The organism is Pseudoflavonifractor phocaeensis, assembly GCF_016901955.1.
Classification (GTDB): domain Bacteria; phylum Bacillota; class Clostridia; order Oscillospirales; family Oscillospiraceae; genus Flavonifractor; species Flavonifractor phocaeensis_A.
In genome coordinates, this window is record NZ_JACJLC010000004.1 from 1 (window position 1) to 55,859 (window position 55,859).

The following is a 55,859-nucleotide window of genomic DNA, read 5'->3' on the forward strand; positions in this document are numbered from 1 at the left end:
CAGCAAAAGGAGACGGATTCCCACGAAAAACGACCGCCCACTGGGCGGTCGTTTTTCTCGGAATGACGGGGGTTGTGCACTTTGCGTATTTTGCAACAGGCCCTTTTTGTTTTCACCCCTTCGCTCCCTCCGGCGTATACTGGCCTGCGGGGAGTTCCCCGTCAATGAAATGGGGGTTACCAGATATGTATTGCTGTAACAATCAGTCCTGCTGCTGCCGCCGCTGCTGTGGCGGCTCTTCCAACAGCGGCGACTCTTCCATCCTGTCCGTCCTGAACAGCGGCGTCTCCGGCTCCACCAACGGCTGGCCGGTGTATGTTTCCATCCCCACCACCCTGTGGGAGGGTGGCCAGGATTCCGACAGCTCCTGCGGCTGCAATTGCGGCTGCAACTGCGGTTGTTCCTGGGGCTAAGCCCCTCCGCCGCCCCTCCGCGGGCGGCTACTTAACCCCCTTTCTCGCCAGCGTGCCTCAGAATCCTCCCTCTGAGGCACGCCTTTTTTATCAGTTATGGACAAAGTTTCCTCTTTAAGATTACAACTTGAAAAAAGCCCTTGACAAATCTGTGGGGCCTGTTACAATATGGTTAAATTATTTTATTTAAAAATTTTTAAGTAAAATGATTTAACTAAAAACTTTGAATGATTTATGTGAGGAGCATTACCATGGATTTTGAGCAGATCAAAGAGATCATTGTGGAGACCCTGAGCTGTGACGCCGACAAGGTGACTCCCGAGGCCCGTCTGGCCGAGGACCTGGAGGCCGACTCCCTGGCCGCTGTAGAGCTGTCCATGGCTCTGGAGGAGGCCTTTGGCGTGACCATCGCCGACGAGGACCTGCCCAACATGAAGACCGTGGGCGACCTGATGAAGTACATTGAGGAGCACGCTGAGTAAGCAATGGGAAAAAACGGGCATCGGTGCAAACCGGTGCCTTTTTTCCGAAAGGAGCAGCTATGACCAATCAAGAAATTTTCGAGCTGATGGCTCGCTTTGATGCCAGCACCGCCGCCACCCTGAAGCTGTCCACCAAGGACTTCTCCCTGGAGCTGGGCAAGGCTGTGGCCGCCGCACCCGCCGCTGTGGCCGTGGCCCCCGTGGCCGCACCCGCCGCCGCGCCTGCCGCCGCACCCGCCCCTGCCGCCCAGCCTGAGGGCCCCTGCATCACCGCTCCCCTGGTGGGCACCTTCTACGCCGCCTCCGCCCCCGACGCCGAGCCCTTTGTCAAGGTGGGCGACAAGGTGAAGAAGGGCCAGACCGTCTGCCTCATGGAGGCCATGAAGATGATGAACGAGGTCCACGCCCCCTGCGACTGCACCATCGAGGCCATTCTCCAGGAGGACGGCGCCCTGGTGTCCTTCGGCGACCCCCTCATCCGCTACCGGGAAGGGTGATTCCATGTTTAAGCGTATTTTGATCGCCAACCGGGGCGAGATCGCCGTCCGGGTGTTCCGGGCCTGCCGGGAGCTGGACATAGAGCCTGTGGTGGTATATTCCCAGGCCGATGTCAACGCCCTCCATGTGCAGTTGGCCGAGCGGGCCTACTGCATCGGCCCCGCTCGCTCCGCCGACAGCTACCTGAACGTGGACGCCATCCTCACTGTGGCCAAGGCCACCGGCTGCGACGCTATCCACCCTGGTTACGGCTTTCTGTCGGAAAATGATGAGTTCGCCGACGCCTGCGCTCAGGCCGGCATCGCCTTTATCGGCCCCTCCGGCGACGTGATCCGGGCCATGGGTAACAAGGCAGCCGCCCGTAAGCTGATGATGTCCGCCGGCGTGCCGGTGGTGCCCGGCTCCGACGGCGCCGTGGAAACCGCCGAGCAGGCCAAAGAACTGGCCGATTCCATTGGTTATCCCGTGCTCATCAAGGCCTCTGCCGGCGGCGGCGGCCGAGGCATGCGCCGGGTATTTGAACCCGATCAGCTTATCCCCCTCTTTGAGGAGGCACGCAGCGAGTCCGTGGCCTGCTTCGGCAGCGGGGAGATGTACCTGGAAAAGCTGATCCTCAACCCTCGCCACATCGAGTTCCAGATCATGGCCGACCAGCAGGGCAACGTGATCCAGCTGGGGGACCGTGACTGCTCCATCCAGCGTCGCAATCAGAAGCTCATTGAGGAGTCTCCCTCCAAGGCCCTCACCCCCGAGCTGCGGGAGCGCATGGGCGCCGCCGCCGTGGCCGCCGCCAAGGCCGCCCACTATGTCAACGCCGGTACCATCGAATTTGTGCTGGACCCTGACGGCAATTTCTATTTCATTGAGATGAACACCCGCATCCAGGTGGAGCACCCGGTCACCGAGCTGGTCACCGGCATGGACCTGGTGCGTGAGCAGATCCGCATCGCCGCCGGCCTGCCCCTGTCGCGCACCCAGGAGGAGGTGGTCCAGAAAGGCCACGCCATTGAGTGCCGTATCAACGCCGAGGACCCCGCCCACAACTTCCAGCCCTGCCCCGGCAAGATCGACTTTGTCCATCTCCCCGGCGGCTACGGCGTGCGGGTGGACACCGGCCTGTATTCCGGTTACACCCTGCCCCCTTATTATGATTCCCTCATGGCCAAACTCATCGTCTTTGCCCCCACCCGGCTGGAGGCCATCCGCCGGATGCGCCGGGCTCTGGAGGAGCTGGTCATTGAGGGCCCCGCCAACAACACCGATCTGCTCCACCAGATCATGCACCACCCTGACTTTGTCCGGGGCAATTACACCACCGGCTATCTGGAGGCCAACATGGACACCCTGCTGTCCTGGAGCCGGGTGGGAGAGGAGGAAGCTAAGGCATGAGCAACGTCTTTGCCCAGCGGCGTCAGAAGCTGCTCTCCATGAAGGCCCTCCGGGGCTCCTCCCCCGCCCCCGCTCACACCGAGGAGACCTGCCCCCAGTGCGGCGGCACCTTCCGCCGCCGGGACCTGGTGATGGCCCGGTACGTCTGCCCCTTGTGCGGGCATCATTACCCCATCGGGGCCTACTACCGGCTCAGCCTGGTGCTGGACAAGGGCACCTTCCGGGAGCTGGACACCTCGCTTACCTCCAACGATCCCCTGTCCTTCCCCGGCTATTCCGCCAAACTGGATCAGGCCCGCCGCCGCACCGGCATGAACGAGGGCTTGGTCACCGCCACCGGTCGTATCGGCGGCCAGAAGGTGGCCATCGGCGCCCTGGACAGCCGGTTCTTCATGGGTAGTATGAGCGCAGCCCTGGGCGACAAGGTGACCCGGCTGGTGGAGTACGCGGAAAAATACAAGCTCCCCCTCATCCTGTTCTCCGCCAGCGGCGGGGCCCGGATGCAGGAGGGCATTCTGTCCCTGATGCAGATGGCCAAGACCTCCGCCGCCCTGGAGCGGTTCTCCCGGAAGGGCGGGCTGTACATCTCCGTGCTCACCCACCCTACCACCGGCGGCGTCACCGCCAGCTTCGCCAGCCTGGGGGACATCATGCTGGCCGAGCCCGGCGCACTCATCGGCTTTGCCGGCCCCCGGGTCATCGAGCAGACCATCGGCGAAAAGCTGCCCGAGGGCTTCCAGCGGGCGGAATACCTGCTGGAGCACGGCTTCCTGGACGCCATCGTCCCCCGCACCCAGCTGCGGGACACCCTGCTCCAGCTGCTGAAACTCCACGGGAAAGGAGGCAGTGACCGTGCGAAATAATCTCACCCCCGCCCAGCGGGTGGCGCTGGCCCGTCATCAGGACCGGCCGGGCACCGCCGACTTCATCGACGCCCTGTTCACCGACTTCTTCGAGCAGCGGGGCGACCGACTGTGCCAGGACGACGGCAGCATCCTGGGGGGCGTGGCCCTCTTCCACGGCCGCCCGGTCACTGTCATCGGCCACCGGAAGGGCCGCACTCTGGAGGAGCACCTGGCCTACCACTTCGGCATGCCCTCCCCCGAGGGCTACCGCAAGGCCCAGCGGCTCATGCTCCAGGCCGAGAAATTCGGCCGGCCCGTCATTACCTTTATCGACACCCCCGGCGCCTACCCCGGCCTGGAGGCCGAGGCCAGAGGTCAGGGAGAGGCCATTGCCCGCACCCTGGCCATCTCCTCCGCTCTCACCGTCCCGGTGATCTCCGTGGTCACCGGCGAGGGCGGCAGCGGCGGCGCCCTCGCCCTGGGCGTGGGCAACAAGGTGCTCATGCTGGAGAACGCCGTCTACTCCGTCCTCTCCCCCGAGGGCTTTGCCGCCATTCTGTGGAAGGACTCTTCCCGCAGCGACGAGGCCTGCGACGTGATGAAGCTCACCGCCGCCGATCTGCTGGAGCTGGGGGTCATCGACGAGATCATCCCCGAGCCGGAGGCCGGGGCCCATACCGACCTGCGGGCAGTGTGCCGGGCCCTGGACCCTGTGCTCACCCGGGAGCTCAACGCTCTGTGCAAGCAGAACGGCCAGGCCCTGGCCGCCGCCCGCTATAAAAAATTCCGTCTGATGGGCAGCAACGCCCTGAGAAAGGAGCGCCCATGAACGGGATCAAGCTGCTGAGCACCGGCTCAGCCCTGCCCCGCCAGGCCGTCACCAATGACGATATGGCCAAGCGGGTAGACACCAGCGACGAATGGATCGCCACCCGCACCGGCATCCGCAGCCGCTATCACTGCTCTGGCGACGAGACCCATATCGGTCTCTGCCTGGCCGCCGCCCGGCAGGCTCTGAACCGCTCCGGCATCGGCCCGGAGCAGATCGGGGTGTGCATCGTGGCCACCCTGTCCCAGGACTTCCTCACCCCTGCCACCGCCTGCATCCTGCAGCGGGACCTGGGGTTCCCGGAGGACACGGTATGCTTTGACCTGAACGCCGCCTGCTCCGGCTTTGTCTACGCCCTGCACACCGCCGAGTGCCTGCTTGCCGCCTCCCAGCGGAAGTACGGCCTCATCGTGGGCGCCGAGGCCCTCAGCCGCATCACCGACTTCACCGACCGCTCCACCTGCGTCCTCTTCGGGGACGGGGCTGGAGCTGCCCTGGTGGAGTGGCGGGCGGACTACCCCTCCCTTCACGCGGTGCTGGGCTGCCGGGGCAATCAGAAGGCTCTGTACGTCCCCGGCGCAAACTCCACCTCCCCCTCCTATATCCACATGGACGGCAAGGCCGTGTTCCGCTTCGCCGTGGAGGCTCTGCCCCATTGCGCCAAGGAGGTTGTGGAGAAGGCCGGCCTCACCCTGAGTGACGTGGACCGGTTCGTATTCCACCAGGCCAACCAGCGCATTATCGACTTCTCGGTGAAAAAGCTGGGTGTGGACCCGGAGAAGTGCACCGGCAACATCGCCCGCACCGGCAACACCTCCGCCGCCAGCGTTCCCCTGCTGCTGGACGAGCTCATTACCTCCGGCGTCCTGACCTCCGGCCAGAAGGCCCTGTGCGTGGGCTTCGGCGGAGGGCTCACCTGGGCGGGGGCCCTGCTGGAGCTGGCGTAAGCCTCCAACCAGCGGCATAGCCGCTGGTTGGAATCGATGCAGCCCACTGCGCGCAGGCTTTGGCCGCAAGTCAACCAAAGCCCACACTTGTGGGCTGAGAAGTATTTTCGCCCACGCGCATGTCGCGGTCGAAAACAGATTAAAATTTTTTCGCGTCTGGGACGCGAACTCTGCCAGGCCATTTTCCCAAGGGCCTAAAAGGAGCTTAATATGAAACTGAATGAACTGTTGGGGGTTGAATTCCCCATTATCCAGGGCGGCATGGCCAACATCGCCACCGGCGCGTTTGCCGCCGCCGTATCCAACGCCGGCGCTCTGGGCCTGGTGGGCTCCGGCGGCATGGACGCCGAGACTCTGCGGGCTGAGATCCGCACCGCCAAGGCGGGTACCGACAAGCCCTTCGGCGTCAACCTGATGCTGATGAACCCCCACATTGACGAGCTGGCCAAAGTAGTGGTGGAAGAGGGCGTCCAGGTGGTGACCACCGGCGCCGGCAACCCCGGCAAGTACGTCCCCGCCTGGAAGGAAGCCGGTATCAAGGTGTTCCCCGTAGTGGCCGCCCCCATCCTGGCCAAGCGGCTGGAGCGGTACGGCATTGACGGCGTCATCGCCGAGGGCACCGAGAGCGGCGGCCATGTGGGCGAGATGACCACCATGGCCCTGGTGCCCCAGGTGGTGGACGCGGTGAGCGTGCCCGTCATCGCCGCCGGCGGCATTGCCGACGGCCGCCAGCTGGCCGCCGCCTTCGCCCTGGGCGCCTGCGGCGTTCAGGTAGGCACCTGCCTGCTGGCCAGCGAAGAGTGTCCCATCCACGACAATTATAAGCAGGCCGTCATTAAGGCCGGCGCCAACGACACCACCGTCACCGGCCGCTCCGGCGGGGCTCCCGTTCGGGTGCTGAAGAACAAGATGGCCCGGGAGTACCTGCGGATGGAGAAGCAGAACCTGCCTCTGGCCGAGATGGAGAAGCTCACCCTGGGCTCCCTCCGCCGGGCGGTATTCGACGGCGACTGGGATACCGGCAGCTTCATGGCCGGTCAGGTGGCCGGTATGATGACTGAGATCCGCCCCCTGCGCCAGATTTTTGAGGAACTGATGAGCGGCTATGAGGCCGTTGTGAAAGGACTGTAATCATGAGCCTTGCCTTTTTGTACGCCGGTCAGGGCAGTCAGCACCCCGGCATGGGTGCCGACCTCTATGAGACCTACCCGATCTTCCGGGAGATCCTGGACAGCGCGGACGTAGACTTTGACCTGAAAACCGTCTCTTTTGCCGACCCTGACGGGGTGCTCAACCAGACCGAGTACACCCAGCCCTGCATGGTGGCCTTTGCCGTGGGCATGACCGCCATCCTGGCCCAGCTGGGCATCACCCCCGACTACGCTGCAGGCCTCAGCCTGGGCGAGTATTCCGCCCTCCAGGCCGCCGGGGTATTCACCCCCCAGCAGGCCATCTCCCTGGCCGCCTTCCGGGGCAAGGCCATGGCTTCCGCCTGTGCCGGTATGGCCTGCGGCATGACTGCCGTGCTGGGCCTGGATCGGGACAAGCTGCAACAGGCCTGCGACCAGGCCGCCGATCTGGGTGTGGTGGAGATCGCCAACTACAACTGCCCCGGCCAGCTGGTCATCGGCGGCCAGAAGGAGGCCGTGGACAAGGCCTCCGCACTGGCCAAGGAACTGGGCGCCAAGCGGTGTCTGCCTCTGAAGGTCAGCGGCCCCTTCCACACTTCCCTGCTTCGTCCCGCAGGCGACGCCCTGCGGGAAAAGTTCCGGGAGATCACCTTCGGCTCCATGGCCTTCCCGGTGCTCTTTAACTGCCTTGGCCGTGAGATGGGCGAAAACGACACCATCCCTGCCCTGCTGGAGCGCCAGGTCCAGTCCTCCGTATATATGGAAGACACCATCCGCCGCCTGGAGCAGTTGGGCGTGGACACCATCGTGGAGATCGGGCCGGGCAAGGCCCTCAGCGGCTTTGTGAAAAAGACCGCTCCCTCCATCAAGACTTACGCCGTGGAGACCCCCGCCGACATTGAGGCGCTCTCCAAGGCTCTGAAAGGATAACGATATGAGCATGACTGGAAAGACCGCCGTGGTCACCGGCGGCAGCCGGGGCATCGGCAAGGCCATCTGCCTGGAGCTGGCCCGCCGGGGCGCCAACGTGGTGTTCTCCTACGCCGGCAACACCGCCGCCGCCGAGGAGACCCTGGCCGCCCTGAAGGAGCTGGGCGTAGAGGCCCGGGCTGTCCAGGGCAGCGTGGCCGACCCCGCCGCCGTGAAGGCCCTCATGGACACCGCCGTGAAGGAGCTGGGCGGGCTGCACATTCTGGTAAACAACGCCGGCATTACCCGGGACAACCTGGCCATGATGCTGAAGGAGGAGGACTTCGACGCGGTCATCGAGACCAACCTGAAGGGTACCTTCCTGTGCATGAAGGCCGCCGCCCGGCCCATGATGAAGGCCAAGTACGGCCGGATCATCAACCTGACCTCCGTGGTGGCCCTTCGGGGCAACCCGGGCCAGATCAACTACTGCGCCAGCAAGGCGGGCGTCATCGGTATGACCAAGTCCCTGGCCAAGGAGCTGGGCGGAAGAGGGGTCACCGTCAACGCCGTGGCTCCCGGTTACATTGCCACCGACATGACCGCTGCCCTGCCCGAGGCCGCCCGGGAGGCCATGCTGACCAGCATCCCCGCCGGCCGGCCCGGCACCCCCGAGGACGTAGCCGCCGCCGTGGCCTTCCTGGCCTCTGACGAGGCTGCCTACATCACCGGACAGATCCTTTCCGTCGATGGCGGAATGGGCATGTAAGGAGGAACCTGACATGGAAAAACGCAGAGTTGTCATTACCGGTCTGGGCACCGTCAACCCCCTGGCCCACAACGTGGCCGACACCTGGCAGGCCGTCAAAAACGGGGTGTGCGGCATCGCCCCCATCACCCACTACGACTCCTCCAAGCAAAAGGTCCACCTGGCCGCCGAGGTAAAGGACTGGGACCCCACCACCGTGCTGGAGAAGAAGGAAGTGCGCCACATGGCCCGCTTCGCCCAGTTTGCCATGGCCTCCGCCAAGGAAGCTATGGCGGACAGCGGTCTGGACCCCCAGACCCTGGACTCTAACCGCTGCGGCGTGATCGTCTCCAGCGGCATCGGCGGCATCGCCATGACCGAGACTGAGCAGGTTCGCTGCACCGAAAAGGGCTTTGACCGGGCCTCCCCCTTCTACATCCCCTCCGCCATCGCCAACATGGGCGCCGGCCTCATCGCCATTGCCTTCGGCTTCAAGGGGATGTGCACCTGCCCCGTCACCGCCTGCGCCGGCGGCTCCAACGCTGTGGGCGACGCCTTCCGGCACATCCGGGACGGCTACGCTGAGGTGATGCTGTGCGGCGGCGCCGAGGCCTCCGTCACCCCTCTGTCCATCGGCGGGTTCACCTCCATGCGGGCCCTCCACGTGGGGGACGACCCCAATCGGGCCTCCATCCCCTTTGACGCCAAGCGTTCCGGCTTTGTGCTGGGCGAGGGTGCCGGCATCCTGGTGCTGGAGGAGTACGAGCACGCCAAGGCCCGTGGTGCCAAGGTGTATGCCGAGGTCATGGGCTATGGCGCCACCTGCGACGCCTACCACATGACCGCTCCCGCCCCCAATGGGGAGGGTGGAGCCCGGGCCATGGCCCAGGCTCTGGCCGACGGCGGCGTGGCCCCCGAGCAGGTGGGCTACATCAACGCCCATGGCACCTCCACCCCTCTGAACGATTCCGGCGAGACTGCCGCCATCAAAACCGTGTTTGGCGATCACGCCTACAAGCTGGCCGTTAGCTCCACCAAGTCCATGACTGGCCATATGCTGGGGGCCGCCGGCGCGGTGGAGGCCATCTTCTCCGCTCTGGCGCTAAAGGACGGTTACCTGCCCGCCACGATCAACTACCAGGAGGCCGACCCCGCCTGCGACCTGGATTACGTGCCCAACCAGGGCCGTGAGGCTCAGGTGGACTACGTTCTCTCCAACTCCCTGGGCTTCGGCGGCCACAACGCCTGTGTCCTGTTCAAGAAGTGGGAGGGCTGAGCCATGATGCAGTATAATTCCAACCAGATTGCCGAGATCCTGCCTCACCGCTATCCCTTCGCCCTGGTGGACCGCATCGTGGACGGTGAAGAGGGCAAGTGGGCCAAGGGTATCAAGTGCGTCACCGTCAACGAGCCCTTCTTCCAGGGCCACTTTCCCCAGTACCACGTGATGCCCGGCGTCCTCATCCTGGAGGCTCTGGCCCAGGTGGGTGCGGTGGCCCTGCTGTCCATGCCGGAAAACAAGGGTAAGATCGCCTTCTTTGGCGGCATCAAAAACGCCCGGTTCCGCCGCCAGGTCACCCCCGGCGACGTGCTGGAACTGGAGTGCACCCTTACCAAGCAGAAGGGCCCCGTGGGCTTCGGCGAGGCCAAGGCCACGGTCAACGGTCAGGTGGCTGCCACCGCGGAGCTCACCTTCGCGCTGGGCAAATGAGACCCACCCCGCCCCGTCTGTCTGTCCCTTTACTCACCATCTATCGTCTGTGCGGAGGCTTGGGCATGCTGGAAGAGAAATTTGACACTGTGTATACGAAATTCAAACTGCATTTTTATCAGGAGATCTTTGAGCGGTTCCAGAACAAAGAGGCCAGCCTGACCACTGTGGAGACCTTCGCCATGGAGACCATCCAGGCTCTGGGTTCGCCCACCGTCAACGAGTTTGCCTCTTTCATGCGCATCTCGCCCCCCAACGCCGCCTACAAGATCAACAGCCTGATCCGCAAGGGCTATATCCAGAAGATCCAGTCCGAGCATGACAAGCGGGAGTATCACCTACAGGTGACCCAGAAGTACCGGGACTACTATAACGTCAGCAACGACTATGTGCAGGTAGTCACCGAGCGGATGCGCCAGCGGTTCACCCCCGAGGAGTGCAAAAAACTGGAGGAGATGCTGGCCATCATCAGCAAGGAGCTGATGCCCGAGGTCAAGCTGGAGTCCGCGGAACCCACATAACATTGTAACAACGCCCAACCGGCCAAAAGCCGGTTGGGCGTTGTTCTGTGCTTCCGTTCCGCTCATTTGATGTCCAACTCCGGGGGGACGTCGATCTCGTCGGAGACATATTTGCCGTTCTTTTTCCGCTGGCGGACGCACTCGGTGAGGAGATACTCGATCTGACCATTCACCGAGCGGAAGTCGTCCTCCGCCCACGCGGCAATGGCAGCGTATAGCTTGGGGGACAGGCGCAGAGGCACCTGCTTCTTGCCGTCGCCAGCCATGTCAGTACAGGCTGCCGGAGTTGACTACCGGCTGGGCGTCCCGGTTTCCGCAGAGCACCACCAACAGGTTGGACACCATGGCGGCCTTCCGCTCCTCGTCCAGGTTCACCACCTGCTTTTCACTCAGACGCTCCAGGGCCATCTCCACCATACCCACGGCCCCGTCCACGATCATCTTCCGGGCGTCAATGATGGCGCTGGCCTGCTGCCGCTGGAGCATAACGGCAGCGATCTCAGGGGCATAGGCCAGATAGGTGATGCGGGCCTCAATGATCTCCAGTCCAGCCTGGGCAACCTTGCTCTGGATCTCGTCCTTGATGCGGGATGCCACCACCTCACTGGAGCCCCGCAGGCTGCCCTCGTCGGCCACTCCGTCGCCGGTGGTGTCCACGTTGGGGGCCACGTCATAGGGGTAGATCCGCACGATGTTCCGCAGGGCACTGTCGCACTGGAGAGACAGGTACTCCTTGTAGTTGTCCACGTCGAACACTGCCTTGGCGGTGTCCACCACTCTCCACATAACGGCAATGCCGATCTCCACCGGGTTGCCCAGGCAGTCGTTGATCTTTTGGCGGTTGTTGTTCAGGGTCATGATCTTCAGGGAGATCTTCTTGCCCCCCGCCTGGGCCTCCGTCTTTTCCTTGCCCTTGGCACCCCCGTCCACGTCGCCGCTCTGGTTGAGCTTGGTCTGGGCAGCAGGGTTCACACCGGAGCAGAAGGGATTGACATAATAGAAGCCCTCTCCCTTAAGTGTACCGATGTACTTGCCAAACAGGGTAAGCACCAGGGCCTCCTGGGGCTTGAGCACCTTCAGTCCGCACAGGAAGATCCACCCCAGGGCCAGCCAGATGATGCACACCACTATGACTGTAATGGCCAGGGCGTCGGGTCCGCCAAACCAGGCGGCCTCCGCCTTGGCCTCCCGGATGGCCCCCCAGACCAGCCCCGCCACCGCCAGGGCATAGAGCGCCAGAATGAGCAGCAGCATGGGCATACCTTTCTTTTTACCGGTCAGGATCTTTTCTTCCATCACTGACACCTCCTTGATATCAAAATAATATCACTTCAATATTATAATGTCAAGTGCTTTCCACAAAAACAAGCGCGCCCAAAATGGGCGCGCTTGTTGCAGGTTATTCCGCTGTCACAATGGCCTTCTTCCCGTCGGAAGTAGCGTGGAGGGCGGAGATGGGGCGGAGGTAGCTGTCGATGATGAGGGTAGCGATCTGGTCCTCCAGGTCCTTCTGGATCTGGCGGCGCAGGTTGCGGGCCCCGTAGGTGAGGGAGTAGGACTTGCGGACCAGGTGGTCCAGCAGGGCCTCATCCCAGGAGAAGGTAATTCCCTTCTCCTTCAGGGTATCCCGCAGCTCTCCCAGCATGATGCCGGCGATGGCCTTGAAGTTGTCCTCAGTGAGCTTGTTGAAGTAGACGATCTCGTCCACCCGGTTGATGAACTCAGGCCGCAGGAAGGACTCCAGGGCCTTCATGGCCCGCTCCCTCCCCTGCTCGTCGGCGGTGCGGCCAAAGCCCACCGAGCCAGCGGACTTGGTGTCGCTGCCCGCGTTGGAGGTCATGACGATGACGGTGTTCTCAAAGTTGACGTTGCGACCCTGGGCGTCGGTGATGTGGCCGTCATCCAGGATCTGCAGCAGGATGTTGAGCACGTCGGGGTGGGCCTTCTCGATCTCGTCGAAGAGGATGACGCAGTAGGGCTTGCGGCGCACCTTCTCAGTGAGCTGCCCGGCCTCGTCATAGCCCACGTAGCCCGGCGGAGAGCCAATGATCCGGGACACGGCAAACTTCTCCATGAACTCGCTCATGTCCAGCCGGATGAGGGACTCGGGAGAGTGGAACATATCCATGGCCAACCGCTTCACCAGCTCGGTCTTGCCTACGCCGGTAGAGCCCACGAAGATGAAGGACACCGGCTTGCGCTTGGAGGCGATACCCACCCGCCCCCGGCGGACGGCGGCAGCCACGGCGTGGACGGCCTCGTCCTGGCCGATGAGGTGCTCGCGCAGCCGCTCCTCCAGCTTGGCCAGGCGCTCGTACTCGGCCTCCTGGATCTGGCTGGCGGGGATCTTGGTCCACAGCTCGATGACCCGGGCCAGGTGACCCACCGTCAAGGGGGGGGCGCTCTGGGCGTCCAGCTTGTTCAACTCGTCCTGGAGACGCATCTCCCGGCTCTTGATCTCGGCCAGCCGCTCATAATCCCGGCTGCTGCCCTGGTCGGCCAGCAATTCCGCCCGCTGGGCGGACAGGTTCTCCAGCTCCCGCTTGAAATTGGCCTGCCGCCGCTCGTTGGCCCCCAGAGCCTCGGTGGTGGCCGGGTTGCCCGTCAGAGCATCGTGCTCGGCGGTGAGCTTAGTCAACTCCCGGCGAATCTCGGTCTGGCGGCCCTCGTTGTTCTTCAGGGCGGTCTGCCGCTTGTAGTCCCGGTCGTTGGCCTCCACCATCAGGTTCTCCCGCTCCTGACCCAGGGACTCCAGCTCATTTTTCAGTTCCTGCTCCCGGGCCAGGTTCTTATTGTGCAGGTTCACATCGGAGCAGGCCTCATCAATGAGGTCGATGGCCTTATCCGGTAAAAAGCGGTCGGTGATATATCGCTCGCTCATAGTCACCGCCAGCCGGCATATCTCAGGAGAAATAGACACAAAGTGGTATTTCTCATAGTAAGGGGCGATCCCCTGGAGAATCTTGACGCTATCCTCGATAGAGGGCTCCTCCACGATCACCGGCTGGAACCGGCGCTCCAGGGCAGAGTCCTTTTCAATATATTTGCGGTACTCGGTGAGGGTGGTGGCTCCGATGACCTGAATCTCCCCCCGGCTCAGGGCAGGCTTCAGGATGTTGGCCGCGTTCATGGAGCCCTCGGCATCGCCCGCCCCCACGATGTTGTGGACCTCGTCGATGACCAGGATGATGTTGCCCAGCTTCTTGATTTCCTCAATAAGGCCCTTCATCCGGCTCTCGAACTGGCCCCGGAACTGAGTGCCCGCCACCAGGGCGGTAAGGTCCAGCAGGTAGACCTCCTTGTCCAGCAGCTTGTAGGGCACCTCCCGGGCGTAGATCCGCTGGGCCAGACCCTCGGCGATAGCGGTCTTGCCCACGCCGGGCTCACCAATGAGGCAGGGATTGTTCTTTTGCCGACGGTTGAGGATCTGGATGGTGCGCTGGATTTCCTCCTCCCGGCCGATGATGTTGTCCAGCTTACCCTCGGCGGCCTTTTGGGTCAGGGAGATGCAGTAGTTCTCCAAAAACTTCCGCTTGGGGGGCTTATCCCCCTTTTTCTCCTTGTCGCCCCGGTCGGCCCGACCTCCGTCCCGGTCGGGGGGCGGAGTCTGGGGATTGTTCTGGGCGGCCCCAAAGAGCTTGTTCAGGAAGGGGAAGGTGGCAGTCTTGCCCTCGTCCTCCTCCTCGCTGTCGGAGTCCTCCTGAGGCATCAGGCCTTCCGCCCCCTCGGCTCCGCCAAAGGCGGACATCATCTCGTGGGTCAATCCCTCCAGGTCCTCGTCGGTAATGCCCATTTTCTGCATCATATCCTCCACGGGCTTGATGCCAAGCTCCTTGGCGCACTTGAGGCAGAGGCCCTCGCTGACGGTATTGCCGCCCTCGATTTTCTGTATAAAGATCACAGCCACATTCTTGTGGCATCGGGAACAAAGTGTTGGTTGCATATATGTTCAGCTCCTTTGCAGGGGATGGACAAGGCCGCCACCCCTGGAGAGATGATTTTAATCCGAAATTGTGAACTGGGTATGAAATCAGGCCGCTTTTCTCCCATAGACAGTCTTCCAGAACTGGATGATATAGCCTACCAGGGCGGCCAGGGTAAGGGCCAGGGCCCCCGCCATGAGCCCGGCAGACCAGGTTCTGGGCATGTCGTCAAAGAGCACCAGCGCCACGCACACCAGGAAAAACACCCCCGTGGACAGCTTGCCCAGCCAGTTGGAGGGGATCATATCGTGAATCTTTCGGTACATAATGGTACCGCCGATGGTCATGGTCAGCTCCTTACAGAAAAAGACCACCACCATCCACACAGGAATCACCTCGTCCACCGTCAGGCACACGATGACCGTAAAAGTCATCAGCTTGTCCGCCAGCGGGTCCAGGATCCGCCCCAGCCGGGTGATCTGGTTGAAGTGCCGGGCGATCCAGCCGTCGGCGATGTCGGTCAGGAAGGCCACCAGGTACACCAATGCCGCCCACCGGTGGGCGTCGCTGTCCGGCTGGAAAAAGACTACCGCGAACACAGGCACCAGCACCAGCCGGAAGATGGATAGGATATTAGGCACTGTCATTTGGAATCACCTGATCTTCTCTCTTTCGTATTGCGGTTCTACCGTCCGACAAACAGGGCCATGGGGCTGCTGGTCATAAAGAATTTCAGCAGCACGGTCTGCTCCACCACATCCGCCGGGATGGTCTTGCCCATAAACTGGATGGCCCAGGCCACCACGGACAGGACCAGGCAGCCCTGCACGAACCCGAATACTCCGCCCATGGTGCGGTTGAGGAAGTGGAGCACCGGCAGCCGAGCCACCAGATCCAGGGCGTGGCTCACAGCCTTCCATAGAATAATGATGACCAGAAAACCCACCAGAAACAGGATGAGATAGGCCACGGACTGGGCCATGGCGGCCGCTACCTGGGCGGCGGCGTTGGCAGCCACCTCGGTCATACCGTCCTCCACCGCCTGGTCAATGGTGTCGATCAGGCTCTCATACAGCCCCATCTCCCGAAGGGCGTCCAGCACCCCGGACAGGGGCACCTCCTCCGGCGTGGTGGCCACGCCTCCCTGGTCGGAGATATACTCCGAATTTTGAATGGACTCGTTGAGCTGCTCCTCGATGGCGGCGGCAAAGTGTGGCTCCAGGGCGTTGGCCACCAGGGGAGACAGGGAACCGGCCAGAAAGCCGGCGCCGGCAAAGGCCACTACCACCCCCAGCAGGCCGCAGAGGGCCAGCACGAAGCCCCGCTTGATACCCAGGACCACGAAAAGAACAAGCACTGCCGCTACGATCACTTCAAAGACGATTGCCATGGAATTTCCTCCGGAATTGGTTTGCTATTGGGGCAGATAGATCCGTGCCGTACTGTTGTCGATGAGCATGACACTGCCATCCACCCGCTGGAGCACCTTGCGGGCGCTCTGGGTCCCGTCCAGGGTGTGATACAGGTCCAGGTCCCGGTCATAAATGTCCAGCCGATCAGCGGTGAGCAGCGCCACATACCGCCCCGCAGCTGAGATGGAGAGCACCTGCTCCTCCAGCGCCAGGGTGGCCTGGGCCTCCCCCTTGCTGTCCACCACCACCAATTCGGCGGAGCTGCCCGCCCGGTACTTCCCCAGCAGCAGGGCGGCAGTACCGTCCCCGTCCAGAGAAAAGGCCTTCAGGTAGCGGCCAGAATAGGAGTAGCTGCCAGTCAGATTACCCTCGTCGTCCAGATGGAAGAGGGTGTTCTCCCCCAGAGCCCAAATGCCCTGACTGTCCCATGTCAGCTCCAGAACCACCTCGCTGCCCACCAGGCAGCTGGCCTGGGGCTGAACCTCCTCTCCCTCCCCGCCGCTGCCGGTAAGGGGATAAAGCTCTACCCGGCTGGCAAAGGCGCCCTCCTCCACTCCAACGGACAGCAGGGCCACTGACCCGCTGTCCGGAGAGAGGGCGGCGTCCATCACAAAGCGGCTGGACAGGTTCACCCGCATCCTGGGCTGAAACTGGCTGTCGTACACCGTGACTACACCCTTATAGCCGCTCTGCTGGGTCACCGTCACCAGCCAGCCGCTGTCGTTTACATCGGCTGAAAGGATTTCCTCGTCCTCCCCCAGCTCCAGGGAGAAGGCCTCCTCTCGGTCCCGGCAGGCCAGCAGCATCCGACCGCCGGCATCGTAGGCCACAGCCACCCCACCCCTGGCCACTGCCACTGGGTTTTCCATGGCCACGGTACGGCTCACGTATACCTGCCCGCTGCCGGAATACAGCCGGATCCCGGTGGAGGAGCACACCAGCAGATCTCCGTCCACGCTGGCAAAGACGCTGGTGCCGTCCCCCTCATAGGGGAAGGATTCGGCCTGTCCGTTGTCGGTGGTCAGGTTGCGGTAGGAAAACCACCGCTTGATGGAGTCAAAATTCAATTTATCATAATTGAGGATCAGGGCCACGGCGCCCAGCACCAGGACGGCGGTGACCAGGAGGGCCAGGAACCGTCCCAACACCGTCAGGGCCTTGGGCTTGGCTTTCCGCCGGCCCCCTCCCTCCATCTTATGCCCTTGTTCCGGCTTTATGAGGCGGAGCATTACAACACATCCTCGTTGTACCACAATTTGGTCATGTATAATCCCCCCGCGGGGACCGTGGGCCCGGCGGCCGTTCTGTTCTTGCCCTCCAGGATGGCCGGCACATCGTCGGGAGAAAATTTCCCCTCAGCGGCGTAAACGCAGGTACCCACCATGGCCCGTACCATGTTGTACAGAAACCCATCTGCACACACTCTACACTGGATCATCAGCCCGTCACGGGTGATGTCAAAGTAGTGTACCGTCCGCACGGTGGTGCGGGTCTCAGTACCCACGGAGCGAACCGCGGCAAAGTCATGGGTCCCCACAAAGTGGGAAGCCGCCTGCTGCATCACCCGCTCGTCCAGATGCTTGGGATAGAACCAGGCCCGGTCCACATAGAATGCGTTGCGGATATGAGAATTATAAATACGATAGGTATACTCCTTTTTCAAGCAGGAGCCGATGGCATTGAATTCCTCGGGTACCTCGGTGGCCTTGACTACCACAATGTCGTCAGGCAGCCGGGTATTTACCGCCAGCGGCAACCGGTCACAGGGGATCCGGGAGGTGGTACGGAAGTTGGCCACATAGGTCTCGGCATGGACTCCGGCGTCGGTACGGCCCGCTCCGGTACATTTCACCGGATGGCCCACCACCCAGGCCAGGGACTTCTCCAGAGTCTCTGCCACGGTGACCGCGTTCTTTTGCACCTGCCAGCCGTGATAGGCGGTACCAACATACATCAATTTTAGCGCAATATTTCTCATAAAAGCTTAAAATCACCTTAATATTCGGTTAAGAAACCGACTTTACCAGCCATAGCGACCCAGAACCCCCACACCTACGCACAGGGCCAGGGAGAGCAGCAGGGCGGCCACATCCATACCCCCCAGTTTCAGCTGACGCAGGCGGGTGCGTCCCGCGCCGCCGTGGTAACAGCGGCACTCCATGGCCACCGCCAGCTCGTCGGCCCGGCGAAAGGCGGAGATGAACAGAGGCACCAGCAGGGGCACCAAGGCCTTGGCTTTCCGGATCAGGCTGCCACTGTCAAAATCAGCCCCTCTGGCCTTCTGGGCGGACATGATCTTGTCAGTCTCCTCAATCAGGGTGGGGATGAACCGCAGGGCGATGGACATCATCATAGCCAGCTCGTGGATGGGAACATGGACCACCTTCAGAGGGCTGAGCAGCTTTTCCAGCCCGTCGGTGAGCATGATGGGAGAGGTGGTATAGGTCAGCAAAAAGGTACAGGTAATAAGCATGGCGATCCGCAGGATCATGAACACCGCCGCCCAAATACCCTCTGCATAGATGGTGAAAATCCAAAAGGACGTCAAAGGCTCTCCTTCACCGGGGGTATAAAACAGGTTGAGCACCGCCGTGATGGCGATGATGATAAGCACGGGCCGCATTCCCCGCATGATGCTTTTGATCCCCACCTTGGAGATGGCGATGAGGGCGGCCAGCACCGCCAGCAGGATGGCGTAGGTCACCACATGGCTGGCCAGAAAAAGAGCCACGATATAGGCAACGGTGCCCAGCAGCTTGGTCCGGGGGTCCAGCCGATGGATAATGGTCTTTCCGGGGAAATACTGCCCCAGAGTAATGTCTTTCAGGGCCATCTCACTGTCCCCCTTTCCGCTTTAGGGCCGCCAGAACAGCGTCTCTGGCCTGCTCAATGGTGTACACCGAGGGGTCAATGTCCACACCCATGCTTTTCAGCCGGTGGAATACCCGGGTCATGGCGGGCACCCCCAGGCCCATCTGCTCCAACTGGTCCCCGTGGGCGAAAACCTCCCGGGGGGAGCCGGAGAAGGGGATCTTCCCGTCATTGACTACCACGATCCGGTCCACCGTCCGGGCCATCTCCTCCATGGAGTGGGAAACGATGATGATGGTAGCGTTTTTGGCCACGTGGTAGTCGTGAATGTTGCCCAGAATAGACTCCACCCCCACCGGGTCCAGCCCGGCAGTGGGCTCGTCCAGGATGAGCACCGAGGGCTCCATGGCAATGACTCCGGCGATAGCCACCCGGCGCTTCTGGCCACCGGAGAGCTCAAAGGGAGATTGAGCTAGAGTTTCTTCCTTCAAACCCACGAACTGAGCGGCCTGCCTTACCCGGCGGTCAATCTCCGCCGGATCCAGTCCCATATTGCCCGGACCAAAGGCAATATCCTTATAGACCGTCTCCTCAAAAAGCTGGTACTCCGGGTATTGAAACACCAGCCCCACCTGGAATCGGATCTGGCGGGTGCGTTCCTTGGTCTCCCAGATATCGTTCCCCTCAAAGAGCACCTTGCCGGAGGTGGGCTTCAACAGGCCGTTGAGATGTTGGATCAGTGTGGACTTACCCGAGCCGGTGTGGCCAATGATGCCCAGGTACTCTCCGCGGTAGGCGGTGAAGTCCACGTCCACCAGAGCCCCGTGCTCAAAGGGGGTGCCGGCGGAATAGATATGGCTCAGGCGCTCCGTCTGAATGATCGGTTCCAATTGGCTTCATTCCTTTATCTCAGTGGTGCATGCTCCCATCCGGGAGTCACGCCCTATTGCAGCAGGTCCTTCAGGACCTTGGCGCATTCCTCGTCGCTGAGGGCGTCCAAAGGCACATCCACTCCTGCCTGACGCAGCTCCCACAGCAGTTCAGTGGTTTCTGGCACGGTGAGTCCCACCGCCTTCAGTTCCTCTACCTGCTGAAATACCTCTCTGGGAACGCCATCGGCAATGACCTTGCCCTTGGACATGACCACCAACCGGTCAGCCTGGGCGGCCTCGTCCATGTGGTGGGTAATGAGCACAACCGTCACCCCGGAGGTTCGGTTGAGCTCCTTGATGGTCTTGAGCACCTCCGCCCGGCCTATGGGGTCCAGCATGGCGGTGGGCTCGTCCAGCACAATGCAGCGTGGACGCATGGCAATGACCCCAGCGATGGCCACTCGCTGCTTCTGGCCACCGGAGAGCAGGTGAGGGGCGTGCTCCCGATAGTCATACATCCCCACCGCCTTCAGGGCGTCATCCACCCTGCGGCGGATCTCCTCGGGGGGGACGCCCAGATTCTCCGGGGCGAAGGCCACATCCTCCTCCACCACGTTGGCCACGATCTGGTTGTCCGGGTTCTGGAACACCATGCCTACGGTACGACGGATGTCCAACAGCCTGTCCTCGTCGGCAGTATCGACGCCGTCTACCAGCACCTGCCCCCCTGATGGCAACAGAATAGCGTTCATATGCTTGGCTAGGGTGGATTTGCCCGAGCCGTTGTGGCCCAGCACCGCCACAAAGCTGCCCTCCCGAATCTTCAGGTCCACCCCATCCAGTACCACCGGAGTGGGGCCCTCCACATCCTCATAACGGAACCGCAGGTCCCTGGTCTCAATGATCGGTTGTGTCATGGTATCTCCTTCTCAGTCGCAGGTCCATCGGCCGGTAGCCCCGCAGGGCAGAGCCAGACCGGTGGAGGTCACCGGCAAACCCAGCTCCTGGCTGTCGGTATGTCCACCGTGCCGGCGAGCCACCAAGGTCTCCAGCAAATAGGTGAGTACCGAGGCTGACAGGCCAGTGGTGTAAGAGTTGATGAGGAAAAACAGGGGTCGATCGGACAGCACGCCGGTGACCAGTTCCACAAAGGGGAACAGATTCTCCTCCAGCTTCCAGATCTCTCCCGACGGGCCCCGGCCGTAGGAGGGCGGGTCCATGATGACCGCATCGTAGGTCCGGCCCCGGCGGATCTCCCGCTCCACAAACTTGGCGCAGTCGTCCACAATCCATCGAATGGGGGCCTCGGACAGGCCGGAGGAGGTGGCGTTCTCCCTGGCCCAGCTCACCATCCCCTTGGCGGCATCCACATGGCACACACTGGCTCCCGCCGCGGCGCAGGCCACGGTGGCCCCGCCGGTATAGGCAAAGAGGTTGAGCACCCAGATGGGACGGCCGGCGGTGCGGATGCGTTCCATGGCAAAATCCCAGTTCGCCGCCTGCTCGGGAAAAAGACCGGTGTGTTTAAAGTTCATAGGTTTTATGTTAAAGGTAAGCACCCCATATCCCAGAGTCCAGCGGGGGGGCAGCTCCTTCTTTACCCACTGACCGCCGCCGGTGGAAGAACGCTGGTATCTGGCGTCATACTTCCGCCACCCCGGGTGTTTTCCCTCCGGACGCCAGATGGCCTGGGGATCAGGCCGCACCAGGATATGCTTCCCCCAGCGTTCCAGCCGCTCCCCATTGCCGCAGTCCAATAGCTCATAGTCCTTCCATCCATCCGAACGCCACATACTATCCTCCACGCCTCTCTGGCTATACTTGTCATAATCATGTTATTATATCACTGGGGTTCTGTTGAGTCAACGAGAAGAAAGAATTGTCTTATGGCGGAAACTGTGTTAAAATGGTATGAACTGTACAGGCCTCCCGGCCTGCCCATCTGCCACACGGCTAATTTGTGAAAACGAGGTGTCCCCTATGAGCGCCACTGAGCTTCAATTCCGCACCGCTGCCATCGGCGGCTTTCAAAAGCAGGATGTCCTAAGCTATATCGAATCCTCCAACCAGATCCATCTGGAAAGGCTGGAATCCATCCAGCGGGAGCGGGATCAGTTGACTCAGGAGATGGAAGAGCTGCGCCGCCAGGCTGCTGACGCCCAGGGCCATACTGCCCATCTGGAGGAGGAAAACACCCGTCTGAGCGCGGAGTTGACCGCCGCCCGTCAGGAACTGGAAGCTATGCGAAAGGATTTTGACCAGCAGAAGCAGGCTATGGAAGCCATGAAGATCCGCTTGGAACGGGCGGAGCCTGCCGCCCAGGCTTATGAGCAGGTCAAGGATCGCACCGCCGGCATTGAGCTGGAGGCCCACTGCCGGGCCCAGGAGGTCCAGCGTCTGTCGGAAGAGAAGGTGCTAAAGACCCGGACCGAGGTGGAGCAATGGCTGCACAAGGTAAAGGCGGGATATGATCTGCTGCGGGCCGATATGGACACCGCGATCAACCGCACCGGCCAGGAGTTGGATAAGGCCTACGATATTCTCACCCAGCTCTCCGGCAATTTTGCCGCCCAGAGCGAGCACCTGGACAAACTGACCCGGAATTGCGTGGACGAACTCACCCCCAAGGCTCCGGAACCCCTGCCTCTGGATGAAGGCTGACCGTTCCGGACTTATCTGTAACAGAACAGGAGCGCACAATGAATATTTACGAATCATCTGAAAACTATCTGGAGGCCATCCTAAGCCTGCGGGAGCAGCACGGCATGGTGCGCTCCATTGACATTGCCAATCAGCTCCATTTCTCCAAGCCCAGCGTCAGCGTGGCCATGAAAAAGCTGCGGGAAAGCGGGTATATTGAAATGGATAAGGACGGTTTGATTTCCCTGCTCCCCGCCGGCGAGGAGATCGCCCGCCGGATCTTTGAACGGCACCAGTTGCTCACCCAGTTTTTCATTCACCTGGGCGTCAGCCCTGAGGTAGCCGCCGCAGATGCCTGCAAGGTGGAGCATGACCTAAGCGAAGAGACCTTCCAGAAGATTAAGGCCCACGCCCTGGGCTCCCATGACTGACTGTTTTACGCATGAAAAAGCGAGGGACCGCTGTTCCGCAGCGGCCCCACGCTTTTTCATGGCTTATGGAGTCTATGAACTCAGCAGCAGCTGTTGCAGCCACAGCCGCAGCCGTTTCCACAGCCGTTCCCCCCGCAGCAGCAGCACAGCAGGATGATGATCAGAATGATCCACAGGCAGCCATTGCCGCCGAAACCATTACCACAGCCATTGTTGCACCCCATCATAGGAAGTACCTCCTGTTTCAAGATGGAAACCCGACTTCGGCGGCGGTTTATCCCGCTGTCCGGCCCGGTCTCGCACCATACTATGCCTCTTCCCTGTTCTGGTGTGAATGGCGGAAAATTTACTTTTTTCGGACAATCTTACTCAATTAGCCTACTTGCGTCCCCCTTCTCCCCGTGTTATCATAAGGATACGGCAGGCCTTCGCTCTGCCAGGAAAAAAAGTCCCCTCAAATCGAAAAAAAGACTTGACGGAAAAGTTAAGTTGTGCTATCTTAATATCAGAAATGATAATCATTACTGATTAGCACTTCAGATAATCCCAAGTCAATATAAATATTATCATATGAATGTAGGAGGAAAATCACATGAAAAAGTGGGTCTGCTCTGTCTGCGGTTATGTTCATGAAGGGGATTCCGCCCCTGACTTCTGCCCCATCTGTAAGGCTCCCAAGGAGAAGTTTGTCCTCCAGGGCGGCGATCGCACCTGGGCTGCCGAGCATGTGGTGGGCGTGGCCAAGGGCGCTCCCGAGGAGATTATCCAGGGCCTGCGCGAGAACTTCCAGGGCGAGTGCTCTGAGGTTGGTATGTATCTGGCCATGAGCCGTGTGGCTCACCGTGAGGGCTATCCTGAGATCGGCCTGTACTGGGAGAAGGCCGCTCTGGAGGAGGCCGAGCACGCCGCCAAGTTTGCCGAGTTGCTGGGCGAGGTCCTGACCGACTCTACCAAGAAGAACCTGGAGATGCGTGTGGACGCTGAGAACGGCGCCACCATGGGCAAGTTTGAGCTGGCCAAGAAGGCCAAGGAGCTGAACCTGGACGCCATCCACGACACCGTGCACGAGATGGCTCGCGACGAGGCCCGCCACGGCAAGGCCTTTGAGGGCCTGCTGAAGCGCTACTTCGGCTAATCGCTCAGGCAAAAATAGCGAAACCTAGATACAATTAAATACCCGTATTTCTCCTGATTTCAAGAGATTTACGAACAAAGTACACGGGACTTGATGATCCAATGATCGCAAATCAAGTCCCGTGTTATTTATTTGTATTTTCCCGCACTGTGGGAAAAGCGTGGGAAAAACTTTGTCATTCGTCAAACGCCACGCTATGCTGCGTCCAGATCATTTGGGCTAGGAGGCGGCGCCGATGAAAGGCAGTGGAAGCGTAAGATTACGCGGTAAGACCTGGTCATACCGTGTCGGTCTTGGGAAAATGAAAATAGATGGCAAAAGAAAGCAGATCGAAGGCAGCGGTTTCAGGACGCAAAAAGAAGCCGTGAAAGCCATGCATGAAATTCTGGCCCAGTATCATAAAACCGGCGAATATGTGGATAACAAAAAGATCACATTCCAGCAGAACTCCGAGGAATTTATCCAAGTCGAGTCGTCAGCTACCCGTGCCTACGCCACCATCTTGCGATACGAATCAATTTACCGCAATCATTTGCAGAATGAATTTGGCCCTCTGTATCTATATCAGATCGACTCCAAAAGGATACAAACATTTTTGCACGAAAAGTCCAGCAAGTACAGCGAGTCCTTTGTGAAGAGCCTGTACAAAGCGTTCAATGTCCTGTTTTCCTACGCTTACCGGAATAAGGTCATAAAGGTGAATCCCATGGACGATGTCGCGCCTCCTCCCGATCCCAGGCACCGTTCCGACGTGGTAATCTACTCCGCTCAGGAACGGGAGAAGATCCAAGAACGCATCGAAAGCACCAATGTGAAAAGCGCGTATTACATCGGCTTGAATACCGGCGTCCGAGTAAGTGAGTGCTTTGCACTGCGCTGGTCAGACATAGACTTTGAGAAGAGAACCGTCCGGATCGACAAACAGCTCAGGTTCCAGGATAAAAAATGGTGCTTTACCCCCCTGAAAACCAGAAACTCTTACCGGACGATTGATGTTTCAGCCCCATTTGTTCAGTACCTCACCGAACTCAAAAAGGCCCAGGAAGCCGCCGCACTTGTGTATGGTACGTCCTATCAAAAAACAAATGTCGTCTGGGACCGAAGGCTGCGCCATCAGGACGATCCATTGGAAATCGACGACTTTATTAACATTAAGCAAAACGGAAAAATGATGACCTCAGACAGCGAAAAATTTATGGCCAAAATCATCAAGCAGGATTGCGACATCTACTTCAAATTCCATAATCTTCGGCACACATACGCCACGTTGTTAGCCGAGAGCGGCGTAAGTCCACGCTATGCGCAGGAGCAGCTTGGTCACGCTAAAATGGAATTTACCCTGCGGTACTATACCCACCTGACAGAATCTATGAAAAATACCGCCATGAACCTGCTTTCCGCCAAAATATCCCTTCCTCATGGTGATACGGATGAAGAGGCGGACACCGAATAAAATCATACAAAACGGAGCAATCAAATCCTCGTCCCTTGAGGCGCAGGATTGAATTGCTCCTTTTTTTAGGAGAATATCTATGATTCAATATGAACTGAAGCTCCAGCAGCTGGTAGACTACCCACGCTGCCGCGTCTATCGAGACTTTATCCGGATCCTGATGGCAGACCGAAGCATCCGCCGTTGCTGTTAAACAGCGGCTTTTATGCGAAGTATAGTTTTTCTTTTATACAGAGCTGTTTCTGCCAGCAACGGAGAACTATTTGCCGTTTTCCAACTGGCTAAATATCCTTTTGGAATATAAAGAAATCAAAAGTGCTGCGACTGCGGCACCAATTAAAACTATCCATGTGTGCATGGCGAAAAGATCAAATAAGACTCCATAAATCGCCTGCCCTATCGGTTGGCCACACATCGCAATCGAAATCAGCGCCGCCATAATTTTCCCGACTAATTGCGGCGGTGTTTGTGTCTGCACCATTGTATAAATCTGTACCATGAAGAGAGTAGAAGCACCCATAGCCGCAAAGCTCATTAAAGTGATTGCCCAATATGATACAATAGCGGGCATATTCAAAAAGAGGGATATTCCCATAATTGCCACAGCCGCAGAGCAAGCCAAAAGTAGCACATACGAATTTTGAATTTTCAGCTTTTCCGATACGAATGCGGTTAAAATTCCGCCGCACAAACCACCCAATGCCAGCGCCCCCTGCGTGAAGCCGTACATGGTGTCAGACATCCCTAACACTTGTGTAATGAGAATGGGAGTTCCGACAATCATCACCGCGCTTAAAACCAAGTTGAAGATAGACACCAGAAAGACCACCGAAAAGAAAATGGGCTTTTCTGTTTTTACAAACTGATAGCTTTCTTTCAGATCCATTCCGACTACCTGAAATACGCCGACTTCACGCGGGCGCTTTTCATGCGGGATGTGGATAAAGATTTCCATGATGGCGGAAAAAGTAAAACACGCCGCACTCAAAAGCAAAATCGGATAAATACCCCAAAGAGTAAACATTACGCCGCCGATCACCGGCCCTAACAGACCGGAAAGTGTATTGACTTGATTGATGACAGCGTTCCCAGCCATCAACTTATCTTTCGTTACCAGCAAAGGGACGCTTGCCTGTACTGCTGGCTGGTATGTACCGGAAATACCATAAAGCAACATCAAGACAATGATAAAAAGCGGAACTGTTGGGATTTTCCCCAGCGAAAAGTAAAACAGCATGATAATAGCCGCCGTGGAGAAGTCCAGCCCCACCATAATGTCACGCTTGTTCACACGGTCAGCCAGTACACCGCCGACCATCGAAAGAATAACCATCGGTGCAAAAGAGCAGGCGGTCACTACGCCAAACAATGTAGACGATCCTGTTTCTCGCAACAGGTACAGTGGTAAGGCAAAGCGCAAGATAGCGTTGCCAAAGAGAGAAATGATCTGGCCGATCACGACGAGAGTAAAATCACGTCTGAAAAGTTTTGTCTGCATAAAGAACCTCCATTATTCGATTATTAAACCGACCGTCGGTTTGATATGTGTCTAAAATAAACTGCCCTTTAGGGGAGCAGTTCATTTTAGGGAGTTAGGCCGTGTGCTGAGATTTGCAGTAGCTGATATAGCCATCTATCATTTCGTTGTCCAAAAGCTGGTTGATACCAGCACCTTGCAACAGGTCATTAAATGTTTGGCACCGATTACGCATCCCTGTTTCGTCTGTCATACTAACCAGCGGATTGAGCCATACATTCGACAAGACCATGATAGCCTCTGCCAGTGCATGAGGATTTGTCGCTTGAATAGAACCATCGTCAATTCCTTGCTGTAAGATCGGCTGGATAAACTTTGGAGCAACAATCTGATAGAGCTGTGCAATCTGCATCGCCAAAAAGCGCGGATTATCCAATAGGCAGGGTGTAACTGTCAACATTAAACTCTGGTTAGAATTAAACAAAGCAGCCTTAAAGATTGCCCGCAGTTTTTCCAGCCCATTCAAAGATTTATCATCCCGTACTTTTGCCAACGCACTTGTGTTTTCTTCCCCTATACGCTGAAAGATCGCTTCAAAGATTTCTTCTTTGGACGAAAAGTGATGGTAAATTGCGCCTTTTGAAAGATTTGTTTCGTTGATAATGTCCTGCAAAGATGTTGCATCATATCCTTTTTCAACAAACAGATGGGTGGCAACATCCAAAATCAGCTTTACGGTTTCCTCCGGGTATTTGTTTCTTGCCATCCCGCACCTCCATACAAACCAACGGTCTGTATAAAGCATAACAGAGTACAATCTGTTTGTCAACCCTTATATGTATTGCCCGCTATCGAAACACGAAAATAAATAGTCAGTAGCATGAAATAAGCAATCGTTCAAATAATAACACCTGAAATGTAAAATTACATTAGGTGATATTATGAAGATTGAGAGAGATGAACGACGATTTGATTTTCACGATATAGGACTCGCCATCAAGCGGGCGCGGGAGGCCAGCGGAATGACGCAGGAGCAACTGGCTTATATTGTTGACCGGGCTCCGCGCACCATCATGTATAACGAGAATGACGGCCAGCACCCCAGCCTCAACACCTTTTATCAGATGGTGACAATGTTTGATATATCGGTATTGCTACGCAAATCACTACGGGTATGTGCAAGCACCCCCGAGCGTGGATTGCGACGTGTTGGGGCCGCCTCTTAACGGAAACGAAAAAATAAAGCAAAGGAACTGATACCATGATCGAGAAAGTAAACCCGTCCCACTCGGACAAAATTGCCGACAGGATTGCCGGCGCAATCGTTGACATCGCCTATCAGGTCCAGCCCGACCCGAAGATCGCGGTGGAGGTGCTCATCGGTCATGGCGTGTGTCACGTCATTGTGGAGACCACGGCTCCCCTGCTCATGCCGGAGGCCGTCAGAGCCATTCACAACGCTATCCACCGCATCGCCGGTCTGATTCAGGTTGACCTGACCATCGTGCCGCAGGACGCGCACCTCAGCAACAACCAGAGCAAGGGGTTCCGCTGCGGCGACAACGGCATCTTCAAGGGTATGCCGCTGACGGACGAGCAGAAGACGCTCTCCGCAGTTGCCCGTGAGATCTACGAGGCCCACCCGTTCGACGGAAAGTATATCCTCGACGGGAATCGGATCATCATCTGCCAGAGCAACGCTGCAAAGGCAGACATCCAGAGGTTGTACCCGACGGCGGAAATCAATCCGCTGGGCGATTGGACCGGCGGAACCGATGTGGACACCGGCGCGACCAATCGCAAGCTCGGGTCTGATATGGCGGATTCCGTCACCGGTGGCGGGCTGCATGGCAAAGACCTGTCCAAAGCCGATGTGTCCGTCAACATCTACGCTTTCCTCAAAGCGCAGGAGACCGGCAAGCCTGTCGAGCTGTGCTGCGCCATTGGCGACGATGAAATCGACGGAAAACCCTACGAGGAAATCGTAGAGGTGGCGCGTCAGTTTATCCAATCTGCGGGAGGCTTCGAGGCTTTTGCAGCTTGGGGGCTGTTCTAACGGAAATTAAATACTCGTCATAATCTGGAGCCTTCCGTTCTATGTGAAGGCTCCCTTTTTTATGCTCAGTACAAGGAGGACAAAACAGAATGGAAGTATCCCATCTGGTGGGGACAGGCACCCAAGGTACTCTATACCTTTCTGGAGAACTGTGACTTTGGCGACGCCACCATCGTTCCCTTCTGCACCTCCGGCTCCAGCGGCATCAACGGCAGCTTGGATGACCTTCACGCTTTGGCTCCGGAGGCCACCTGGATGGACGGCCAGCGGTTCAGCAGTGAGGTCAGCCAGGATGAAGTGGCCCAATGGGTGGACGGCCTGGGTCTTGACCTCTGATTTCAGGAAGGAAAAGAGCGCTTATAAAACGTTGGGCGTCCCTTGTCCTCTCAGCTCTTCTGATCTTCTCCCTTGCCTCCTGTGGCAGCGAAGATACCAGCAGCGCACCACCGGTGGAATCAGATGAGAACATCCATACTCCTCAGGCTCCTTCCGGCACCACCTCCCTGACCCATCTGAGCCGGTCAACAGTCAGGAACCTGCCGGTCAGGAGAATGCAGAGGAGCGCCATACCCTTATCGCCTACTTCATCTGGGCGGACAACGCCGTCTTTCTGGGACTCCCCAACTGGCGGTACCCCCTGCCCATGTCGGTACTAACCATTTTAGAGGGGTATGACTGGTCTGGAAAAACTATGGTACCCTTTGTGACCCACGGGACAGGAGACCTGTCCCGCACCATTCGGGATCTGACCACCGCACTGCCTGAGAATACCACGATTCTGGAACCCATCGGCGGCTATTGACGCTCGCCTTGGATCTGGACCGCCAGATCCAGGTGCCCGGCATCCGCTTCGATATACGCCAACCAACGAATTGGTGGTCCCCAAATCAATTTCAAGAATCGCCATCGGCCTCCAGCCTCCTCCCCTTGGGGTTATATCTCGCCCTTTCTATCAAATGATCGCCGCACCCACTTGCCAAAGAGGGTCTTTTTGTAGTGCCGCAGCTCCTGCTTGGCGCCGGGGTCGTCACCGACCTTCTGGAGGTATTCCGCTCCTTTGGCGATACCCACCGGGACACCCAGACCGTTGCAGTACAGCTTGAACAAACACAAACGCCGCCGGAATCCGGCGGCGTTTGTGTTCTTGAAGACAAGCCTACTGCTCCTCCTCCCGGATCGCATTGATGATCCTGGGGAGCAACTGTATCTTCCGGCTGACCACCCCGGGCAGGACGGCCAACCCATCCTGGACTTCTACCTGGAAGGCCCGGGATATCAGGGACTCAGCTCCCTTTCCAGCCATCAGCAGTTCTGTGCTGGAGCCTCGCACATCAGTGAACATATAGAAGATGTAATCCAGTCCCTGTTTCTCCAGTGCCACCGGCAGGTATGGGGCGATAAGGGCTTCGCTGGCCTTCCGATTGCGCTCTACCATGTAGCTGCCCTGGCCTATACCGAAACGGATTGCTCCGCTGTCAAAGATCTTATAGTCAGTATTGAAGAGTTCTTCCGCAGTCTTGCCGCTCACGTCCCCGCCGTGCTCAAACATAGCGTCGGCGTAGGCCTCCAGCTCCACACCTGCCAGTTCGGCCAGCCTCCAAGCTGCGCGCTCATCCGCGGTGGTGCAGGTGGGGCTGCGGAACATCAGCGTATCGGACAAAATAGCCGAGAGCATAAGGCCTGCGGTGGTCCGGTCGATCTCTACGCCGTTTTCCTCATACATCTGATAGATAATAGTAGACGTACAGCCCACGGGCACATTGCGGAAATAGACTGGTCCGTCGGTCTCTATGGAGCCGATGCGGTGGTGGTCAATGATCTCCAGGACCTCTGCCTGCTCAATTCCCTCTACCGCCTGGTTCTTCTCGTTGTGATCCACCAGGATGAGCTGCTTTTTATGCAGGCCCATCATGTTCCGGCGGGACACCACGCCTACATACCGCCCATCATCGTCCAGGACGGGGAAATACCGGTAGCGCACGGAGGTCATGACTTTGGTGGCCGCCTCCACAGGGCTGTTCAGATTGAAGGTCAGCAGATCGTTCTCGGTCATGTAGTGACGGATAGGCGCCGCCTGGCTGATCATCTGTCCGGCCACATAGGTGCTCTTGGGCGTGCTGATCATCATACATCCCTGCTCCTCGGCCAGCATGCGGATGGTCCGGGAGACCTTGCTGTCGGCGCATACCACTACGCAGCCCGCCCCCATCTCAATGGCGGCCAGCTGGCTTTCGCTGCGGTTGGCAACAATGACGATATCCCCTGGAGAGATAGACTTTTCGATTTGCTCGGCACTGCCTGAGCCGATGATGATTCGCCCCTTGACCTGTTTGCCCTCGATGCTACCCACCAGAACGGTTCCCTCTAGAATGTCCAAAATATTCTGGTAGCTGGTTTCCGCCTTTTCCAGAATGGCGGTATCCAGGCCGTCCATGTTGGCAGTGGCCACGTCCTTTACGGTGATAACGCCCTTGAGCCGCTGCTCGTGGTCCACGATACACAGGGTGTCAATCTGCTGGTCCCGCATAATCATCCAGGCCCGGCGCAAGCTTGTCTCCCCATCCACACCTTCCATGCTCCGGATATCCACGTCCCGGATCTGGGGACTTACATCCGTATAGAGCTGCGGGGCGGGAACCTGGAAATAATCCAGGACAAATTCTGTCTCCCGGTTCAAAAGCCCTGCCCGACAGGGCTTACAGGGATGCTCCGGGTCCAAGATATTTTTTAGGCGGCTGTATGCAATGGCTGAACAGATGGAATCCGTGTCTGGGTTGCGGTGTCCGATGACTTTGATGGCGCGGAGATTTTCTTGACTATTCATAGGCTGCCTCATCTCTCCTCCAGTACAGGAGGTGCTGTTTTTTTTATTATACCATGTCCAGGTGGTTCCGTCTGGAAAAAAATACTCATTTTCTGCGTTATCTTGCCTTTTATAAAAAATGCCCCTCCACAATGGGCGGCCTTCGCCCTATCTCTCGGGACCAAATCTTGCCTTAAATGGATCAGAAAGTGTTTTAAAAAACACAAAAAAACAATATCTCCATTCTGAAAATTTCCAAAACCATTGGGGCGCAAGACTTTGCCTGGATATCTCTTTCAGCGGCAGAAGGCGAAACAAAGGGTGCGGGATAACGGTCTGACATGAGTCCTTACTTCACGGCCCGTGGTCGGTACATCTGACAGCCCTGCCTTGCAGCAGACCAGCTCACGCCGCCGCTTGCCCTTCGGCTACCCTCAAACGACGGCGAACGGGGCGGAGTGCTTGCGCGTCCCGTCCCGTTCCCCATTTGCCAGCCTATGGCTGATTTTCCCGTGATGTATATAAGGGTGGCAACCTCCTATACCCCTATGATAAATAGCTATGGTGCTCAGCACAACAGTCCAAGTAACTACACTGTAGCCTCATTATACCCATATATACCGATTTTTGCAAGGGTGAAAGGGAAATGGGGCCTATTGTGTTGCGCTATGAAAACCCCGAATCTGGCAAGTGAAGTGCTTGCCGTTTTGTAGCAAGCACTCCGCACTCCATAATGCGGATGATGATGTTGTCCTGCTCCATAGCCTTCTCCTCTCATCTTCAAGGGGGGTAGTCTTAGTTTGCTCAGCAGAGCGCCGCGTCCCGCAGGAAACCGGCACAGCCCGGTTCATTGTAGGTCGTGGACCGCTCATCCACCGCATACGGTTCCGCAATCCCCTGGTGCGCTCACCGTTGGCCTCGCGCCCAGCCTCCTTTTATTATCAATTACCCGGCGCCTATTTTTACATGCGGCGCAAGTCTACATGTCGTCTTATATCTGTCAGGAACCTATGGTAGGATGCAGTTACTCCATTTTGGACAAAGGGGACGAGGCAGATGATCTGCGGAACAGGGATTGAGAATATCACCTGAGTTCTGATCGGGTCGCCCACACTGCGCAGAAGAACAGATATATCCTCCCTTTTTTTCAGTTTCCCATATGACAGCACACGGTATTTTTGCACATACCATAGGAGGATCCGGTATACCTTTGCAGTGCGCTGAATTTCCTGGCGACTCGAAAGGCTTTTCGCTTTCCTGAAAAGGTTTCATGGCCGGGTAGAGATACCATTGTTCCTTTATTGATCTCGAAATCTCTTACTTGCAGCTCCAGAAGCATAACTCGTTGGATACTATCACCTCCTGGACCAACCTGCACTTCCCCATGCAAATCCCTGTAAATAAAAAGAACTGGGATTTTGCTTATTATAAACATAGATATCCTGCATTGCCACTTTTCTGGCAGACAAGTTCATCTCCTATTGACAATCCGGAATGTACCGTATATAATTATATCACACGGTTAGTTGCAGCTAATCACAGGTCATGGATGAATTATTTTTTACACATTGGTTAGCTTTAACTAACTCCAAGGGATGGTCTCTCGCTCATCTTGCTCTGTCTGTGCTAACCATTCCTCCGCACAGTTTAGCTGTGACCATGACTTGCAAGGGAAGAAGCCTGTGTCCGCAGAACCGCTCAATCGTCGCTGCTCTCACGCCCCAGTGGGGATTAAGATGCGCGGCAAGATCTCCTCCCGACAGCGGCAGCAAAAGAAATCCATCGAGCAGCTCACCGTAGCTGGTTGATGTTTCTACCATAACAAATCCAGAAAGAAAGGTCGTTGAGTCTTATGAGTAAAGTTGCAGTAGTGTATTGGAGCGGCACAGGGAACACCGAGGCCATGGCCATGGCGGTGGCTGAAGGTGCCAAGGACAAGGGCGCCGAGGTATCTGTGGTCACTGCCGCTGAGTTCTCGCCGGAGCAGGTCGGCCAGTATGACGCCATCGCCTTTGGGTGCCCCTCCATGGGGGCGGAACAACTGGAGGAGATCGAGTTCGAGCCCATGTTCACCGCCTGTGAGGGCAGGCTGAGTGGGAAGAACATTGCTCTGTTCGGCTCCTACGGCTGGGGCGACGGCGAATGGATGCGCAGCTGGGAGTCCCGCTGCAATGATGATGGGGCCAATCTGGCCTGCAACAGCGTGATCTGCAACGAGGCTCCGGATGATGACGCTCTTGCGGCTTGCCGCGAGCTGGGCGCGTCACTGGCCTGACAAAACCACATCGCAGAAGGCAGGAGGCGAACCGTTCGTCTTCTGCCTTCTTTTTGTATCCCCAGTCAGCACAGGCAAGAGAAATAGGTCGTGGAAAATCATGTTGAAAGAATACTTACTGAGCCAAGACTCCGGTACGGGCCGCTGGATCAGCAGCATGCCGTAGGTACAAATCTGCCACTTTTCCTTGCCGGAGCCAGATCAAGAACCTCTGCGGCCCATCCTGGTGTGCAGCGCGCCGCTCCAGTTTAGGGCGTTTTTTTGCCTAACCAACCGTCTTGCCGTCTCGCCAGTGCAGGGTACTCCCTATTCGGTGGAGGCGCCGGGACCTGCGTCACAAGGAATATCACTCCAAGGTGGAATACCTGGTGACCCACGGCATCGCCGGCACCCTCAACAGGGAGGTACTCATCTGCAGCGCCCGCTTCTACTCAATCTGCATATCCGGCCAGCAGCAAATCCCCACCTCCAGGGCCACCGGATGCTTCAGATGAAAATCTGCATAGCGGCAAAACCAGCACTGACTACCCTCTATGGGCAGGTGCTCCTTTCTGGGGATAAATATTGGACAGCTCTGCCGGGGCCACACGCTGCCGCCTGATTTTGGAGCGGGCAAGGAATCCCGCCGGTCAAAATATGCTTTACAGTCATACCGCATGGCCAGTCCTCCTTTTGACAGCTCCTCTTGACGTTTTTTTGCTTCCATGCTATTTTCATTTTACAAGTGGCTGCGAAATTGGAAAGTGGTTGTTCAGAATCTGATGTTATATACGTAAAATTCTCACTCTGCTGTGGATTGCCGACAGAGCTGCCGGATCGCATCTCCGGTCCCGCGCCACCGGCAGGCGCTTTCGCCTTTGCAGAGCAAGCTTTGCGTTGAATTTCCTGCATATATGACCGGAGTCAACAGCCGGACCATGGCGCCGCCCCAATCTCCGGCAACGAACTCTAGGAAAGTTTGGGGCAGCTACTGGCTGGAGGAGCATTCGCTATGGCAAATATGATTTTTCTTGTTTTCCGCGCCTTCTTTATCACAATGATGACCGTTGGAATGATGGCAACCCTGACCGAATTTCGCTTTGGACGCAGAAAGTTGCTGTTAATTCTGGCGGTTTACGGCCTTTGGGTGATCGGCTCCAGCATGGTTTTGCTGTGGCTGGGCGGGGAATTGCTGCTGCTCCGTCTGTTTTATCTCACCATTTCTATTCCGGCCACAGTGCTTACCTACTGGGCGGCCAACGACACTCCCGTACAGGCCGTTTTTAACCACATGACACAGATTCTGCTGTCTGTCCTGGTGGTTTCTATAATCCGTTTACTGACAGATTACCTTGATCTGGCCGGCTTTGTGAATGTCCTTCTGATGGGAGCATTCTATTTGACCATAATCTATTTGGAGCGACGCTTTTTGCGCCAGCCCTTTCGTGTGCTGATTCAGATCATCCCTACCCGCTGGGGTGTTCTTACCCTGATTCCCTGTGTGTTCTGTGCCTATTTCATCTTTGTGGCTTCCTGGCCGGGCAGTTATCTCCAAAACGATTCGCAGATCGTCTATGTTTACGCTGCTGTCATTCCTCTGATTATTGTTTATATTGCAGTATTTAAAAGTCTCTATGACCTGTACCGTATTCAGGTAGAGCAACACAGCGCCGCGCTGCTGGCAGTGCAGATCACAGCTCTGAAAGAGAAGCTTCAAAAGGTAAAAGAAGTAGAGGAAGGAATCCGAATTCAGCGCCATGATCTGCGTCACCAGCTCCAGACCGTTACAGAATTGGTGGCACAGGGCGACAGGGACGCCGCTCTGAAGTTTTTGGATGCCGCGCAAACCCGGTTGGATGAGCATACCGTAACACGATGGTGCCGTCCGCCTGTGCTGGACGCAGTCTTTTCCTCCTATTTTGATCAGGCCAAAAATAATGGTATTCCGGTGGAGGCACGAATTTCCCTATCCGATACTCTCTCAGTGGACGAGGGAGAATTGGCCATTGTCCTGGCTAACGCTCTGGAAAACGCCATCCACGCCAATCTGGAGCTACCCCGGGACCAACGAAAGATCCTCTGCAAGATAGTGGGCTCCCCCAGCGTCATGCTGGAAATTTCCAATCCATGTACCGACAATATTTCCTTTGACAGCAACGGCCTGCCGGTCGCCCAAAGAGAGGGTCATGGTCTTGGGGTACAATCGATCTCCGCTTTTTGCCGGAAAAATAGAGCCATCTGCCAATTTGATCTGGCAGATGGCTGGTTCCGGTTTAGACTGATACTGTAAAATGATACGGCTTACACGACGCCTGACACATATTTTAATAGAAGAGCCACCCGGATGTCCACATTGGAACGGAAACGCCTTGCGCTTTCTCCCGGACTATAAGCTGCTGGGAGGGCTCCGGCCCAATCTGCCTCAGGCTTCCTTCAACGACCAGGCACAGATCTCCTCCTGGGCCCTGGACGCGGTGTCCACCTTCTCCTCCCGTGAGTCCGGCAGCGTCAAGCTGATGAACGGTACCAACGGCAATCCGTTCTTCCCCAAGGCAACCTATACCAGAGAGCAATCCTTCCTCACCATACACCGCCTCAGCAACTATCTGAGCTGACTACCAGCTAGTGGAGGGATTTTACCCCGAAAAGGCGGTTGACAACGGCCCAAAATGTGATAAAATAGTACAGCTAAAGGCCGTGATGAAACCAAGCGGATCGCGCCGCGTTCAGCGAGAGGGGATGGTGCAAGCCCTCCGCGATACGGGTCCGCAAGCCACTTCTGAGCCGCCCGGGAGGACCGGGACGAATCATCCCCGTTATTGGATGCAATGAGATGCGCCTTTTCCGGCGCAGATCAGGGTGGTACCGTGGAGTCAACATTGCTTCGCCCCTGACATGGGGGCGAAGCTTATTTTTTTGCAAGAGGAGTTTTTTTCATGCACAAGAAGTATGGTCTGAACGAACTGCGCGAGATGTTTCTGTCTTTTTTTGAGACCAAGGGACACCTGCGCCTGCCCAGCTTTTCCCTGATCCCCCAGAACGACGCCTCCCTGCTGCTCATCAACAGCGGCATGGCACCCATGAAGCCCTTCTTCACCGGTGAGCAGGAGCCTCCCCGCCACCGTGTGACCACCTGCCAGAAGTGCATCCGCACCGGCGACATCGAGAACATCGGCCACACCGCCCGCCACGGCACCTACTTTGAGATGCTGGGCAACTTCTCCTTCGGAGACTACTTCAAGAAGGAGGCCATTCACTGGGCCTGGGAGTTCCTGACCAGCCCCGAGTGGGTGGGCCTGGATCCCAACCGCCTGTACCCCTCCGTGTTCGCCGGCAATGAGACCACTCCCGCCGACGATGAGGCCTTCCGCATCTGGAACGAGGAGATCGGCATCCCCGCCGACCGGATCTTCAAGTTCGGCAAGGAGGACAACTTCTGGGAGCACGGCTCCGGCCCCTGCGGCCCCTGCTCCGAGATCTACTATGACCGCGGCGAGCAGTGGGGCTGCGGCAAGCCCGGCTGCACCGTGGGCTGCGACTGCGACCGCTATATCGAGGTGTGGAACGTGGTGTTCTCCCAGTTCGACAACGACGGCGAGGGCCACTACACCGAGCTCAAGCAGAAGAACATCGACACCGGCATGGGCCTGGAGCGTCTGGCCTGCGTGTGCCAGGACGTGGCCTCCCTGTTTGACGTGGACACCGTCATGAACATCACCAACAAGGTGAGCGAGATCACCCACGCCCACTACGGCGAGACCGCCGCCAAGGACGTGTCCCTGCGGGTCATCACCGACCACATCCGCTCCGCCACCTTCATGATCTGCGACGGCGTGCTCCCCTCCAACGAGGGCCGGGGCTACGTGCTGCGCCGCCTGCTCCGCCGGGCCGCCCGCCACGGCAAGCTGCTGGGGGTCAACGATCCCTTCCTGTATGAGGTGTGCGACACCGTCATCCACGAGAACGAGGGCCACTACCCCGAGCTGCGGGAGCGTCAGGACTATATCACCAAGGTCATCCGCACCGAGGAGGAGAACTTCGCCCGCACCATCGACGGCGGCCTGAAGATTTTTAACGACATGCTGGAGGATCACAAGGCCAAGGGCGAGAAGGTCTTCTCCGGCGCCGACGCTTTCAAGCTGTATGACACCTACGGCTTCCCCATCGACCTGACCATCGAGATGGTGGAGGAGCAGGACATGACCGTGGACCAGAAGTCCTTCCAGCAGCTGATGCAGGAGCAGAAGGAGCGCGCCCGCAAGGCCCGGGAGGCCCTGGGCGACCTGGGCTGGGCCGGCGTGGAGTTCGGCAAGGACGTGCCGGAGACCGAATTTGTGGGCTACACCGAAAACACCATCACCGGCGCCCGTGTGGTGGCCCTGGTGGTGGAGAACGAGCAGGCCGAGGAGCTGATGCCCGGCGTGGAGGGCATCGTGGTGCTGGACAGGACCCCCTTCTACGCCGAGATGGGCGGCCAGGTGGCCGACCACGGCACCATCGCCAGGAGCGGGGAGAACGGCTGCCTGTTCCAGGTCACCGACGTGCAGAAGAACAAGGGCGGCAAGTATATGCACTACGGCAAGGTGACCGAGGGCGTGCTCAAGCTGGGGGACACCGTCACCGCCGCCATCGACCAGGAGCGCCGGCGGGCCGTCATGCGCGCCCACAGCGCCACCCACCTGCTGGACGCCGCCCTGCGCACCGTCCTGGGGGACCACGTGCACCAGGCCGGCTCCCTGGTGGAGCCCGACCGGCTGCGCTTCGACTTCACCCACTTCTCCGCCATGACGCCGGAGGAGCTCTCCGAGGTGAGCCGCGTGGTCAACGAGGCCGTGCTGGAGGGCTATGACATCCAGACCAAGGTCATGTCCCTGGAGGAGGCCAAGCAGACCGGGGCCATCGCCCTGTTCGGCGAGAAGTACGGCGACACCGTCCGGGTGGTGGACATGGGGGATGGGTACTCCGTGGAGTTCTGCGGCGGCACCCACCTGGACAACACCGCCAAGGTTGGCGTATTCCACATTGAAAGCGAGTTCTCCGTGGCCTCCGGCGTCCGCCGGATCGAGGCCACCACCGGCGCCCAGTCCCTGAAGATCATGAACCAGAACCAGCAGAAGCTGTTCGAGGCCGCCGCCGTGCTCAAGACCAAGCCCAGCGAGCTGCGGGAGAAGGCGGAGCAGACCATCTGCGAGCTGCGGGAGCTGCGCCACATGGTGGAGAAGTTCAAGGCCAAGGAGGCCGCCGGTGAGACCGAGCGGTTCCTCATGGGCTGCCACCCGGTGGGGGATCTGAAGGTGCTCACCGCCACCCTGCCCAATGCCGACGCCGCCAAGCTGCGCCAGATGGGCGATATGCTCCGGGACAAGCAGCCCGGCATCGTGGCGGTGCTCTCCGCCGTCAACGATGGCAAGATCACCTTCCTGGCCGTGTGCGGCAAGGAGGCCGTTGCCAAGGGCATCAAGGCCGGCGACCTGGTGAAGCAGGTGTGCTGCTGCTGCGGCGGCAAGGGCGGCGGCAAGCCAGACAGCGCCATGGGCGGCGGCTCCGACATCCTCAAGCTGGATGACGCTCTGGCCAAGGTAGACGACTACGTGGCTGAGAAGCTGGGGGTGTGATATGCTGCCTCAGGATCCTGTTCTCCTGCTCAGTGTAGTGAACACCAAGCTGCGGGACTGCTATGCCAACCTGGACGACCTTTGCGATGATCTCCAGGCGGATCAATCAGACCTATGCCAACGGCTGGCTCAGCTGGGATATCGGTATGCCACTGAGCTGAATCAGTTTACCGCCTGCTGAAACCAAATATCCTTTAACGCATATCCCCCGACAATACAAAGTGGACCGGACAGCCCAAAGGGCTGCCCGGTCCACTTTTTTCAAGTTCAGATCCTATCTGTTTTCGCATATCACCCTCTGGGCTCGGCTTGCGAGGCGGGGCTCACCACGGCGTCAGCTCCAGGTACAGGTTCTTATACTGTCTGGCAGACTGCTCCCAGGACACATCCTTGGCCATATCCCGCTGGACGACCTCGTCCCAGTGATAGCGGTTATTGAAGTAGAGGGTCTTGGCCCGGTTGATGGCGTCCAGCAGCAGACCTGCGTCATAGCGGTCAAAGGTAAAGCCGTTTCCGTCTCCAGTGAATTCATTATAGGGCTCCACGGTGTCCTTCAGGCCGCCGGTCTCCCGGACGATGGGTATGGTACCGTAGTGCATGGCGTTGAGCTGGGTTAAACCGCAGGGCTCAAAGCGGGAGGGCACCAGCAGCACATCGGCGCCGGCATAGATGCGGTGGGCCCGGGATTCGTCGTACTGGATACAGGCACTGAAGGTGCCCTTGTAGGTATGCTCATAATACCGGAAGGCATCCTCATATTCCTTGTCGCCGGTTCCCAGCACCACCACCTGGGTGTTGCCGTCCAGAACCTGGGTCATGATAGCATTGACCAGGTCCAAGCCTTTCTGGTTGGTGAGCCGGGAAATCAGACCAATGACAAACTTTCCGGTATCCTCCTCCAGGCCCAGCTCCTTCTGGAGGGCCAGCTTGTTCTCCATCTTATGATCCAGCACGTTGCCCAGGCCATAGTTGGCCGCCAGAGCCGGATCGGTCTCCGGATTCCACATGCCGTAGTCGATCCCGTTGACGATGCCCCGGAGTTTACCGCTGTGATAGCGCAGATGGTTCTCCAGCCCCTCGCCGTACTCGCTGGTCTGGATCTCCCAGGCATAGGTGCCGCTGACGGTGGTAATGCGGTCAGCATAGGCCAAACCACCCTTGAGCATGTTGGCATCCACCCAGTTCTGCTTCAGCGCCCCCATTTCAAAGACCTCCTTGGGCAGGCCGGACCAGTACTGGATCGTGGGGATGTTGTAGACCCCCTGGAAGCGGAGGTTGTGGATGGTGATCACCGACTTGGCCCGACCCACCGGGGAATTCTGGAACAGGGTGCGCAGGTACACCGGAACCAGCCCCGCCTGCCAGTCATGGCAATGGATGATATCGGGGATCCAGTCCATAAAGTTCAGGGCAGCCAGGGCTGCTTTGCTAAAGAAGCAATACTTTGGGATATCGTCCACCAGATTGGTGTAGGGCTTCCCAATGGAGAAGAATTCCTGGTTATCAATAAAGTCGTACACCACGCCATCGTTGATGTACTCCATAATTCCCACGTAGTATTCCCGTCCGGTCTTGCCCAGGTCCATATAGAATTCACCCCGGTAGACCATCTTGTCCTGGTACTCCTGGGGGATACAGGCATAGCGGGGCAGGATGACCCGCACGTCACAGTTCAGTCGGGCAAGTTCCCGGGGTAAAGCGTACATTACATCCCCCAGACCGCCCGTTTTAACAAAGGGATGACATTCTGAGCCAATAAACGCAATGCTCCTCCGGGGCAGATTGGACATCTCATTCACAGGCGAAGCCTCCTCTACAACAGAGACAGTTTCCTCTACTACGGGAGCAGCTTCCTCCGCCGCGGGGACGGGCTCCTTTGCGGCAGGCGCTTTCTTTTTTGAGGTTGGCGCCTTCTTTTTCCCGGCCGTCGCCGCAGCCTTTTCCGTAGCAGGCTTTTTCCCAGTGGCGGTTTTTTTCCTGGTGGCGGCAGTTTTCTTTTCCGTGGTCCCCTTCTCCTCCGCGGCAACCGCTTCCTTTTCCACGGAAGCCTTCTCCCCGGCGGGCTCCTGTTCAACAGCAGCAGCCTTCTTCTCCGCGGCAGCAGTCTTTTTCGTAGCGGAAGCAGCCCGCTTTCTGGTAGAGGCAACCTTCTTTTCAGCGGGCTCAGCCTGTTCTGCGACAGACGCAGCCTGTTCCGCGCGGACGGGATCCACTGCGGCAGGCACTTCTGTTTCCACTGCTGAGACCGCAGCTGCCGTTTCCTTTACAGGATCCGCTTTTTTACGTGCCATTATGAACCTTCTCCTTTCTCGTATCCGCCCCTATGGGGCTGTGTCTCTGCCGCTCCGCCGGTCGTGGGACGGCGTGGACGGGGCGCTTTGGTATTGGCAAAAGTATACCGCATTTGCGCCGATTTTGACAGCCCTTTTTGGCAAAAATCTGGGAAAGTTCCACCGCCTTCTTGGACGCCCCAGAAAGGAATCGTAAGCTTATCGGGACGTTCCGGAATGCTGGGGCCAGAAGGTCTCCACAGCCTGTTCCGCCGTATGACGGATGCGGTCTGTATAGCCGTTTTTCCAGGCAAAACACATCTGGCGGTCGCAGCCCATAAGCTGACAGTCTCCATCGATGAGCGCGGTAGCCCGACAACCACCGCCGCAGTAATAGCGATACTTGCAGGCGGCGCACTCTTTATTCGCTGCCATCAGATCCCGTACCCGGCTATTGACAAATTGCATATAGTAGCTGTCGCTGAGCCCCTGGCGAAGCCCGATGTCCTGGATTTTGGGGAACAGTTCCTGATAGGGACTGGACGTCATGGGCATACAGGGCAGTAGCCGTCCCTCAGGGGTGATGTAGCAGGCGAAACGAGCGGCTTGGCACAAATGGTGGTCAAGGCAGCTTTCGGTACCGTCATACGGGGCAGGGACAATCACATAGGGAGAATCCTGGGACAGAACAATGATGCCTCCCAAAGTGAGCCGACGAATAGGCCGTCCTGTACGGTAGTACCAAGAAATATATGGGAGCATTCCTTCAACATATTCCCGCTGTGTTAAGGCATTGCCCTGGCTGTGCCGCTGCCAGAGCGGAGTCGCAGAGACATTGGAGACTTTGAGCTCATCCACGCCCACCGTCTGGAGCACCTCGATCGTCTGGGGCAGGGTGTTGATATTTCCCCGGTGAATGCACATCTCAGCATCTGTTTTCAAACCGTAGTCCCGGCACAGTCGAAAAGCCCGCAGGGCGGCTTGCTCTGCGCCGGAGATTCCTCGCATCCAGTCATGCCAGCCTGTCCCATCAAAACTTATGGAAATATCCGGACTGATACCTCGGCGCGCAAATTGTTCTATTACAGTATCATCTAATAGCCAGCCATTGGTATATAGTTTGCCGACTATCATTTTGTGCTCAAGGATGCGGTCGATCAGCTGCCACAGGTCCTTGCGCACCAGAGGTTCACCGCCTGTAAGATCTACCTGCAAAACGCCGCACTGGGCCATCTGGTCAATCAGATCGAGCGCCTCGGTGGTAGACAATTCACCCAGCCTGGCATCGGGGGCGTCCATAAAACAATGCCTGCATCGATAATTACAGCGCCCAGTCACAGACCAGAAAATACTCCGGACAAAGCGGTTGTGGTAATATTGATAATATTGCTCCGTTTCCAGTGGAACTGGCTGTGTACAAGCCGCAACGACCCCCTCGGCCTCATACGCATGGAGCGTCGCCTCCATTTCCGGCGTAACAGGAAAACCGGTCAGATCAGTTTCCCCATCGCAGAGTAGCAACGTTTGAAGCTCATTTGCTGTCAGCGGGCGAATCTGATTGCCCTGTTGGAAAACCAGTGCCTGAGTGAGCTTTTCCCAGCCGCGGAGCCTATAACCAGGGTTAAGTCTATAAAACATAGCCAAAAGCCTCCGTTTCTCGTTGCGTCCAACACAGAATGGCTGCGAAGAATAAAACCGGCAAACACGACAAATCAAGTCGTGTTTGCCGGTTTCTTGCGTTTTGGGTTATTCTATCAGAGAAATTGTATTAGGAAGCGGTCAGGCCATAATGACACGCTACGCCACTCTGGTTCGACCATGTGGCGCATCCACCGCTCACAGTGCCGCCGCTCACAGCGCCGGAGGTAGTGATCACGTCACTGTTGTCAAAGAGGATCACTTCAGCAACAGCGGAAACATATGCCTTCTTCTCAGTCATTGTCATGACAACTCCTTTCAAAATATACATTATTTAATAAATAATTTAAAACTAAATTGCTTTCCGCTCACCGGAAAGAAAACAACTTGTTTCGTATCCGTCCGGGCAATGCCCGAAACCAAAGGCGGCGGTACCGCCCCTTCAGGGTATGCAGGTAGGCCTGATAGGCAGAACTATCACAGGAGACGTACGCCTCGCTCTGATCGGCATAAAATCCGGTCATGACCCCGATGATCCAAGATCGAGGCACCCGCTCCCGCCAGATCCGGTTGTCCCCGCAAATCAGATAGGCCCCGTCCAGCACCTTCACCACCCGGTGAAGCACGTACTCTCCGGTGGGACGGCGGTAAAGGGCTACATCATAGGGTTTTAAGGGACCGCTGACAGCTTCGATGACCACGGTACTCTGCCGATGGTGGAGCAGCGGCTCCATACTGTCGCCCTCGGTATGAAAGAATCCCCGTCCCTGCTGGGCCAGAACCTGTTCAATAGTCTGTCTGGTCACGGTCCAGGGCAAAGGAGATAGCTTGCAGAAAGGCCTCCACATCCCGGCAGGCAGTCTCTTGGTCTACTCCGTCATACATCTCCAGCGTTTTTGCCACCAGGTCCTCCCGGGTGGTGCCTCTCTCTATCATATTCCAGTAGAAGGCGCCGGTGGCATTGAGCCGGACCATACCGTTGAACTGCTGGCTGGCCTCTCCAATGGCGACGATCATGTGATCATCGCCCAACTTGCGCATCAGAAATCCCGGCTTTGCATGGATCATGGGCAGGCCTCCTCATTGTTTGATATGCCAGCTGGGCGGACGCCAGCTCCCGGTTACACCGGAGCAGATAGAACGGAACGGTATCCAACATGCGCTCCACCAAGGCCCAGAACCGGTCGAAATCCTGTTGGTCCTTTGGTAAAAGCATCTGGTGAAAGATCCGGCCCGTAACCTCCCTTGTTGACAGAGCCCTGATCTCATTGACAGGGCTCTGCTCCAAAAAGCATATCCCCGCAACCGGACACATCAGGTTGTCACCCAGCCGCTCCTTGCCCATCCATGGGGTTCCGAAAGCGTACAGGACCCCGTCCATAAAACGAAAGATGGGCTTGTCGCCGTTGACCACCTTGGCCCGGGATCCAAACTGCTCCAGCCACAGCTTCATGTGAGTGGTTTTCCCCACCCCACTGGGCGCGGCAAAGACATAAGCCACTCCATCCACAGCCACCACCGCGGCATGCATTAAAAAGGCGTCATACCGGGGCAATCGCATACAGATCTTCCGGTAGAGGCACAGGCTTTCACAATACCACAGATGGGAGTCTGGGTCTGCGGCCCGCTGGGCCTGAAGTTCCTCTTCTGTGGCCCGGACGGTAAACACAGGAGGCTGGTCGGTGAGATAGGCGTGACAGAGATCGGAAACATAGGGGTACCGAGCGTCAATCCCTATGGGGATTCCGGCCAGCTTGATACGAAACACGAAAACCGACTCCTTGCAGGGCAGGCATAGTCAAACACAATTTACCAGTTCTATTCTACCATTCGAATCCAGAATGTCAAGTGATGAACAGCCTTTTGCAAATAAGTTGGCCCGCCTTGTGCAAATTCTGCCCATAGGTATCCTCAAGTGCTCCCAATGGATTGAGGGGGTGCGCCGCATTTTACGGCGCACCCCCTCAGAATCAAATCATCATTTGAAAAAACTTCCACAACAGTTTGCCCCCGTAGAAAATAATGATGATCCCGCAGACCACATTGATGACCCGGAGGATTTTATCATTGAACTTGGCAGAAAACAGGGAAATCAATACCGTAATACCGAAAAACCACAGAAAGGAAGCGGTAGAAGAGCCTAAAATCAGCTGGGTGCTCACCGCCCCAGGGTTATCAGCCCGGAAACCGCCGAAGAGCATGGTGCCGTCCAGAATAGCCTGAGGATTGAACCATGTGACCACGCAGGCCCGGGCGGCCACCTTGGGCAGAGAGATATTCACATCCACGCTGTGGTCCATGGTGGGCTTATCCCGCAGCAGGCCGATACCGATCCACACCACGATGGCGCCGCCCACCAGCAAAATCACCAGCTGGAGCCAGGTAAACCGCTCCATCAGGGCCCCAATGCCAAAGAAGCAGGCCAGTGCCAGGGTGATATCAAAGAAAATCACGATCAGGGCCGTCAGCAGGGCCTTGTGCCGGGGCTGGGTGAGGGCAGAGTTGATGACAAACAGGTTCTGCATTCCGATGGGAGCCACATAGGCAAGACCTATGGTCAAACCGGTGAGATAGGGTGGCATAGGATCCCCTCCTGAAAAAACTCTTTTCTTTTTCATGACCTGGTAGTATTATATTACCTATATTTCCCCTACGCAAGAACGCAGATAAAAACTACCAGGTAAGGAGGAACTGACCTGATGGCCGTCAACCACGACAACTGTCCCTGTATGGACTCCTGCCCCCTGAACCACGCTCTGGCCCTCATCGGCGGCAAATGGAAGATGCAGATCCTCTGTTCCCTTTACAACAACGGCCCCACCCGGTACAACCAGCTGAAAAAGACCCTGGACGGGGTGTCCAACACGGTGCTGGCCAACGCCCTGCGGGAGCTGGAGGAGGACGGCCTGGTGGAGCGTCAGGAGTACCTGGAGGTGCCGGTGCGGGTGGAGTACCGCATCACCGAACCCTGCCAGCGGCTCATCCCCATCCTGGATGAGTTGGGCAACTGGAGCATGGAGCTGTAAAAAAAGCCGCGGGCGCTGCCCGCGGCAATGAGTAATATCAATCCTTATGAGTCATACAGAACCTGACCTTGTTCCAAAAGGTATCCTTCTCATAGCCCTTGGACACCCGGAACTTCCACTCAGCGTCTCTGGCCCGCCTGCGGCAGACCTTCTCATCATGGGCCATCCATCCCCCGGGAATCAGGCTCTGGCTCATTTTGATCTGCATTCCGGTCAGTAAGAACAACATAGGGAGCTCCTTTCTATGTCAGTGCGGAAGGACCTCTTGTCATCCTCAACATAGCAGAGAGAGCAAGGAAAGTCAAGGCTGGAGAAGCCCTGAAAACGCCGGTTTTCGGCGGTTAGGAGATGTTATATGGCAAAAACACTGGTTTTAGCGGAAAAGCCCTCGGTAGGTCGGGAATTGGCCCGGGTGCTGGGGTGTAAAAAATCCGGCGAGGGCTGCCTGGAGGGGGACCGGTACATCGTTACCTGGGCCCTGGGCCATCTGGTGGAGCTGGCGCCCCCGGAGGATTACGACAAGGCCTGGGCCAAGTGGGACCTACTCACCCTGCCCATGCTGCCGGAGCGCATGAAAACGGTGGTCATTCCCCAGTCCGGGCGGCAGTTCCGTGCGGTGCAAACCCTCATGCGCCGGGGGGACGTGTCCGACCTGGTCATCGCCACCGATGCCGGCCGGGAGGGGGAACTGGTGGCCCGGTGGATCATGGAGAAGGCCGGGTGGAAGAAGCCGGCCCGCCGGCTGTGGATCTCCTCCCAGACCGACAAGGCCATCCAGGAAGGGTTTGCCCACCTGCGCCCCGCCGCCGACTACGATAACCTGTACCACTCCGCCCGGGCCCGCAGCGTGGCCGACTGGGTGGTGGGCCTCAACGTGACCCGGGCCCTCACCTGCAAATACAACGCTCAGCTCTCCGCCGGGCGGGTCCAGACCCCCACTCTGGCCCTCATCGTGGACCGCGAGGAGGAGATCCGTCACTTCCAGCCCAAGGAATTCTACACCATTTCTGCAAAGTTAGACGGCTTTACAGCAACCTGGCGGGATCAGAACGGCCAAGCCCGTATTTTCGACAAGGAGCAAGCGGAAGCACTTGTCAGCAAATTGGCAGGCAAGCCCGCCCTGCTCACCGAGGTGAAACGGACCTGGAAGCAGACCCCGCCCCCGGCGGCCTACGACCTGACCGAGCTCCAGCGGGACGCCAACAAGAAGTACGCCTATTCCGCCAAGGAAACTCTCTCGGTCATGCAGAACCTGTACGAGGTCCACAAGATCCTCACCTACCCCCGCACCGACTCCCGGTATATCTCCGACGACGTGGTACCCACCCTGCCTGAGCGGCTGCGCAGCGTGATGATCGACGAATACGCCCCCCTGGCCCGGCAGATCATGACTCACCGGCCCCTCCAAACCCGCTACCTGATAAACAACGCCAAGGTCAGCGACCACCACGCCATTATCCCCACCGAGGAGCAGGTGGACCTGTGGCGGCTGTCCGGCCCGGAGCGCAACATCTTTGACCTGGTGGCCCGCCGGTTCCTGGCGGTGCTGCTGCCCCCCTTTGAGTACGAGGAGGTCACCCTAAGGCTGACCATCGACGGAGAGAGCTTCCACGCCCGGGGGAGGATCGTCAGGGAGCCGGGGTGGAAATCGGCCTATGACCGCACCTTCGCCCTGGAGGACGAGGAGGAAGCTGACCCGGAGGACCGGGAGCAATCCCTTCCCGACCTGCGCCAGGGAGACAAGCTACCGGTGCTGGGAACCAAGGTTATCGTGGGCAAGACCGCCCCTCCCAAGCGGTACACCGAGGCTACCCTGCTCACCGCCATGGAGCACCCAGCCGCCCAGGTCAGCGACAAGGCCCAGAGCAGGATCCTGGAGGAGACTGGCGGCCTGGGCACCCCTGCCACCCGGGCAGACATCATCGAAAAGCTGTTCTCCGCCTTCTATATTGAACGGCGGGGGAAAGAACTTGTCCCCACCTCCAAGGGGATCCAGGTGGTTGGGTTGGCCCCCGCCGACCTGCGCTCGGCCTCCCTCACCGCAAAATGGGAAAAGCGGCTGGGGGACATCGCCCAGGGTAAGGAGCGAGAGGACGCCTTTGTGGAAGAGATGCGGGGCTACGCCTCTCATCTGGTGTCAGAGGTGAAGGCCAGCGACGCCACCTACACCCACGACAACGTGACCCGGGAAAAGTGTCCCGACTGCGGTAAGTTCCTGCTCAGCGTTAAGGGCAAGCGGGGCAAGCTGCTGGTGTGTCCCGACCGGGAATGCGGTTACCGCCGCTCCGTGACCCAGACCACCAACGCCCGCTGCCCCAACTGCCACAAGAAAATGGAGCTGCGGGGGGAGGGCGACAAGCAGCTCTTTGCCTGCGTGTGCGGCTATCGGGAACGGCTCAGCGATTTCAAAAAGCGTCGTGAGTCCAAATCCGCCGGCAAAGGAGACGTGCGCCGCTACCTCCAGCAGCAGGAGCGGAACCAGGACACCGGCAATTCCGCCATGGCAGAACAGCTGAAAAAATGGCTGGAGCAAAATAAATAAGAGAGAAAAGAGGAGATAACGTGGAAGCATTCAACCAATTCCTGACCTGGCTGGACGACTACATCTGGGGTATCCCCATGATCGTGCTGCTGCTGGGCACCCACCTGTTCATGACGGTGCGCACCGGCTTCATCCAGCGCAAGACCTTCACCGGCATTCGTCTATCGGTGACCCGTGACCCGGACGCCCCTGGCGACGTGAGCCAGTTCCAGGCCCTCACCACCGCTCTGGCCTCCACCATCGGCACCGGCAACATCATCGGCGTGGGCACCGCCATCTTCCTGGGCGGTCCAGGTGCCGTGTTCTGGTGCTGGATCGCCGGTATCTTCGGCATCGCCACTAAGTATGCCGAATCTCTGATTGCCGTAAAGTACCGGGTGCGCACCCCCGACGGTAAGATGCAGGGCGGCGCCATGTACGCCCTGGAGCGGGGCCTGAACCTGAAGTGGTTGGCTATCCTCTTCGCCGCCTTGGCAACCCTGGCCTCTTTTGGCATCGGCTGCGGTACTCAGATCAACGCCATTGCAGAGGTAGTTGAGAATAACATTCCTCTTGGCATCCCTCCTATCGCCGTAGGCATCGTAGGCGGCATCTTCACCGCCATCGTTATCATCGGCGGCATCAAGTCCATCGCCAGCGTGTGCGAGAAGCTGGTGCCCTTTATGGCCGTTTTCTATGTGCTGGGCTGCATCATCATCCTGGGCATCAACTATGACTTCATCATTCCCGCCATCGCCGCCATCCTTAACCTGGCCTTCCAGCCCGGCGCTGTGGCCGGCGGCCTGGTGGGCCAGGGCCTGATGATCGCCATGCGCTTCGGCGTGGCCCGGGGCCTGTTCTCTAACGAGTCCGGCATGGGCTCCGCCCCCCTTGTGGCCTCCGCCGCCCAGACCCGCAACCCGGTGCGCCAGGCTCTGGTGTCCGCCACCGGCACCTTCTGGGATACCGTGGTGGTGTGTCTCATGACCGGCCTGGTGCTGGTGTCCACCATCATGAAAAACCCCGCCATCAACATGGATTCCATCGAAAACGGCGGCCAGCTTACCACCGCCGCCTTCTCCCAGATCCCCGTGCTGGGCCCCATCATTCTGGTCGTGGGCATCATCACCTTCGCCTGGTCCACCATTTTGGGCTGGTCCTACTATGGTGAGCGGTGCGCCCAGTATCTGTGGGGCAAAAAAGCCATCCTGGTCTATAAGATCATCTTTGTGGCCATCGTGGTGGTGGGCCCGGTGCTGGCCCTGGATCTGGTGTGGACCATCGCTGACATCCTCAACGCCTTCATGGCCATCCCCAACCTGATCGCAGTCCTGCTGCTGTCCAACGTCATCGCCAAGGACACCAAGTATTACCTCCAGCACCTGGACGAGGTGGACACCACCGAGATTCCCAGCGTGGATAAATAACCGGTTGACATCTCTTTTCCACGGTGCTATGATAATTGCAACAAGTTCATACACAGTCTTCAGGGCAGGGTGAAATTCCCGATCGGCGGTAAAGTCCGCGAGCGCGTCAGCGCAGGATTTGGTGAGATTCCAAAACCGACAGTATAGTCTGGATGGAAGAAGACGCCGGCGGGTATGGTTTTTTAGCCAATCTTTTTATCCCGCCTGCACCTGTTTTCTCAGCGCCCCGAAGGTATTCGGGGCGCTTTTTTTGCCCCGGAAAGGAAGGGACACCATGAACGATCAGCAATACATGGCCCTGGCCATCGACCTGGCCCGCCGGGGCATGGGCTGGACCAGCCCCAACCCGCTGGTGGGAGCAGTACTGGTGAAGGACGGCAGGCTCATCGGCCAGGGGTGGCACCAAAGGTGCGGCGGGCTCCACGCCGAGCGGGAAGCTCTGGCTGCCTGCACCGAGGACCCGGCGGGAGCCACCTTGTACGTCACCCTGGAGCCCTGCTGCCACCAGGGCCGCCAGCCTCCCTGCACCCAGGCGGTGCTGGAGGCGGGTATTTCCCGGGTGGTCATCGGCTCCCGGGACCCCAACCCCCTGGTCCACGGCAAGGGAGCCGCCCTGCTGCGGCAGGCAGGGGTGCGAGTGGAGGAAGACTTTATGCGGGGGGCGTGCGACGCCCTCAACCCAGTATTTTTCCACTACATCACCCACAAGACCCCCTATGTGGCCATGAAATACGCCATGACCGCCGACGGTAAAATCGCCTGCCATACCGGCCTGTCCCAGTGGGTCACCGGCGAGACCGCCCGGACCCACGTCCAGACCCTCCGCCACCAATACCGGGGCATTTTGGTGGGCATCGGCACAGTACTCCAGGACGACCCCCGGCTCACCTGCCGGATGGACGGAGGGCGGAATCCGGTACGGATCGTCTGCGACTCCCACCTGCGCATCCCCCTGGAGTCCAACCTGTGCCGCACCGCCGGAGAGGTACCCACCATCGTGGCCTGCGCCTCTCCCCCGCCCCAGAAAAAACAGGCCCTGGAGGACCTGGGGGTGACGGTGCTGGAGCTGCCCGGCCCCGACGGAAAGGTGGATCTGCCCACCCTCATGGCAGAGCTGGGAAAGCGGGAGATCGACGGCCTGCTGCTGGAGGGGGGCGGCGGTCTCAACGAGTCCATGCTGCGGCAGGGTTTGGTACACAAGGTATACTGCTACCTTGCCCCCAAGCTCTTCGGGGGAGCGGACGCCAAGAGCCCGGTGGAAGGCCGGGGGGTGGACTCCCCCAACCAGTGCTGGCGGCTGACCCCGCCGGTGTGCACCCCCATGGGGGAGGACCTGCTGCTGGAATATGAGGTGATACAGGATGTTCACAGGGATCATTGAGGAACTGGGCACCGTCCGCCACGTGGCGCCGGGCCGGCTGGAGCTGGCCGCCCGGACGGTGTTGGAGGGTACCAAGCTGGGGGACTCCATCGCAGTCAACGGAGTGTGCCTGACGGTGACCCACCTGGCCACCGGGGGCTTCACCGCCGACGTGATGCCCGAGACCCTCCGCCGCACCGGCCTGGGGGCTCTGCGCCCCGGCTCCAGGGTCAATCTGGAGCGGGCCATGGCCGCCGACGGCCGGTTCGGGGGGCACATTGTCTCCGGGCACATCGACGGCACCGGCACGGTGGCCTCCCTCCGGCGGGAGGGCAACGCGGTGTGGGTCACCATCTCCACCCCGGTCGAACTGCTGGCGGGCATTGTGGAGAAGGGCTCCATCGCCATTGACGGCATCAGCCTGACGGTGGCCTCTGTCACCGACAAGGATTTCGCGGTATCCATTATCCCTCACACCGGAGCCCAGACCACCCTGCTGGAGCGCAAACCTGGGGACACCGTCAATCTGGAAACCGACATCATCGGCAAATATGTGGCCAAGCTCATGGGCAGGCCGGAGCAGTCCTCCGGCGGCATCACCATGGAGTTTCTGGCCCGGCACGGATTTTAAAGGAGGAGAGCCATTATGGCATACGCTACCATCGAGGAGGCCCTGGAGGAGCTGCGGGCCGGTCATCTCATCATGTGTATCGACGACCCCGACCGGGAGAACGAGGGGGACCTGATCTGCGCTGCCCAGTTCGCCACCACGGAGAACGTCAACTTTATGGCGGTTCACGCCAAGGGGCTCATCTGCACCCCCATGTCCGCCGCGGTGGCCACCCGGCTGGGGCTGGAACAGATGGTGAAGGTGAACACCGACAACCACCAGACCGCCTTTACCGTGTCCATCGACCATGCTGACACCACCACCGGCATCTCCGCCGAGGAGCGGGGCTATACCTGCCGCCGGTGCGCCGCCCCAGACGCCCGCCCCGAGGAGTTCCGCCGGCCCGGCCACGTGTTCCCCCTGGTGGCCCGCCGGGGAGGCGTGCTGGCCCGCAACGGCCACACCGAGGCCACGGTGGATCTCTGCCGTCACGCCGGACTGGCTGAGTGCGGCCTGTGCTGCGAGATCATGCGGGAAGACGGCACCATGATGCGGACCACCGAGCTTTTGCAGCACGCGGAGCAGTGGGGTGTCAAGGTCATCACCATCAAAGACCTGCAGGACTACTGCCGCCTCCACGACAAGCACGTGGTGCGGGAGGCGGTGGCCAAAATGCCCACCAAGTTCGGGGACTTCACCATCTACGGCTACACCAACGACTTGACCGGGGAGAGCCATGTAGCCCTGGTAAAGGGAGACATTGGAGACGGCATGGGGGTGCTGTGCCGGGTCCATTCCGAGTGCCTCACCGGAGACGTGTTCGGCTCCCAGCGGTGCGACTGCGGCCAGCAGCTGGCCGCCGCCATGGAGCGCATCAACCAGGAGGGCCGGGGCGTAGTGCTCTATATGCGCCAGGAGGGCCGGGGCATCGGCCTGATCAACAAGCTGAAAACCTACACCCTCCAGGAGCAGGGCTACGACACGGTGGAGGCCAACATCAAGCTGGGCTTCGCCCCCGACCTGCGGGAGTACTGGATCGGGGCCCAGATCCTCCGGGACCTAGGAGTGCGTCAGCTCCGGCTGCTCACCAACAACCCGGACAAGATCTACGGCCTGTCCGGCTTTGGCCTGGAGATCACCGAGCGGGTACCCATCGAAATCGCGCCCCAGGAGCACGACCACTTCTATCTGTGGACCAAACGGGAAAAAATGGGACACCTGCTGGAGCAGGTGTCCGACGAGGCATAATATAGAGGAGGAACATACTATGAATATTCTGGAAGGCAAGCTGGTAGGCAGCCAGCAGATGAAGGTAGCCATCGTGGCGGCCCGGTTCAATGAGTTTATCGTGTCCAAGCTGCTCAGCGGCGCTGAGGACGGCCTGGTGCGCCACGGCGTCCCCGGGGAAAACATCGACGTGGCCTGGGTGCCGGGGGCTTTTGAGATCCCGGTGGTGGCCCTGCGGCTGGCCCAGAGCGGCAAGTATGACGCTGTCATCTGCCTGGGGGCGGTAATCCGGGGTTCCACCTCCCACTACGACTATGTGTGCGCCGAGGTGTCCAAGGGGGTGGCCCAGGCCTCCATGCAGACCGGCAAGCCAGTGCTCTTTGGGGTGCTCACCACCGACACCATCGAGCAGGCCATCGAACGGGCGGGCACCAAGGCAGGCAACAAGGGCTACGACTGCGCCCTGTCCGCCATCGAGATGATCAATCTCCTGTCCACCGTGTCTTAGAACCTGTATTCACAACCGTTGAACGCTGTCTGGACGGCCTTTTCCTCGTCTATCCAGTATCCCCCGACTATGAATACAGGTTCTTAAACAGCGCCGCCATATCAGTGGGGAGAGGCTGGGTCCAGCTCAGCTTCTCCCCGCTGATGGGCTGTAGAAGAGAGAGCTTCCAGGAGTGGAGTGCGGGCCGGGAGATAAGGGTCTGGTCCTCCCTGCCGTAAAGAAAATCCCCGGTGAGGGGACAGCCCAGGTGGGCCATGTGGACCCGGATCTGGTGGGTACGGCCGGTGTCCAGCTCCAGCTCCACCAACGCCCGGCCCTCCCCGGCGTGGACCACCCGGTAGTGGGTACGGGCCGCCTGCCCCAGCGAGTCCACCTGCCGCTCCATCAGGGAGCCGGGTACCCGGCCGATGGGGGCATCCACCGTCCCTTGGGCAGGGCTGGGCGCCCCGTCGCATACCGCCAGGTAGATCCGCCGGAATTGGGGGGTGTGGAGCTGGGCCTTCAGCTTTTCCTGGGCATGGGGGTGCTTGGCCACCACCATCAGGCCGGAGGTGCCCTTGTCCAGCCGCTGCACCGGGTGTACATCGGCCACGATACCCTGCTGCTGATAGTAGTGGGCAATAAAGTTGCACATGGTGTCGGCGTAATGTCCGGGGCCGGGATGCACCAACACCCCGGGCGCCTTGTTGAGCACCAGCAGGTCCCCGTCCTCGTACACGATATCCAGGGGGCCGGGAGTGGGTACCATATCCCCCCGATGGGCAGGATCGGCCACCCGGACGGAGAGCACCTGACCCGCTTTCACCCGCTGGCCGGTGATGGCCCGGACACCGTCCAACAGGATGCCGTCCTCCAGCCACTTGATCCGCTTGATCACCGTACCCGACAATCCCAGCTCCCGCCGCAGAAGGGTGTCGATTTTTTGTCCCACTTGGTCAGCCGACACCGTCAGCGTCAGCCGCCGGGGCCCAAGCTCCTCCATGCCGTTCCCTCCCTTTCGGTTTTTTTCAGTATACCACCGCCGTCCCGCTTTTCAAAGCGGGTTTTTTGTTGTATACTAGTAGGAAAAGCAGATTCGTACCACAGGAAGCGAGGCGCCGCCTATGGCAGAAAAACTGGGCATCTATATCCACATCCCCTTTTGCCGCAGCAAGTGTGATTACTGCGACTTCTATTCTCTGGCGGGACAGGAGGGGCGGATGGACGATTACCAGAAGGCTCTGTTGGCCCATATGAAGGAAACCGCACCCTTGACCCGGGGCTGGCAGGTGGACACCGTCTATTTTGGCGGGGGCACCCCCAGCTTCTACGGGGAAAAACGACTGCGGGAGTTGCTGCGGTTTATCGCCAAGCGGTTCGACCTGGCCAAGGACGCCGAGATCACCGTAGAGTGCAACCCGGACAGCGTGGACCAGAAAATGCTCCAGGTCCTCCGGCGGGCCGGCTTCAACCGGCTCTCCCTGGGGGTGCAGTCGGCCTGCGACTGCGAGCTTCAAAGCCTCCACCGGCCCCACAGCTACCAGCAGGCGGTGGAGGCGGTGAAGGCCGCCCGGGCGGCAAAATTTCAGAACCTGAGCCTGGACCTGATCTACGGCCTGCCCGGCCAGACCATGGAGGGCTGGCAGAATACGTTGGAGCAGGTGCTGACGCTGAAGCCGGAGCACCTGAGTTGCTACGGCCTGAAGGTGGAGGAGGGCACCCCCCTGGACTACCGGGTGTCCCGGGGGGAGGTCCTTCCCGACGACGATGCTCAGGCCGACATGTACCTGTGGACGGTGGAGCGGCTGGCCCGGGAGGGTTTCCGCCAATATGAGATCTCCAACTTTGCCAGGCCCGGTTGTCAGTCCCGGCACAACCTGCGCTACTGGATGGGCCGGCCCTACATTGGCTTCGGCCCCGGGGCCCACTCCGATTTCGGTGGCCGGCGGTACTCCTTTGTCCGGGATCTGGAGACCTATATCTCCGGCG

At 58.8% G+C, this 55,859-nt stretch carries 60 protein-coding genes, 1 pseudogene and 1 riboswitch (1 of these 62 running past the window's edge); of the genes and pseudogenes, 35 read left to right on the top strand and 26 right to left on the bottom strand.

Going from position 1 to position 55,859, the window contains the following annotated elements; translation table 11 throughout:
- Positions 1-185 precede the first annotated feature (185 nt).
- The 13 genes from H6B51_RS01600 (at position 186) to H6B51_RS01660 (ending at position 10,422) form a co-directional block, all read left to right on the top strand.
- Positions 186-413, top strand: a complete 228-nt coding sequence (locus tag H6B51_RS01600; protein WP_204882002.1) for a hypothetical protein — start codon at positions 186-188, stop codon at positions 411-413.
- A gap of 251 nt (positions 414-664) precedes the next feature.
- The gene (gene acpP, locus H6B51_RS01605) at positions 665-895 is read left to right on the top strand and encodes an acyl carrier protein (protein ID WP_204882003.1); all 231 of its coding nucleotides are present in this window, start codon (positions 665-667) and stop codon (positions 893-895) included.
- A 59-nt stretch (positions 896-954) separates the two neighbouring features.
- Complete coding sequence (accB, locus tag H6B51_RS01610; protein ID WP_204882004.1) at positions 955-1,392, top strand: acetyl-CoA carboxylase biotin carboxyl carrier protein; 438 nt, start codon at positions 955-957, stop codon at positions 1,390-1,392.
- 4 nt (positions 1,393-1,396) lie between these two features.
- On the top strand, positions 1,397-2,782 hold the full coding sequence (accC, locus tag H6B51_RS01615; protein ID WP_204882005.1) for an acetyl-CoA carboxylase biotin carboxylase subunit: 1,386 nt from the start codon (positions 1,397-1,399) through the stop codon (positions 2,780-2,782).
- Positions 2,779-3,645, top strand: coding sequence for an acetyl-CoA carboxylase, carboxyltransferase subunit beta (gene accD, locus H6B51_RS01620; protein WP_204882006.1), 867 nt, complete (start codon positions 2,779-2,781; stop codon positions 3,643-3,645). Before accC ends, accD begins: the two co-directional genes overlap by 4 nt.
- Positions 3,635-4,456, top strand: a complete 822-nt coding sequence (locus H6B51_RS01625; RefSeq protein ID WP_204882007.1) for an acetyl-CoA carboxylase carboxyltransferase subunit alpha — start codon at positions 3,635-3,637, stop codon at positions 4,454-4,456. The genes accD and H6B51_RS01625 overlap by 11 nt, the downstream gene beginning before the upstream one ends.
- Complete coding sequence (locus tag H6B51_RS01630; RefSeq protein WP_204882008.1) at positions 4,453-5,403, top strand: beta-ketoacyl-ACP synthase III; 951 nt, start codon at positions 4,453-4,455, stop codon at positions 5,401-5,403. Before H6B51_RS01625 ends, H6B51_RS01630 begins: the two co-directional genes overlap by 4 nt.
- A 210-nt stretch (positions 5,404-5,613) precedes the next feature.
- Positions 5,614-6,534, top strand: coding sequence for a DUF561 domain-containing protein (locus H6B51_RS01635; RefSeq protein ID WP_204882009.1), 921 nt, complete (start codon positions 5,614-5,616; stop codon positions 6,532-6,534).
- Between the two features lie 2 nt (positions 6,535-6,536).
- Complete coding sequence (fabD, locus tag H6B51_RS01640; RefSeq protein WP_204882010.1) at positions 6,537-7,463, top strand: ACP S-malonyltransferase; 927 nt, start codon at positions 6,537-6,539, stop codon at positions 7,461-7,463.
- A gap of 4 nt (positions 7,464-7,467) precedes the next feature.
- Positions 7,468-8,211 carry a 3-oxoacyl-[acyl-carrier-protein] reductase gene (fabG, locus tag H6B51_RS01645; RefSeq protein ID WP_204882011.1) on the top strand — a complete coding sequence of 248 codons (744 nt, stop codon included), beginning with the start codon at positions 7,468-7,470 and terminating at the stop codon, positions 8,209-8,211.
- Between the two features lie 13 nt (positions 8,212-8,224).
- Complete coding sequence (fabF, locus tag H6B51_RS01650; RefSeq protein ID WP_204882012.1) at positions 8,225-9,466, top strand: beta-ketoacyl-ACP synthase II; 1,242 nt, start codon at positions 8,225-8,227, stop codon at positions 9,464-9,466.
- A gap of 6 nt (positions 9,467-9,472) precedes the next feature.
- On the top strand, positions 9,473-9,901 hold the full coding sequence (gene fabZ / locus H6B51_RS01655) for a 3-hydroxyacyl-ACP dehydratase FabZ (protein ID WP_204882078.1): 429 nt from the start codon (positions 9,473-9,475) through the stop codon (positions 9,899-9,901).
- A 65-nt stretch (positions 9,902-9,966) separates the two neighbouring features.
- Positions 9,967-10,422: a MarR family transcriptional regulator gene (locus H6B51_RS01660; RefSeq protein WP_204882013.1), complete on the top strand. Its 456-nt coding sequence runs from the start codon at positions 9,967-9,969 to the stop codon at positions 10,420-10,422.
- Between the two features lie 62 nt (positions 10,423-10,484).
- Here H6B51_RS01660 and H6B51_RS01665 read toward each other — a convergent pair whose 3' ends face one another.
- From H6B51_RS01665 to H6B51_RS01715, 11 genes are all read right to left on the bottom strand, one after another.
- Positions 10,485-10,688, bottom strand: coding sequence for a type II toxin-antitoxin system antitoxin (locus tag H6B51_RS01665; protein WP_204882014.1), 204 nt, complete (start codon positions 10,686-10,688; stop codon positions 10,485-10,487).
- Position 10,689: 1 nt separating this feature from the next.
- Complete coding sequence (locus tag H6B51_RS01670; RefSeq protein ID WP_204882015.1) at positions 10,690-11,718, bottom strand: SPFH domain-containing protein; 1,029 nt, start codon at positions 11,716-11,718, stop codon at positions 10,690-10,692.
- Positions 11,719-11,821: 103 nt separating this feature from the next.
- Positions 11,822-14,365 carry an ATP-dependent Clp protease ATP-binding subunit gene (locus H6B51_RS01675; RefSeq protein WP_204882016.1) on the bottom strand — a complete coding sequence of 848 codons (2,544 nt, stop codon included), beginning with the start codon at positions 14,363-14,365 and terminating at the stop codon, positions 11,822-11,824.
- Positions 14,366-14,452: 87 nt separating this feature from the next.
- Positions 14,453-14,992, bottom strand: coding sequence for a CDP-diacylglycerol--glycerol-3-phosphate 3-phosphatidyltransferase (pgsA, locus tag H6B51_RS01680; RefSeq protein ID WP_204882017.1), 540 nt, complete (start codon positions 14,990-14,992; stop codon positions 14,453-14,455).
- Between the two features lie 38 nt (positions 14,993-15,030).
- Entirely contained in the window at positions 15,031-15,735 is a 705-nt protein-coding gene (locus H6B51_RS01685) for a CvpA family protein (RefSeq protein WP_204882018.1), read from the bottom strand.
- A 24-nt stretch (positions 15,736-15,759) separates the two neighbouring features.
- Positions 15,760-16,986 (bottom strand): DUF5711 family protein, encoded by a 1,227-nt coding sequence (locus tag H6B51_RS01690; RefSeq protein WP_243421090.1) that lies wholly within the window; start codon positions 16,984-16,986, stop codon positions 15,760-15,762.
- Positions 16,986-17,735: a tRNA pseudouridine(38-40) synthase TruA gene (gene truA, locus H6B51_RS01695; RefSeq protein ID WP_204882019.1), complete on the bottom strand. Its 750-nt coding sequence runs from the start codon at positions 17,733-17,735 to the stop codon at positions 16,986-16,988. Before truA ends, H6B51_RS01690 begins: the two co-directional genes overlap by 1 nt.
- A gap of 42 nt (positions 17,736-17,777) precedes the next feature.
- A complete protein-coding gene (locus tag H6B51_RS01700; protein WP_204882020.1) occupies positions 17,778-18,590 on the bottom strand; it encodes an energy-coupling factor transporter transmembrane component T family protein in 813 nt (270 codons plus the stop codon).
- A 1-nt stretch (position 18,591) separates the two neighbouring features.
- Entirely contained in the window at positions 18,592-19,458 is an 867-nt protein-coding gene (locus tag H6B51_RS01705; protein ID WP_204882021.1) for an energy-coupling factor transporter ATPase, read from the bottom strand.
- 53 nt (positions 19,459-19,511) lie between these two features.
- The gene (locus H6B51_RS01710) at positions 19,512-20,357 is read right to left on the bottom strand and encodes an energy-coupling factor transporter ATPase (RefSeq protein ID WP_204882022.1); all 846 of its coding nucleotides are present in this window, start codon (positions 20,355-20,357) and stop codon (positions 19,512-19,514) included.
- A 12-nt stretch (positions 20,358-20,369) separates the two neighbouring features.
- A complete protein-coding gene (locus H6B51_RS01715) occupies positions 20,370-21,233 on the bottom strand; it encodes a class I SAM-dependent methyltransferase (protein WP_204882023.1) in 864 nt (287 codons plus the stop codon).
- A gap of 187 nt (positions 21,234-21,420) precedes the next feature.
- Between H6B51_RS01715 and H6B51_RS01720 the strand changes: the two genes are divergently transcribed.
- A complete protein-coding gene (locus H6B51_RS01720; RefSeq protein WP_204882024.1) occupies positions 21,421-22,101 on the top strand; it encodes a hypothetical protein in 681 nt (226 codons plus the stop codon).
- Positions 22,102-22,139: 38 nt separating this feature from the next.
- Complete coding sequence (locus H6B51_RS01725; RefSeq protein WP_204882025.1) at positions 22,140-22,511, top strand: metal-dependent transcriptional regulator; 372 nt, start codon at positions 22,140-22,142, stop codon at positions 22,509-22,511.
- A gap of 80 nt (positions 22,512-22,591) precedes the next feature.
- Here the strand turns inward: H6B51_RS01725 and H6B51_RS01730 are convergent, their stop codons facing one another.
- A complete protein-coding gene (locus H6B51_RS01730; RefSeq protein WP_204882088.1) occupies positions 22,592-22,738 on the bottom strand; it encodes a hypothetical protein in 147 nt (48 codons plus the stop codon).
- A gap of 365 nt (positions 22,739-23,103) precedes the next feature.
- Between H6B51_RS01730 and H6B51_RS01735 the strand changes: the two genes are divergently transcribed.
- Positions 23,104-23,646, top strand: a complete 543-nt coding sequence (locus H6B51_RS01735) for an NADH peroxidase (protein ID WP_204882026.1) — start codon at positions 23,104-23,106, stop codon at positions 23,644-23,646.
- Between the two features lie 235 nt (positions 23,647-23,881).
- Positions 23,882-25,099: a site-specific integrase gene (locus H6B51_RS01740; protein ID WP_204882027.1), complete on the top strand. Its 1,218-nt coding sequence runs from the start codon at positions 23,882-23,884 to the stop codon at positions 25,097-25,099.
- 259 nt (positions 25,100-25,358) lie between these two features.
- On the opposite strand, the gene H6B51_RS01745 is transcribed toward H6B51_RS01740, so the two are convergent.
- Together H6B51_RS01745 and H6B51_RS01750 are read right to left on the bottom strand one after the other, a co-directional pair.
- On the bottom strand, positions 25,359-26,597 hold the full coding sequence (locus H6B51_RS01745; RefSeq protein WP_204882028.1) for an MFS transporter: 1,239 nt from the start codon (positions 26,595-26,597) through the stop codon (positions 25,359-25,361).
- Between the two features lie 94 nt (positions 26,598-26,691).
- Positions 26,692-27,342, bottom strand: coding sequence for a TetR/AcrR family transcriptional regulator (locus tag H6B51_RS01750; protein WP_204882029.1), 651 nt, complete (start codon positions 27,340-27,342; stop codon positions 26,692-26,694).
- A 175-nt stretch (positions 27,343-27,517) separates the two neighbouring features.
- On the opposite strand from H6B51_RS01750, the pseudogene H6B51_RS01755 reads away from it, so the two are divergent.
- The 4 genes and pseudogenes from H6B51_RS01755 to H6B51_RS01770 form a co-directional block, all read left to right on the top strand.
- Positions 27,518-27,727 (top strand): annotated as a pseudogene (locus H6B51_RS01755) (helix-turn-helix transcriptional regulator); the annotation flags it as partial.
- Positions 27,728-27,837: 110 nt separating this feature from the next.
- Positions 27,838-28,632, top strand: a complete 795-nt coding sequence (locus H6B51_RS01760; RefSeq protein WP_204882030.1) for an S-adenosylmethionine synthetase N-terminal domain-containing protein — start codon at positions 27,838-27,840, stop codon at positions 28,630-28,632.
- A 102-nt stretch (positions 28,633-28,734) separates the two neighbouring features.
- Positions 28,735-28,968 (top strand): flavodoxin, encoded by a 234-nt coding sequence (locus H6B51_RS01765; protein WP_418055052.1) that lies wholly within the window; start codon positions 28,735-28,737, stop codon positions 28,966-28,968.
- Positions 28,969-29,242: 274 nt separating this feature from the next.
- Entirely contained in the window at positions 29,243-29,434 is a 192-nt protein-coding gene (locus H6B51_RS01770; RefSeq protein ID WP_275967488.1) for a flavodoxin, read from the top strand.
- A 131-nt stretch (positions 29,435-29,565) separates the two neighbouring features.
- Here the strand turns inward: H6B51_RS01770 and H6B51_RS01775 are convergent, their stop codons facing one another.
- Complete coding sequence (locus H6B51_RS01775; protein ID WP_204882031.1) at positions 29,566-29,739, bottom strand: hypothetical protein; 174 nt, start codon at positions 29,737-29,739, stop codon at positions 29,566-29,568.
- A 49-nt stretch (positions 29,740-29,788) separates the two neighbouring features.
- Positions 29,789-31,456, bottom strand: a complete 1,668-nt coding sequence (locus H6B51_RS01780; protein WP_204882032.1) for a putative manganese-dependent inorganic diphosphatase — start codon at positions 31,454-31,456, stop codon at positions 29,789-29,791.
- Positions 31,457-33,117: 1,661 nt separating this feature from the next.
- Here H6B51_RS01780 and H6B51_RS18015 point away from each other — a divergent pair.
- Positions 33,118-33,243, top strand: a complete 126-nt coding sequence (locus H6B51_RS18015; RefSeq protein ID WP_275967487.1) for a hypothetical protein — start codon at positions 33,118-33,120, stop codon at positions 33,241-33,243.
- 44 nt (positions 33,244-33,287) lie between these two features.
- A complete protein-coding gene (locus H6B51_RS01785) occupies positions 33,288-33,710 on the top strand; it encodes a flavodoxin (protein WP_204882033.1) in 423 nt (140 codons plus the stop codon).
- A 427-nt stretch (positions 33,711-34,137) separates the two neighbouring features.
- On the opposite strand, the gene H6B51_RS01790 is transcribed toward H6B51_RS01785, so the two are convergent.
- Positions 34,138-34,368, bottom strand: a complete 231-nt coding sequence (locus H6B51_RS01790; protein WP_204882034.1) for a hypothetical protein — start codon at positions 34,366-34,368, stop codon at positions 34,138-34,140.
- 333 nt (positions 34,369-34,701) lie between these two features.
- Here H6B51_RS01790 and H6B51_RS01795 point away from each other — a divergent pair, with 333 nt between their 5' ends.
- From H6B51_RS01795 to H6B51_RS01810, 4 genes are all read left to right on the top strand, one after another.
- The gene (locus H6B51_RS01795) at positions 34,702-35,979 is read left to right on the top strand and encodes a sensor histidine kinase (protein ID WP_204882035.1); all 1,278 of its coding nucleotides are present in this window, start codon (positions 34,702-34,704) and stop codon (positions 35,977-35,979) included.
- A gap of 79 nt (positions 35,980-36,058) precedes the next feature.
- Positions 36,059-36,304: a hypothetical protein gene (locus H6B51_RS01800; RefSeq protein WP_204882036.1), complete on the top strand. Its 246-nt coding sequence runs from the start codon at positions 36,059-36,061 to the stop codon at positions 36,302-36,304.
- Between the two features lie 321 nt (positions 36,305-36,625).
- Entirely contained in the window at positions 36,626-39,304 is a 2,679-nt protein-coding gene (gene alaS, locus H6B51_RS01805; protein ID WP_204882037.1) for an alanine--tRNA ligase, read from the top strand.
- A gap of 1 nt (position 39,305) precedes the next feature.
- Entirely contained in the window at positions 39,306-39,485 is a 180-nt protein-coding gene (locus H6B51_RS01810; RefSeq protein WP_204882038.1) for a DUF4250 domain-containing protein, read from the top strand.
- Between the two features lie 142 nt (positions 39,486-39,627).
- Here the strand turns inward: H6B51_RS01810 and H6B51_RS01815 are convergent, their stop codons facing one another.
- The 7 genes from H6B51_RS01815 to H6B51_RS01845 form a co-directional block, all read right to left on the bottom strand.
- Complete coding sequence (locus H6B51_RS01815; RefSeq protein ID WP_204882083.1) at positions 39,628-41,094, bottom strand: glycogen synthase; 1,467 nt, start codon at positions 41,092-41,094, stop codon at positions 39,628-39,630.
- Between the two features lie 699 nt (positions 41,095-41,793).
- Positions 41,794-43,212 (bottom strand): radical SAM/SPASM domain-containing protein, encoded by a 1,419-nt coding sequence (locus H6B51_RS01820; protein ID WP_204882039.1) that lies wholly within the window; start codon positions 43,210-43,212, stop codon positions 41,794-41,796.
- A 130-nt stretch (positions 43,213-43,342) separates the two neighbouring features.
- Positions 43,343-43,519 carry a hypothetical protein gene (locus H6B51_RS01825; RefSeq protein ID WP_204882040.1) on the bottom strand — a complete coding sequence of 59 codons (177 nt, stop codon included), beginning with the start codon at positions 43,517-43,519 and terminating at the stop codon, positions 43,343-43,345.
- Between the two features lie 61 nt (positions 43,520-43,580).
- Positions 43,581-43,946 carry a S24/S26 family peptidase gene (locus tag H6B51_RS01830; RefSeq protein ID WP_204882041.1) on the bottom strand — a complete coding sequence of 122 codons (366 nt, stop codon included), beginning with the start codon at positions 43,944-43,946 and terminating at the stop codon, positions 43,581-43,583.
- A gap of 52 nt (positions 43,947-43,998) precedes the next feature.
- Positions 43,999-44,280 (bottom strand): PqqD family protein, encoded by a 282-nt coding sequence (locus H6B51_RS01835; RefSeq protein WP_204882042.1) that lies wholly within the window; start codon positions 44,278-44,280, stop codon positions 43,999-44,001.
- Positions 44,234-44,980, bottom strand: coding sequence for a hypothetical protein (locus tag H6B51_RS01840; RefSeq protein ID WP_204882043.1), 747 nt, complete (start codon positions 44,978-44,980; stop codon positions 44,234-44,236). Before H6B51_RS01840 ends, H6B51_RS01835 begins: the two co-directional genes overlap by 47 nt.
- A gap of 202 nt (positions 44,981-45,182) precedes the next feature.
- A complete protein-coding gene (locus H6B51_RS01845) occupies positions 45,183-45,794 on the bottom strand; it encodes a LysE/ArgO family amino acid transporter (protein ID WP_204882044.1) in 612 nt (203 codons plus the stop codon).
- Between the two features lie 117 nt (positions 45,795-45,911).
- Here H6B51_RS01845 and H6B51_RS01850 point away from each other — a divergent pair, with 117 nt between their 5' ends.
- Complete coding sequence (locus H6B51_RS01850) at positions 45,912-46,238, top strand: winged helix-turn-helix transcriptional regulator (RefSeq protein WP_204882045.1); 327 nt, start codon at positions 45,912-45,914, stop codon at positions 46,236-46,238.
- Between the two features lie 37 nt (positions 46,239-46,275).
- Here H6B51_RS01850 and H6B51_RS01855 read toward each other — a convergent pair whose 3' ends face one another.
- Positions 46,276-46,467, bottom strand: coding sequence for a hypothetical protein (locus H6B51_RS01855; RefSeq protein ID WP_204882089.1), 192 nt, complete (start codon positions 46,465-46,467; stop codon positions 46,276-46,278).
- A 126-nt stretch (positions 46,468-46,593) separates the two neighbouring features.
- On the opposite strand from H6B51_RS01855, the gene H6B51_RS01860 reads away from it, so the two are divergent.
- The 6 genes from H6B51_RS01860 to ribH all read left to right on the top strand — a co-directional run bounded on the left by H6B51_RS01860 (position 46,594) and on the right by ribH (position 53,891).
- Complete coding sequence (locus H6B51_RS01860; protein WP_204882046.1) at positions 46,594-48,780, top strand: DNA topoisomerase III; 2,187 nt, start codon at positions 46,594-46,596, stop codon at positions 48,778-48,780.
- A 20-nt stretch (positions 48,781-48,800) separates the two neighbouring features.
- Positions 48,801-50,186: an alanine/glycine:cation symporter family protein gene (locus H6B51_RS01865; protein ID WP_335342082.1), complete on the top strand. Its 1,386-nt coding sequence runs from the start codon at positions 48,801-48,803 to the stop codon at positions 50,184-50,186.
- Positions 50,187-50,237: 51 nt separating this feature from the next.
- A riboswitch (FMN riboswitch) is annotated at positions 50,238-50,354 on the top strand.
- A gap of 106 nt (positions 50,355-50,460) precedes the next feature.
- A complete protein-coding gene (gene ribD, locus H6B51_RS01870; RefSeq protein ID WP_204882047.1) occupies positions 50,461-51,567 on the top strand; it encodes a bifunctional diaminohydroxyphosphoribosylaminopyrimidine deaminase/5-amino-6-(5-phosphoribosylamino)uracil reductase RibD in 1,107 nt (368 codons plus the stop codon).
- Positions 51,548-52,177, top strand: a complete 630-nt coding sequence (locus tag H6B51_RS01875; protein WP_204882048.1) for a riboflavin synthase — start codon at positions 51,548-51,550, stop codon at positions 52,175-52,177. The genes ribD and H6B51_RS01875 overlap by 20 nt, the downstream gene beginning before the upstream one ends.
- A 15-nt stretch (positions 52,178-52,192) precedes the next feature.
- A complete protein-coding gene (locus H6B51_RS01880; protein WP_204882049.1) occupies positions 52,193-53,404 on the top strand; it encodes a bifunctional 3,4-dihydroxy-2-butanone-4-phosphate synthase/GTP cyclohydrolase II in 1,212 nt (403 codons plus the stop codon).
- Positions 53,405-53,423: 19 nt separating this feature from the next.
- Positions 53,424-53,891 (top strand): 6,7-dimethyl-8-ribityllumazine synthase, encoded by a 468-nt coding sequence (gene ribH, locus H6B51_RS01885; protein WP_204882050.1) that lies wholly within the window; start codon positions 53,424-53,426, stop codon positions 53,889-53,891.
- A 67-nt stretch (positions 53,892-53,958) separates the two neighbouring features.
- On the opposite strand, the gene H6B51_RS01890 is transcribed toward ribH, so the two are convergent.
- Positions 53,959-54,873, bottom strand: a complete 915-nt coding sequence (locus H6B51_RS01890; protein ID WP_204882051.1) for an RluA family pseudouridine synthase — start codon at positions 54,871-54,873, stop codon at positions 53,959-53,961.
- Positions 54,874-54,994: 121 nt separating this feature from the next.
- Here H6B51_RS01890 and hemW point away from each other — a divergent pair, with 121 nt between their 5' ends.
- Positions 54,995-55,859, top strand: the 5' portion of a protein-coding gene (gene hemW / locus H6B51_RS01895) for a radical SAM family heme chaperone HemW (protein ID WP_204882052.1). The gene runs 338 nt beyond the window's last position; the window shows 865 of its 1,203 coding nt (coding positions 1-865); it begins with the start codon at positions 54,995-54,997; its stop codon lies beyond the right edge, outside the window.

What these genes read in the sequence shown, in the direction of transcription:
- accC (WP_204882005.1), top strand. Translation starts at nt 1,397, where the DNA reads ATGTTTAAGCGTATTTTGATCGCCAACCGGGGCGAGATCGCCGTCCGG.
- H6B51_RS01670 (WP_204882015.1), bottom strand. Translation starts at nt 11,718, where the DNA reads ATGGAAGAAAAGATCCTGACCGGTAAAAAGAAAGGTATGCCCATGCTG.
- ribH (WP_204882050.1), top strand. Translation starts at nt 53,424, where the DNA reads ATGAATATTCTGGAAGGCAAGCTGGTAGGCAGCCAGCAGATGAAGGTA.
- fabG (WP_204882011.1), top strand. Translation starts at nt 7,468, where the DNA reads ATGAGCATGACTGGAAAGACCGCCGTGGTCACCGGCGGCAGCCGGGGC.
- H6B51_RS01730 (WP_204882088.1), bottom strand. Translation starts at nt 22,738, where the DNA reads ATGATGGGGTGCAACAATGGCTGTGGTAATGGTTTCGGCGGCAATGGC.
- H6B51_RS01710 (WP_204882022.1), bottom strand. Translation starts at nt 20,357, where the DNA reads ATGACACAACCGATCATTGAGACCAGGGACCTGCGGTTCCGTTATGAG.
- H6B51_RS01795 (WP_204882035.1), top strand. Translation starts at nt 34,702, where the DNA reads ATGGCAAATATGATTTTTCTTGTTTTCCGCGCCTTCTTTATCACAATG.
- fabD (WP_204882010.1), top strand. Translation starts at nt 6,537, where the DNA reads ATGAGCCTTGCCTTTTTGTACGCCGGTCAGGGCAGTCAGCACCCCGGC.
- H6B51_RS01875 (WP_204882048.1), top strand. Translation starts at nt 51,548, where the DNA reads ATGTTCACAGGGATCATTGAGGAACTGGGCACCGTCCGCCACGTGGCG.
- H6B51_RS01780 (WP_204882032.1), bottom strand. Translation starts at nt 31,456, where the DNA reads ATGAATAGTCAAGAAAATCTCCGCGCCATCAAAGTCATCGGACACCGC.
- H6B51_RS01845 (WP_204882044.1), bottom strand. Translation starts at nt 45,794, where the DNA reads ATGCCACCCTATCTCACCGGTTTGACCATAGGTCTTGCCTATGTGGCT.
- H6B51_RS01890 (WP_204882051.1), bottom strand. Translation starts at nt 54,873, where the DNA reads ATGGAGGAGCTTGGGCCCCGGCGGCTGACGCTGACGGTGTCGGCTGAC.
- H6B51_RS01815 (WP_204882083.1), bottom strand. Translation starts at nt 41,094, where the DNA reads ATGTCCAATCTGCCCCGGAGGAGCATTGCGTTTATTGGCTCAGAATGT.
- H6B51_RS01660 (WP_204882013.1), top strand. Translation starts at nt 9,967, where the DNA reads ATGCTGGAAGAGAAATTTGACACTGTGTATACGAAATTCAAACTGCAT.
- H6B51_RS01790 (WP_204882034.1), bottom strand. Translation starts at nt 34,368, where the DNA reads ATGCGGTATGACTGTAAAGCATATTTTGACCGGCGGGATTCCTTGCCC.
- H6B51_RS01810 (WP_204882038.1), top strand. Translation starts at nt 39,306, where the DNA reads ATGCTGCCTCAGGATCCTGTTCTCCTGCTCAGTGTAGTGAACACCAAG.
- H6B51_RS01760 (WP_204882030.1), top strand. Translation starts at nt 27,838, where the DNA reads ATGATCGAGAAAGTAAACCCGTCCCACTCGGACAAAATTGCCGACAGG.
- ribD (WP_204882047.1), top strand. Translation starts at nt 50,461, where the DNA reads ATGAACGATCAGCAATACATGGCCCTGGCCATCGACCTGGCCCGCCGG.
- accD (WP_204882006.1), top strand. Translation starts at nt 2,779, where the DNA reads ATGAGCAACGTCTTTGCCCAGCGGCGTCAGAAGCTGCTCTCCATGAAG.
- H6B51_RS01690 (WP_243421090.1), bottom strand. Translation starts at nt 16,986, where the DNA reads ATGCTCCGCCTCATAAAGCCGGAACAAGGGCATAAGATGGAGGGAGGG.
- acpP (WP_204882003.1), top strand. Translation starts at nt 665, where the DNA reads ATGGATTTTGAGCAGATCAAAGAGATCATTGTGGAGACCCTGAGCTGT.
- fabZ (WP_204882078.1), top strand. Translation starts at nt 9,473, where the DNA reads ATGCAGTATAATTCCAACCAGATTGCCGAGATCCTGCCTCACCGCTAT.
- H6B51_RS01835 (WP_204882042.1), bottom strand. Translation starts at nt 44,280, where the DNA reads ATGATCCATGCAAAGCCGGGATTTCTGATGCGCAAGTTGGGCGATGAT.
- H6B51_RS01635 (WP_204882009.1), top strand. Translation starts at nt 5,614, where the DNA reads ATGAAACTGAATGAACTGTTGGGGGTTGAATTCCCCATTATCCAGGGC.
- H6B51_RS01750 (WP_204882029.1), bottom strand. Translation starts at nt 27,342, where the DNA reads ATGGCAAGAAACAAATACCCGGAGGAAACCGTAAAGCTGATTTTGGAT.
- H6B51_RS01825 (WP_204882040.1), bottom strand. Translation starts at nt 43,519, where the DNA reads ATGACAATGACTGAGAAGAAGGCATATGTTTCCGCTGTTGCTGAAGTG.
- H6B51_RS01785 (WP_204882033.1), top strand. Translation starts at nt 33,288, where the DNA reads ATGAGTAAAGTTGCAGTAGTGTATTGGAGCGGCACAGGGAACACCGAG.
- H6B51_RS01715 (WP_204882023.1), bottom strand. Translation starts at nt 21,233, where the DNA reads ATGTGGCGTTCGGATGGATGGAAGGACTATGAGCTATTGGACTGCGGC.
- fabF (WP_204882012.1), top strand. Translation starts at nt 8,225, where the DNA reads ATGGAAAAACGCAGAGTTGTCATTACCGGTCTGGGCACCGTCAACCCC.
- H6B51_RS01720 (WP_204882024.1), top strand. Translation starts at nt 21,421, where the DNA reads ATGAGCGCCACTGAGCTTCAATTCCGCACCGCTGCCATCGGCGGCTTT.
- H6B51_RS01725 (WP_204882025.1), top strand. Translation starts at nt 22,140, where the DNA reads ATGAATATTTACGAATCATCTGAAAACTATCTGGAGGCCATCCTAAGC.
- H6B51_RS01685 (WP_204882018.1), bottom strand. Translation starts at nt 15,735, where the DNA reads ATGGCAATCGTCTTTGAAGTGATCGTAGCGGCAGTGCTTGTTCTTTTC.
- accB (WP_204882004.1), top strand. Translation starts at nt 955, where the DNA reads ATGACCAATCAAGAAATTTTCGAGCTGATGGCTCGCTTTGATGCCAGC.
- H6B51_RS01745 (WP_204882028.1), bottom strand. Translation starts at nt 26,597, where the DNA reads ATGCAGACAAAACTTTTCAGACGTGATTTTACTCTCGTCGTGATCGGC.
- H6B51_RS01860 (WP_204882046.1), top strand. Translation starts at nt 46,594, where the DNA reads ATGGCAAAAACACTGGTTTTAGCGGAAAAGCCCTCGGTAGGTCGGGAA.
- H6B51_RS01630 (WP_204882008.1), top strand. Translation starts at nt 4,453, where the DNA reads ATGAACGGGATCAAGCTGCTGAGCACCGGCTCAGCCCTGCCCCGCCAG.
- pgsA (WP_204882017.1), bottom strand. Translation starts at nt 14,992, where the DNA reads ATGACAGTGCCTAATATCCTATCCATCTTCCGGCTGGTGCTGGTGCCT.
- truA (WP_204882019.1), bottom strand. Translation starts at nt 17,735, where the DNA reads ATGAGAAATATTGCGCTAAAATTGATGTATGTTGGTACCGCCTATCAC.
- H6B51_RS01855 (WP_204882089.1), bottom strand. Translation starts at nt 46,467, where the DNA reads ATGTTGTTCTTACTGACCGGAATGCAGATCAAAATGAGCCAGAGCCTG.
- H6B51_RS01740 (WP_204882027.1), top strand. Translation starts at nt 23,882, where the DNA reads ATGAAAGGCAGTGGAAGCGTAAGATTACGCGGTAAGACCTGGTCATAC.
- H6B51_RS01700 (WP_204882020.1), bottom strand. Translation starts at nt 18,590, where the DNA reads ATGGCCCTGAAAGACATTACTCTGGGGCAGTATTTCCCCGGAAAGACC.
- H6B51_RS01850 (WP_204882045.1), top strand. Translation starts at nt 45,912, where the DNA reads ATGGCCGTCAACCACGACAACTGTCCCTGTATGGACTCCTGCCCCCTG.
- H6B51_RS01665 (WP_204882014.1), bottom strand. Translation starts at nt 10,688, where the DNA reads ATGGCTGGCGACGGCAAGAAGCAGGTGCCTCTGCGCCTGTCCCCCAAG.
- H6B51_RS01830 (WP_204882041.1), bottom strand. Translation starts at nt 43,946, where the DNA reads ATGGAGCCGCTGCTCCACCATCGGCAGAGTACCGTGGTCATCGAAGCT.
- H6B51_RS01600 (WP_204882002.1), top strand. Translation starts at nt 186, where the DNA reads ATGTATTGCTGTAACAATCAGTCCTGCTGCTGCCGCCGCTGCTGTGGC.
- H6B51_RS01675 (WP_204882016.1), bottom strand. Translation starts at nt 14,365, where the DNA reads ATGCAACCAACACTTTGTTCCCGATGCCACAAGAATGTGGCTGTGATC.
- alaS (WP_204882037.1), top strand. Translation starts at nt 36,626, where the DNA reads ATGCACAAGAAGTATGGTCTGAACGAACTGCGCGAGATGTTTCTGTCT.
- H6B51_RS01820 (WP_204882039.1), bottom strand. Translation starts at nt 43,212, where the DNA reads ATGTTTTATAGACTTAACCCTGGTTATAGGCTCCGCGGCTGGGAAAAG.
- H6B51_RS01880 (WP_204882049.1), top strand. Translation starts at nt 52,193, where the DNA reads ATGGCATACGCTACCATCGAGGAGGCCCTGGAGGAGCTGCGGGCCGGT.
- H6B51_RS01735 (WP_204882026.1), top strand. Translation starts at nt 23,104, where the DNA reads ATGAAAAAGTGGGTCTGCTCTGTCTGCGGTTATGTTCATGAAGGGGAT.